The sequence below is a fragment of the Roseburia sp. AF25-13LB genome (assembly GCF_003478915.1).
Lineage (GTDB): Bacteria > Bacillota > Clostridia > Lachnospirales > Lachnospiraceae > Roseburia_C > Roseburia_C amylophila.
On record NZ_QUFO01000015.1, the window covers coordinates 1 to 42,866 of the forward strand.

Genomic DNA, 42,866 nt, shown 5'->3' on the forward strand with positions numbered 1-42,866 from the left:
ATACTTCCAATCATTTTTTAAATTCCTCCCGGCATTTTATTCTCTTATTTTAGCTGCCAACACGGTATAAAATTCTTTTTCCTGTTGCAAATATGCTGCCCTTTCATCTGTAACGGCTGCCAGCGGATTTTCTATTCTCTCCAATACTTTGTCGATAGCTGCTAAATAACTTTCTTTCGTTTCACCAAAAATATTGTCATCACCACCTGTCAGAAAATCCTGCTCTACCGATAGCTGCGTTAATATACTGGTTACATCCGTCTGAAATGGATTAAAACCAGTTTCTTCCAATGTTTCCTGCCATGCTGCCTTGACACTCTGCGGCACTGTCTGAAGGTAATAACCACTCATATAAGCAATCTGCTTTTTGGTTTTTTCGTCTGCAAACTGATAGGTTCTGTTATTCGCTTTTTTTGTACTTTTTCCTTTCGATGGAATATAAGACCAGTTTGGTTCTCCATTACTACCAGAAGTAATTAGCTGTTCCCTTCCAACTGTTCCTATATTTGAAAGAGAGATTCCCATTAATCACACTCTAGCTTCAAACATACTTTGGCTAACATCTTTCATCCACATATTCTGTGCTGCTCCATATCCTTTTTCCTGCCCTATATCATACAATCCACTGCTGTCAAAGCCTATTTTTAATACCAAATCATTTTCTTTCTTCCAGCCATTTTTAGCATATTGCAGCCATCTCTTAGAATAAAGTTCATACCCTGCACCATTTTTAGATTTTTCCTTAAACAATGCAAGTAAATCTGTACCATCCTCTGCAATAAAAGTACCATTTTTATATGTCGCATTGCGTGCATCATACCCGGTTGTCTCATACACTTCATGCCATAAAGAATATTGGTTTGCCTTTGTCATATTTGCCTGCGAATTAACAATTTCATTATCTGCATCATGCGTACAAATCCACGCATGTGTCCATATATTTTTCGCATTATCCCCTTCATTCAGTAATTTTTCTATCTGCGATAATGTATCTCTATCTGCATTTCCGGACACCTTTAGCTGATATGTATATGGGTCAATAGAAAATACCAAATCTGCCTGTTTTGATATTGATATCCCATTCTTTGAAAACAGATTTGATATCTGCTGATTTACAACACTTCTGGCATACTGTTTTTCCCTGTCAGTATTGCGTACATAACCAACACTTCTTGAACCACCTGTATATACATCCTTGTAATTTCTTAATGCATAATCATACCGGGCAAATCCAGCCGAATATTTTCCTCCTGTTTGTAACATTCTTTTCTCATTGCGGTAAGCTATGGAACGCTGATCTTCTGTCATATATGAGCAAAAATTAGGTGAGGTCACATCACAATATTTTGATTCGATATATGCCATTGGATCAGAATGAGACAAATTTTCTTTGTACACTTTATCATAATGCTCCTGCAAAACTTTTTGTACGAAACGATCCTCCTCTGTAAGTCCATCATACTGATATCCTACAGTTGTACCAGCGCTGGAAGTATTGGGCAGGTTGTTTAAATCCCTGCCCGCTGGAATGTTGTTATAATAGTCAGAATTATTTACAGTAACCATATTATCCCCCTGCCTTATATAAGTCTTATAATCTGTATCATGTAAATCATACTGGAACCTTATCGATAAACTTTTTTCATTTTATTTTCCACATTTTTTCTTCATTATTCGGAGTTCTTCCGACTATGTCACCTATTAGATTTCTCTCAGCCTCAATATGATATGTAATCCAAGTTCTCTTTTTTTCCTATGTTCAAATGACTAAGCACTATTTATACTTACTATTTGCATTTGGCAAATTAAGATATGTATCCATACTTTTCGTCCAAAGCAACGATAAGTCAAACCTTCCCAATTTGTTTAAATCTTCTATGCTTTTTTTGAACATTGCGATAAAATCTCTTCTGTCGTTAAGTCCCATATTACCAGCTTCAAGCGGCAGAGACGTGAAACCTCCCTGCTTTTCCACTTTGTAATGTGCCTCCAATGCACGCATTTCGACTACTGTAGCATTTGATGGATTAACATCATTGATATAAATTCTTTGCTCAAACTCTTTCCCGTTTTCATCCACACCTTTCGCTAACACCACAGGATTTTCATCCGTCGAATCATCCGCATATTTAAGACAATAAGAAAGACCTGTACCATTACCTCCTGTCCACAACATATTATCTGTTGTAAATATCTGATATACCTTCGGTGTTTCTGCCGTATAAAATGTCTTTTCCCCAGATGCAGGCGTTTTCATATGATTACCTTTTTGTTGACCGTACAGTGAAGATACGGTATTCATACCAGAACCAATGTTCATATTTCTGTTCCTCCAATCAGCTCAAAATTTTCTCTATATGCCAGTCCAGTTTCTGCCTCAACTTTTTTGGATAAAAGTGTTTTCAACACCTAATCCCATATTAACTTTCCACGGTTCTTCTGTCAGTCGGAACCGCACCTGCTCTCTCCTATGGAGTCCAAGCTTACTTTTTCTACTATATTCAAATAACTAAGCCCTATTTATGCTTACTGCTTGCATTTAGATAAGTATTCATATTTCGCATATAAAACATCTGCAAATCATACCTTCCTAATTTATTCATATCCCTAATAACCTTTTCAAAGCTGGATATAAGGTCGCATCTTTCATTTAATCCCATGTGACCAGTTTCTTCTGGAAAAGAGCTGAGACCATTACCCCTATCAACATCATAATATGCCTCCAAAGCACTCATTTCAACATAAGAAGCATTTCTCAAATCAATATCGTTAATATTAATTTTTTCTTCAAATTCTTTTCCATTTTCGTCAACTCCTTTGGCTATCACTACAGGATTATCCTCCGTTGACTCTTCTGCATACTTAATATAAAACGAAAGACCTGTTCCATTTCCACCTGAAAACAACATATCATCCGTCTTTAAATACACTTTTACCGATGTCTGAGAAAATTCCTCATTTTCGGCAACATATGTTTTGCTATTATTTTGCTGCTTTCCAAATACTTCCGATGCACTTTGCACTCCCGAACCAATACGCATTTAATTACCTCCTAGTATAATATTATATATCGATTATTATAAGTTGATATAGTCAGTAAAGTCCTCAATTATCAATTGTACTTTTTATTATGTTTTCATTAAAAGTATTGGCAATATTTTCATAAGCAGCTATGGCAACCGCCCTATCTACTTCCGATAATACATTAACAGCCGATATATTATCATCAAAAGCCGCATCTTTTTTACTCTTTTGCATATTAATCTCTTCTATCTGTCTGCGCTTTTCTGCCGCCTCCTCACTGCGCTCTAAATATTGTCTACGCCGTTTAGCCTTCTCTTCATCTTCAGCTTTCATTTGCGCCTCTATCTTTGCTTTTTTTTCTGGTGAAACATCTCCACAAACATAATAGTGTGCAGTTCCATCCGGGTGAATAACCATACCATAAGATTGAATCTCAAACCCCCCGACTGCCATCTGCGCCTTCACAGTTGACTGCGAAGCAAAAAAATCCTGTATCATCTTTTCGTAATAAGCTGCTTTTTTGGGATCATTTGCCATTGTTTCCAAAACATTGGGTGCAATCACAATATTATTCATCCCATATGTCCCCGTCCCCAATGAATCCATACTCTTTTGATCACTTCCAACATTTTGGATCATTATATTCCCATATTTAGCCTTTAAATATTCAGTGTAGGTATCTACTTTTGAAACACTATTTTCATTTGGCTTCTGTACTTTCTCTGTATTATCACCCTCTTTAGCAGATAAAATCTTATTGAAATCTAAATGATTGGCTTGCCCTGTCGTCTTATTCTGTTGATACCTATAATTCTGATTATAAGCATTAACTGAATTTTCAACGCCTAATCCCATATTAACTCCTTTCCACGGTTCTTCTGTCAGTCAGAACCGTACCTGCTCTCTCCATCCGAAGACCAAGTAGTAACCTTTAATTGATTTATTGGATATAGAAATTGATACTATGCATATGTATCAAAACCTACCTTATTTTTAGTTGTCGCTTCTATAGCAATCATATTTTCTGTTTTTTTATCTTCTTTTTCTTTATCCTCTTTCATTCTCTCCAGCCATTTGTCAATTTCTGAATCCGTACCAGTCTCTCCAAAAATGCCACAGGTTGTCATTTCGGTTCCATTATTCGTAAACTTAAACTCCACTGATATCAGTTTACTACCATGACTTATTGCCGCCTTCTGTGCATTTCGTATAACATCTGGCATAATTGCTAAATTTTCCTCAAGCCATTTCGCAGTTTTTTCATCTCCACATGCCTTTCGCATTACACTTCTGTCAATCAATACAGAAGCATTTTTGCATGGAGTCAAACATTTATACTTGTTAGTCAAATACTTTGAATAGTCTGATACATTTTTAAACTTATTGGCTGAATTCATAGTGTATCCCGCATAATAATTCTTTTCACTATTCTTTGATGGCTTTACATTTTCATTTTTTACATTTCCGTATGTGTATGTATTGGCATACGATGATACTCCATTAATTCCCATACTGCATCTCTCCTTTCTATTTAGCCTTGATTTTTTATTTGCAGGCTATTGGGTTTTGTTCGATACGCTTACTGCCATTGTAAAATTTGCCTCATAAGAAGCTACTGCCTGACTTATTGTGACAGTCTTAGCAAACGAACTACTCTCAGCCACCAATCGAGTTCTGGCATCCTGAGCGGATAACCTTTTATTTTGCGCATATTCTTCATAAGCTGTTCTTTCCGCTTGTTTTTTCTGAATCCGCTTTTTTTCCTGTTGTTTCTTTACCTGATTTTCTATTCTCTTTTTATTTTCTATTCTGCGCTCCCAAAAACTATTTTTTGACTTATCATTAAAAATCTTCCCACCATTCCCATTGTTATAACCAGCACTCCACATCTCAGCATGACATTCTTCTTTTGATGCTCCATAATATATTGTAGAAAACGCTCCTCCGCATATACCGGACCATTTATCTGGTTGTGACCAACCCACTTGCAAATCATTTAATACCCATGCTTCATACTCTGGATCATTCTTCATTGCTTCAAAACCCGCCTCTGAAATTGTAACAGATATTGACTCGCCTGCTCTTGTGGGGTGCATTGGAATTTGAGATATTTTATTGTAAATGTACTGCTTGTATTCCACCATCGTCATATCTTTAGCAGACACAGAACCTATTTTTGAATTGCCCACTATACTTCCACTAGCTTCGCTCTTTTCTCTTACACTATCCGCAAACCTTGTATCTTCCTTCTCCTGATCTTTAGCCGCATTTTTCTGTTGGTACTGATTGTAAGCCCGTGTCATATAGTTCACATTAATTGTATTACTCATAGTAACCTCCTTTGCTTTCTTTATCGGATAAAATAACCTGTTCTCCTAGTCCCATATCATCAAACGACCATATTACGCATACAAAGACCATCTCTTTACAAGATGACCACTGCCTTAAATTCATTTTCATCGCAGGAAAGCACCATATCACCGCCATATTTATCCACAACTGCTTTTACATTTAACAATCCAATGCCGTGATGATCCCCTCTTTTGCTCTTTATTGTGTCATTTTCAATTTCCACCTTTTCTGTCACCGGATTTCTCACCGCAAATATCAGTTTATGATCTTCGCACTCTAATTTCAGATGAATGACCGCTTTTCCGGTATTTTTCAGTACTTTTTCACTCTCCCGGATTGCATTATCCAGTAAATTGGAGAGCAGGATCACGATCTCTTCCTCCTCCAGACAGATCTCCTGCAGATCCCCTACTTTTAGGATCACTGCTATGTGTTTCTCCTGCATGCTGCGGTACTTCTGGTTTAAAACAGCATTGACCACCGGATGATTTGTGTTGATTGCCGACATCTCGACAGCTATGCTCTCTGTCAGCTTCTGCGTAAATGAAAGTGCCTCATCTGTGTGTCCATTCTTTATCAATGTCTGGATTGTGGAAAGCTGATTTTTATAATCGTGCATTTTTCTTCGCTGACGCTCATAGATTTCTTCCCGGTCCTGATAATTTGCAATACGATTTTTCTGATTTTGTTCCGTAAGTACCGCAATTTTTATTCTCTCTTCTTTTTCAATGGTATTCTGCATGAACTCCATAAGGATAAGGTTAATCGCAACCAGTCCCACCGAAAGAAATAAAAATACATTCTGCATATCATCGTTTTCTGAATAAAACATAAGAATGAAACCGACCACCGTAAATACAGGAACACAGAAAAACTGAAACCACTCTTTTCCGGTAATCAGACCGTAGCTTTTTCTTGTCTTGCTAAATCTTCTGATAAACAACATCAGAATGATAAAAGCAGTCTTTGATATCAGTGCCTGTAAAAACCATTTTTCTTGGATTGAACCTCCTCTTCCCAGCAAAACAGTCACATAATCAATCAATACAAGCATTGTATAGTTGATGATTGAAAATAAAAAACTCTGCCGGAAGGAGACCTCATAATAAGCCAGATTTAGGAAAGACATAACCAGTATAATCAGGATACATTTTAACATTCCGATCCATACCCCTGTGACTGCTGCCAGATAAAGCACTCCGCAATAAACAAAAAATCTGTATCTGTTCCTATATCCGCCATCTCTTTTTTCCATAAAAGTATCAAAAAAGTATAGCGTTCCTTTTACTTCCAGCATTTCCGCAATAAATGTCAATACCCAGAATGTCATGTTATTCTTCTCCCTTATACAGCATATATTCCCTCTTTACCTGTGCATATCGTGCCTTGGGAACCGGAATCTTTTTTCCTGTCGTAAGTGTCATCACATAACTGCTGATTTTGGTAATGTATTTCATATTTACAAGAAAACTTAAATGCGCCCGCACAAATCCCATATTCTTTAATTCGTTTTCCAGTTCATCCAGTTTTTTATAAATCTGAAATGTCCCTTTTTCTGTATAAAATACATTTTTGTGAAGCTCTGTTTCTATATAAATGATGTCATCTGCATAAAGTTTTATCGTTCCTTCCACAAAACGAAATTCGAGAATCCTACTGTTTTTATTAATTTCTGCTATCAAATCATCCATACATTCTTCTATAGTATCTGCAAGGTTATCTTTCAGCAGAAAACGGCTTGCTTTCACCTTATATCCATCCAGTGCGTAATTCATGTATGCCGTCACAAGTACAACCGGAAGTTTTGGGTATTTTTCTTTGATCCTCATAGCTGTTTTCAGCCCATCCATCCCCTGCATATTGATGTCCAGAAATAATAGCTGGCACGCTTCCAAAGCCGATTGTTCTTCGCATAACTGTTCTCCAGAATCATATTCTGTAATAGCAAACTCATAATTCTTTTTTTCACCATAGTCTGACAGCAAATCTGACAGATTTTTTCTGTCATCTATCCTGTCATCACAAATAATAATGTTCATATTTTTCATTCCTGTCTTTAATTGCTCTCATGCCTATAAACCATACAAGTCTCACCTAGCACTCTTTATTATATCAAACAAATCTTTCACTCGATCATTCTCTGCATCAAATGACTATTTTCCGCATAGAACGACTATCTCCTATAGAAACGCAGAAGCACTGTATCTCAAACTCTTTGAAATACAATGCTTCCCTGCATTTTCTATATCGTCATGTTGATATTATTACTTTACTATCCTGCACACTCTCTGGGAGTGACTGTATCTATCAAAAAAGAAGCCAGCAGTTTATTCACGCACTACTGACTTCCTATATTATTCATTTTATTTACTTCGCTGCGTCTCAGACAAGTTTTCCATCTTTAAACACAATCTCTTTTATTTCTTAATATGCTTAAAAAGTTTCGTAACAAACAAGGCTTTCAAGCGCTTTTCTATCCTTTGAATGTCTGTCTGGTGATGCCTTTTCTGTGTCAGCATATCCCACCGCAATAATTGCTATTGGTTCAAGGTTACTTGGAATATTAAACTCATTTCTGATAATCTCAGGATCAAAATATGTAAGCCAACAAGAACTAAGTCCTAAATCCTCTGCTTCTAATACTATATGATCCGCAACTATTGTTGCATCAACACTTACCATATCCTTTTTATCAAACGGACGCACAAAAACATCTGAATGATCCCCACATACAATGATAGCCAACGGGGCGCCATGATAATTTACTCCTTTAGACAATTTTTCTTTTGCTTCTTGGCTACTAATTACTAACAGTCTCTGCGACTGAGCATTTGCTGCTGTTGGAGCAATTCTAGCAGCCTCCAGAATTTTGTCCAATTTTTCCTTTTCAATCTCATCAGTTTTATACTTTCTTACAGAACATCTCTGTTTTGCTAAAGATAAAAACTCCATAAAAATATTCCTCACTTTCATTTTTAATACATTTTTGTTGTGCCTGCTCAACAAGTACGCTATAATGCTATCACAGTATTTCTTTTTTACAAGTACGCACTTTTAAGTGCCATACTACCCAAAATGATACTATGGATTCAAATTTCAGGAGGTCGTATATAATGAAACCATGTCAATCTTTCCAATGTCCAGTAGAAGCAACCCTTCAGCTTATAGGTGGTAAATATAAGTCACTTATCCTATGGCATCTCATTGGAAAAACACTTAGATTTAATGAATTAGGAAAGCTCATTAAATCTGCAACTCCCAAAATGCTTACCCAGCAACTTAGAGAATTAGAAAATGACGGATTAATCAACAGGGTCGTTTATCCTGTAGTTCCTCCCAAAACCGAATACTCTGATACGTTTTGTCAAGGGTGTTTAAGAACTTTTTTCGCTGTCATTCAAAATCAGACGCTTGATTTTGTCGCTCATGGTTTCTTTGCTCGTTTCACTGAAATGGATTTTGACGCGGTAGGTGGTCTTTCCGATTTTCTTTATCATTACAGGTGGCGCGGCTTCCTTTACGGTCAGAGGGGAAGCGGTTGCGGGGGTGCTGCGGTTGCTGGTGTCGTTGTTCATAGGCTCTCCTTTCCATGAGAAAAGCCCCATGCGGTCATACATGGGGCGGTGGTTTTGAGGTTGAAGTGGCGAAGTGGCAAAGTGGCAAGGTATCTGGGTTTTGCCACTTGGATTTTGCCGTTTCACTTTTTAAGAGCGTGATACCATGCCGCGCCAATGCGCTTTGAGGTAATGCGCCCGTCAAGGTTTCTCTTTGCCGCCCGGACGGTACGGGCGGATATGCCCGCTTCTGTAGCGGCTTTCTCTATGTCCTCGCTGGCAAGCTCTTTCCCGTCTGCCAGTAAATCCAGTATCAGCCGTTCTGCGTGATTGCCTTTTCTATGCGCTCATCGGACAGGGTAAGCTCCCGCTTGGCTTCATCAATCACAAGCACCCGGTCAAGGTCTGCGGCGGCTTCTATCAAGCGTGGCTTGACGGTATCGCCCAGCCCGTCCTCGGCGGTCTGGTAAATTACTTGGAATGGCGGCAAGGGCTTCATTCCCGGCAGCGTTCCCCCGATGGTGCAGGCGGCGGCAAGGCGTAGGGCAAAAGTGGTCTTGCCCTCGCCGGGATTGCCCTGCACAATGGTTACTTTCCCAAAGGGAATATACGGCTCCCATAGCCATTCAACGGTCTGTGTGTCAACCTCGCTCATGCGGATAATCTCAACGGTTTCTTCCTGCGGCGGCTCTTTCAAGCCGTAGATTGCTTCCCGCAAATACTTCCCGTCTGTGATTTCTGCCCGGTGCTGCAATACCTCGTTCCAGTCCTTGAAAAGAGGGATAAGCCGATGGACGGTCAAGCCCTCCGGCACAAGCTCCGCAAAGCGGCTGCAAGCGTCGCTTCCGGCTTGGTCGCTGTCAAGGCAGAGAAAAACGGTCTTGATGTTCGGACGGTCAGAGAGAAAGCGCAACAGGGCTTTTTCTCCCACGCCGCCCAACGCCAGATAGCTTTGCTTCTGCCAGTCCTTTTTGAACAGGCAGAGGAAAGATAAGAGGTCTATCGGGGCTTCAAAGACAAACAACCTTTCGCCCTCGCCACGGTAGCAGAAGTTAAAGGCTTTGTCGCTGCCTTTCACATCAAGCCGAAAACTCCCGGCTGTGCCGCGCTGATGGGCGTATCGCGGTATGCCGCTTTCATCTCTGCCGACGAATACGGCGTTATGGTGGGCGGCTTCCTCGTAAATATCCCCGGTGGAAAAGAAAAAGCCCGTCACATCTTCATCAATGCGGCGGGCTGCTGTGAGGTAGTTCCTCGCTATGCGGTTGTCGGTGCTGCGGGGTGGTAGCCGGAAGTCGGATAGGGGCGCGGGGCTTGGTCTGTCCAGCGGCGGGGCGGCTCCTTTTTCGCCTGTCAGCAGTTCAACGGCTTCGGTGAAGCTCTTGCCGAAAAACTCCATGACAAAATCAATGGGTGCACCGCCCTTGCTCTGGCTGTGCCTGTACCATTTGTTTCCCCGGACGGTCAGGCTGTCGTGCCGCTTCCAGCGGTATTCCTGTCCGGCGCGGGTAAGCTGCTCGCCCTGTGATTGCAGGAAAGAAACAAGGTCGGCTTGGTTGGCGCGGTCTATCTGTTCTTGGGTGTAATACATAAAAGTTCAACTCCTTTCAGCGGTCTATATCATGCCGTTTGGTGCGGCTCTGCGTCTGCTCCGCTTGGTCGGCGCGGAGTGCAATATCCACGCATTTGCGGATTTTTTGAAGCTCTGAAACATTGGTGCGGGTATCTTTCAGTTTGGTATAATCGCTGTCCCTCTGTGTTTTGAGGTCAGCATATTCCTGTTCCCATTCCGCAATAGGCAAGGTCTTTGTTCCTTTCTGCAGATTTGCATGGAGATAGCGACTTGCTGCGTTCCATAGGGTCAGCTCGGCGCGGTGGGCTTCCTCGTACTTGTCGCGCTTGTTTGTCCAGCCGTTTTGCAGCTTTTTCAGTTCATCGTGAATGGGCTTGTACTCTGTGTAGTTCTTCCCGTATTCAATTAGCTTTTGTAGCTTCTTCATGCGTTCCTCGGCGGTTTTCATTCCTGCCCGGATTGAATAGGCTCTATCACTGACAGAGGAAAGGGAAGCGTCAAGCTCATCAAGATTAGAGATACCATGCTCGGAGAGATAGTTGACCGCTGCCGCTATGGTTTTCAGTTCATCGGCTGTGTGCTGTTGTTGCCAACGCTGCGAATACTTCCGGCTCTTTTCTCTCTGAACGCTCAAATACTTCATCAACAGATTTGCAAGGTTGGGAGATTGCGGCGGCGGCTTCGGGGCGGTTTCCCACACTTTGAACAGGTCGGCAATCCATTCTTTGAGCTTGCTAACCTGCGCCCGGATTTCCCGTATAAGGCGGTTTGCTTTTTGGATATTTCGGTTCAGTTCGCCTTTCTCGGTGGCTACACCTTTCTTCTCCATTTGACAGGCGGCTACGCCCATATGGACGGTCGGTATTTCGTCAATGCCGCGCTCGGCGTTGCTGCGGTGGTCGATACGCTCCGGGCTTCCGTTTCTCTCCAAAAAGTCGTTGGTATAGTCAGCCCATGCCTTGCGCCACAAGAGGGTGTTGTCCTTGTCGTTCCAGCCTGTAAGGTCAATTTTGTGCGTCTTGTATCTGCCACTTGGCAAGCGGATACGCTCGCCGTTTTCGTCAAGGTCATATTCCTTTTTGGATTTCGCCGCCCATGCTCCGCGCTCGTCAAGGGGGCGCATGGTAAGCATAATATGACAATGGGGGTTGCCGCTGTTGGTGTCGTGGATAACAAAATCCACACACATTCCTCTGGAAACAAATTGAGAGGAACAGTATTCCCGGACAAGCCGGATCTGTTCCTCTCTGGATAATTCTATGGGGAGTGCTGCGTCAATCTCACGCGCAAGCTGGGCGTTCCCGGCTTTCTCGTAAAGCTCCACGCTGTTCCACAAGGTTGAACGGTCAGCGAATGAGGGCGGTGCGTGGGGCGGCAACATGATTTCTGTATGGACAACGCCGCCTTTGCGAGTGTAGTCATGAGTCATTCCGTCCCATTCGTTTGTCAGCTTTTCGCCGCTTCGGTAGGCGGCTGCGGCAACGGCTGATTTGCCTTTTCCTCGGCTCACAATGCCGATGTTCCAATGGTAAATGGCTATGGGTATCACCTCCCGGATAGGATAATAAAACCCGCAAAAATGGTACAGACGCCAACGGCGGGTGTACTGTTTTTGTGGGTGTGCAGGGATAGCCGCGAAGCGGCGCAAGGGGTGCAGCCCCTTGTTGCGGCAAAGCCGCCATATCGGAGCGCGGGGAAATCTCCCTGTGCGAAGATAAGCCCTCGGCAGAGCGCACACGCCCGTAAGGGTGTATAAGTGCGCCCTTAGTTCCTAAGGGATTTATTCGGCGTTCCTGCTTTCGGCTCGTTTTTTCAGATATTCCCGCGCTGGTTCACTCGTCAAGGCAAGCCTAAGAAGTGCTGCGGCTTCCTCGTCGGTCATGTTCTTTGCTTCCGGCACAATGCTTTCAAAGACCGCGCCCCGGACAATAAGGCGGTGGCTGCGTGTTCTGCGTTCCTCTTTGGATAGCTTCTGACGCAGCATCTTTTCCCGATTTTCAAACTGCCGGATTTTCTTCTTCCCGTCCTCAATCTCGGCAGTCAATTCCTCGCGGGTTTTCTCTCTTGGCTTTGTCATGGGTGGTCGCTCCTTTCTGCCTGTCGGCATAGAAAAAGGACAGTCGATTTTCTCGGCTGCCCTTGTGGGTGGCTATTCAATTTTAGTCTGCTGTTTTCAAATATATAAAATAGCTTGCTGTTCCGCCATAGCCATTTTCAGTATTCCATTCAGCTGTTACTTCATAAATATATCCGCCCAGTTTAAGAGTGAGTACGTTTCCAACAATAGTTACATCTTCGCTGTTTGTAGCAGGCTCTCCCCAATGTTCGTCACTCCAGCACTGCACACTTAAAATTGTATCTGGGTCTTCTGTAAATCTTAATGTAGCTGTTGTTTCTGTTGTTTCAAATGGCGGGGACAACAGATCCTTGCACTCTAACGGGTGTGGGCTATCAGCTATTGTGCTTTCAGCAGTTCCGTCAATATTTGTTTTTTGCCACGAATAAGTTCCTAATACTGCACCGATAGCGGTTTCGTCACTCACAACGCTTAATGTGGGCGGTTCTTCCAAAATTATATTGGCAGTCCCAGAGTTTAGTAATTCATTTGCATAGCTGTTGAGTGCTTCACATGGCTCATATTTTGTCTTATAACCGATACCGTCAATGACAATAAATGGGTTATACGCCATAATATCTGTTTGTGTACCGTCTACCATAGTCAAGGTAAAAACAACGCCTTGTCCATCATACTCTGTGTAAGAATTATCCTCATTATAGACAACAACATCATTCAAATATTCAACTAATTCTTGGATATTTTCAATCTCAATCGTTTTGTCTGGCGGTGTTAATAACACTTTAGCGGAAACAATCTGCGCTGCGTCCAAATCCTTATACGGTTTTTTCCCCTGTTGTGAAAAAAATACGATTACCGCGATACCTACTAAAATGATACAAGCTATTGCAATCATCAATCTCTTTTTTCTCATGGAACAAGCCTCCTGTTCTTCTCTGTTACTTGTATAGACGAAAAAATTGAAAGGAAGTTTCACTATCTATAAATATCATAGCACATGGTTATGAATAAATCCACCTCATTTCAGCCTGTCAGTGGCCTTGTTTTCTCTGGCAGACCGCCGCGCAGCTTCCCGCCGTTCCTCGTTGTATGGGGCGGTCAGACGGAAAGAGAAGCGCCCCTTTGCAATCTCAAACTCCATGCAGCCCGTTTCGGGGTCTGCGTCGGTCTGGCGGCACTGGTCGGGGTACTGTCCGGAGTAGGCGGCAAGCCGCTTCTTTAAGTCGGTGTTGTGGGTGCGGATATGGATAATCGGGTTTTTCTCGTCAAACCAAATATCGGTGGTCTTTTCCTGCTTCGTAAGCCCTGTTCTCATAAACTCTCCTTTCTGCGCCCCTGTTACGCAATAGGGGCATTTTTCGGGTGTTTTTCCCGGCTCTTGACTTGGGGAAAATGAGGATTTTCAAATAGAAACCGCCCCGATGAACCATTCCTCGTCCGGGCAGCTCCTATCGCGTGATTTCCGTTTTTTCCGGCTCTTGACCGTCAAACATAGACTAGCTCAAACTTGGCAATTTCCTCCGCTTGCGCCCTGCAAGCGTTCATCAGTCCCACCCATTTCATGGGGTCGGTAGCTTTGAGTGCTTCGGTAGCTTCCGCGCTCCTTGCAAGCTGCGGCATGATAAGGTCAATCCGGCTCCGGGCGGCTTCGTCAATCTCGGCGCAATGCTCATGCAGCTTCTCATTTGCGACAAGGGCGGTGTAGAGGTCGGGGCGGTACTGTTCAAGGTAGGCTTTCCGCAACCGCCCGTAATGCCCGATATACGGGCGCGGGGCGGCGGGGGTGTTGCCATTGTCAATGAGTATTCTCATGCTATGCGTTCTCCTTTCTCGGTGGAAGCAGCAGGTAATTCAAGAGCTTCCTGCTGTTCTTTCTCCCGTTCCTGTTGCTCTTTCCATTGTCTGCGCTTCTTCTCCATATAGCGGCGGTTATACTCGGCTTTCTTCGCCCTGCGTCGTTCCTGTTCCGCTAATGCTGCCTTTTCTTCCTCTGTTAGTTCAATTTCTTTGCGCGGGATTTCTACCTTGCCGATAAAGTTAAAGAAAATCTCGACTTCCTGTGTACGGCTTGCGCCTTTGCCCTCGGCTTGATGAACAAGGATTTTTTCAACAAACTCATTTATCATTGCGGGGGTGAGTTCGGAAAAATCCGTATATTTTTTGACAAGGGCAAGAAACTTCTCGGCATTGACGGTTTCCCTGCTTATGCGGTCAAGCTCCTGCTGGTCTTGTGTGATACTATCGGTCAAGCCCTCTAACTCGGCTTCAAAATCATGCAACATTTGTTCAAAGAGCTTGTCTGAAAGCCGCCCATTTACATTGTCCTCGTAGAGCTTGCGAATTAAGCGGCTCAATTCGTCGGTGCGCTTTTCGCTGCGCTGTTTCCTCTGTCGGATAGCTTTAGCCGCTTTTGCCTGTCTGTCCTCGGAAGCGGAACAGACTTGCGCCATAAACTCGGCTTCGTTGTTCTGTGCATAGTCGCAAACTTCCTTTATCGCTTCAAGCAGTAATTCATTAACAACGGCAGTACGGATAAGGTGTGTGGTGCAATAATCATCAAAGTGTTGATTGCCTAAATCATAACGGGAACAGTTGTATTCGTCGCGGTCTGGACGTTTCTTTCCAGTTGGTCGCCCTGCCCAATCCCGCGCATTGCCAGCCTTGCCCCTGTGGTTATACATCTTCGCCCCGCAATCAGCACAGAACATCAAGCCTGTTAAGGGATTTGCTGTGCCTATGGTATCTGTCCTACGGATTGTCTTTCGCAAGGTCTGAACGCGCTCCCATGTTTCCTTGTCAATAATTGCTTCCTGCGTATTCTCAAAAATGACTAAATCCTCTTTTGGTGTCATTTTGGAGTGTTTGTCCTTGTAGCTCTCCTTATAAGTCCGAAAGTTTACCGTATGCCCGATATATTCCGGCTTGGATAGAATATCTGCAACTGTGCCGCCGCGCCATGTGTATGGCTCGTCGGGGTTGTAACTGGTTTTATGTTTGCCTAAACCGCGCTGTGCAAGGTAGTAGGACGGTCTTTCAACTTTTTCCGAAGCAAGAATACGAGCGATTTCATACGGGCCTTTTCCCTCTATCGCCATGCGGTAAATCCGGCGAACAACCTCGGCGGCTTCATCATCAACAATCCAATGGTTTTTGTCGTTAGGGTCTTTCTTGTACCCATAAATACCAATGGAATTAGTGTGTATGCCAGACATTCCCTTTGCCCGGAGAACGCTTTTGATTTTGCGGCTTGAGTCCCGAACATACCACTCATAGGCAATTTCCTTTCCCTGAACGCAAAAAAGCCCGTCCAGAATAGATTGTATTTCTCTAATCTGAACGGACTCTTCCGACAGGCCTGATATCACAGACAAGAATATCGTGTTTTGTTTCACTGCTTTTCCTAATTTTACACCCCAAAGCTCATCCTACATTGTAGTTAATCCCTTTGTGTGACAAATCAGAAAATGTGAATCGGTGACAAGCATCCATTCCCGCTGACAAAATCAGTATTTTCAGTCCTGCTTCGCTGACAAATTTGTCACTGAAATTACAATTCTGCATGAAAAAAGCGGCAATGAAACTATCTTCATTACCGCTAAAAATGAGCGTCTCCTATAGGAATCGAACCTACAATAGAGTCTTAGGAGGACCCCGTTATATCCATTTAACTAAGGAGACAAATGCCGTATTTTCGGGCTTTTCAGCTCTTTTGGCTCCGGCTGCCATATCTATGAATTCAATCACTCTTGTGATGAATTTCCATTGTATCTTATTTTGACATTCAGGTCAATCCCTGTTGGAATCGAACTCTTACTTATCACTTCTCAGCTTCCATAAGTCTCAACCATGATTGAACCTTAGGAGGCACTTGTTATATCCATTTAACTATGAGAACTAATATTACCTAATAATTTACTTTTCCCTGCATCCAGATGACTCCCTTAAATCTTCTGCCAATTGCAGGTTCCCCCAGAAGGTCTTTTTCATTGATGCAGACATCATATATCAAATCGTTACAGTCCAGTGTAAGCAAACAGATTTTATCACCTGTCATCTTATTATTCTCCATCCTGTAATCTACAATTTCACCTAAAATGGAATACTGGTCACTTTCGATTCCGTATGGCATAAAATAAGAATCTACAATACTTAAGATATCCTCGTTAGCTATCCGTCTTGACAACATGGAATAAGTATCAATATCTTCCAGTGTAAGATTTTCAATGGCATCCTCGTCTCCCTCTCTTGCAGCTGCAATGAGGTAATTACGGTCCTGACTGTTTTTCTTTGTATTCTGAATCTGCTTTTCATTTTTGCTGATTGGCATAATGATTTTTCCATTTAATGACAATGCACTTAATGTAGCGGACATTGGACGCATCTTCGGATTTCTATGATGCTCGGATAAATATTCTGCAACATTCTGTAAATAGAAAATCAATGTAACGCCCAGCTTCATCTCGTCACAGACACCGGCATAAGATTCTTTTTCGGAATGCTTCTCTATCTCTATCTGCTCCTGGGTCGTGATTCCGTCACCCTCTACATACGGGTAATAGTATTCGGTATGAAAGGTTCCATCTTCTGCATATTCTCCGCAAACACGGATTCCAGCTCCCGGTGCAATCTCTTTCGTCATTTCTACAAATTCATTTCCCATAGAATCTTCTGAGACTTCAATTCTATCCGGGGATGAAACGATTTTATCCGTGAGTTTCTCTATATCAGATTTTTTCATATTGTTCTGAAATCCAATTGCTCTTAAATAGCTATGCACGAATCTGTTCTTCCTTCCTTGAAATACCATCTGAAAACCTAAAACAGGCATACCCTATTATATAGTATGCCTGTCATTTTTACAATCTGCTTTCTGCAAATTTATTCATTAAATTTATTCATCTTTTGATTTCATTGCCATTTCTAAAGCTTCTTTTTCTTCTTCGGAAAGTGCAATAATAGAATTTCCATCAATAATTTCCTTAATATACGTATAGCAGCCTTCTCTGCTATGCATTGCATTGATGATATATCCGTCATTGCGCTCATTCAACATTGCAAGGGAAAAGCTCAGCTTTCCACCCATCTCATTAAAAGCATCATATTTTACAAGTCCAAGCTTCTGGAATGTAAAACGTAAAGTAGCAAATATATCTTCGATATTTTTCTTATTTGCCTTGTTAGATGCAACCAGATCATCTATTTCATCTAAACGCTCTTTCAATACATCTTCCAGCGTCCTGGCATCTTTTCCAGACATGAACTTTTTATATTTCTTTTTTAACTTACTCATCTGGACGATATTTACAATGGTAACTATAAAAAGTATCAATACCAGTGCTGCCAGTCCTACTATTACATAATCGGAATCAATTCCTAAATATTCTGAAAAAATCATGTTGTTATCCTCTTCTCTTAATTGCAAACAAATGTTCTATTTTTTAATACTTTCGATTAATTCATATATTCTTGTTAATTCATCCGGGGAATAATATTCGATTTCAATTTTTCCCTTCATAGAATCCTTCTGATTAATGATAACCTTTGTTCCAAGTATAGTTTTCATTTTTTCTTCTGCTTCCTGGTAAACAGCATCCAGTTTTTTCTTTTCCGGATTCACCTCTTTTACAGGTGCATTCTTCTGTTTCTGCATTTTTTTTACCAGCTTTTCAGTATCTCTTACACTGATTTTCTCATCGAAGATTTTCTGTGCGAGTGTATATTGTTTTTCTTCATCAGTGATTCCAAGTAAAGCTCTCGCATGCCCGGTAGAAATCATATCATCAATTACCATCTGCTGCACTTTATCACAAAGTTTCAAAAGACGCATGGAATTGGTAACTGCAGTTCTGCTCTTTGATACTCTCTCGGCTACTTCATCCTGTTTCAGATTGAATTCATTTAAAAGACGTTTATATGCAATTGCTTCTTCAATTGGATTTAAATTTTCCCGCTGAATATTTTCAATCAGTGAAATCTCTACGATTTCCTGTTCCGTTAAATCTTTGATGATTACAGGAACTTTCTTTAATCCTGCCATCTTTGCTGCTCTCCATCTTCGCTCACCGGCAATGATTTCGTAGTAGTCTTTCCGGTCTACTACCAGAAGTGGCTGCAAGACACCAAACTGTTTGATAGACTCTGATAATTCTAATAATGCATCTTCATCAAAATTCTTTCTCGGCTGTTCTTTATTTGGTTCTACTTTATTGATATTTACCATAACTTCATTTTTTGCATCTGTCTTCTCATTGGATGTTCCAACTTTATCTGCAATCAATGAATCCAAACCTTTTCCCAATCCACCTTTTCTTGTTGCCATTTAGATATCCTCCCTGTCGATTACTTCTTTTGCAAGAAGTCTGTAGCTTTCTGCTCCCGCTGACCTGCTGTCGTATAGATTAATTGGAAGGCCGTGACTTGGTGCTTCTGCTAATCTTACATTTCTTGGAATGATTGTTTTATAAATTGTTGTATGTAAATTATTTTTTACATTATCTACTACTTCATTAGAAAGATTTGTTCTGGAATCATACATAGTAAATACAACTCCCTCCATCTTCAAATCTGGATTCAGTCTTTCCTGTACCAGGTCAATGGTGTGAATCAACTGGCTGATTCCTTCCAATGCATAATACTCACACTGAATTGGAACCAATACGGTATCTGCTGTTGTCATAGCATTTACTGTCAGCATATTCAAAGATGGCGGACAATCAATAATAATAAAATCATAATCGTCCCGGATATAATCTACTGCATTTTTTAAAATATACTCTTTATCATTGATTCCCAAAAGTTCAATCTCTGCTCCGGACAAGTTTACATTAGATGGAATTAAAGTCAGATTTTCAATCTCTGTTTTATGAATACTTTCACGAATTGTACATTCATCCAGCATTAATTCGTAAACAGTATTTTCTAAATCATCTTTATCAACTCCCAATCCACTGGTGGTATTTCCCTGCGGATCCAAATCTATTGCCAATATTTTCTTTCCGGCTTCTGCCAGACATGATGACAAATTAATAGACGTTGTGGTTTTACCAACTCCGCCTTTCTGATTTGCTATTGCTATTATTCTTCCCATACTATTTTCCTTTCTGTCTGTTTCATCAATGAAACATAAATTTCAATTTTCTATTATTTCTCTGTACCGAACTTGTTTTATTATAACACTATAACACTTTCATTTCCAGTAAATCCATGTAGAAATGAAAGTAATTTTTTTCTATTATTTTCTCTGTTTTTACTTTTGTTTATTGCATTCTTATATCATACAATGTTTCCTTAATATTTATATAAATATGTGTTTTTTATTGCTGCTTATATAAACTATGAGAAACACACTTTTCGAGTTTCTTATGTAAATTTGAACAAAAAATTTGTTTTTGGCACATTCTCGTGCCTGCGGCGGTCGCTTGCAATATCTACCTTATATGCCGCAGTGTGCATCCTCGCGGAGCGTTTTTTACTTTACAGAAAACAATTTTCTGTAAAGTAAAAAGAAAATGTTTCACGTGAAACATGAAACATTTTCTTTCATAATATAGTAGACTTATTTTTTTATTCATACTAAATCTTGTATCTATTTTATGTTTCACGGACGTTCTTTTACTAATGTTTCACGTGAAACATTTTATTAAAATACCTCTATTTTGTTGTATATTATTTACTATTTATTCTAACTTATCTTATTTCGAATAGCAAATACTGCAGCCTGTGTTCTATCTTCCACATCTATTTTTCTAAATATATGGGAAATATGATTTTTTACTGTTCGTTCACTGATTGCCAACTCATCAGATATTTTCTTATTGCTACATCCTTTTGAAATCAATTGAAGTACATCTAGTTCTCTCTTAGTCAGCCATTCTATTTTTTCTTTATCTAAAGCATAATCTTCCATACTTTCATTTAATGCAGGAAGAAGACTTGGTTGAATATAAGTATTTCCGGAAATAACAACATCAATTGCTTCTTTTAATTCATCATAACTGGAATCCTTTAATAAATATCCATCAATGCCGATATCAACAGCTTTCAATAAATATTCGACTTCATTGTGAACTGTTAATATCAATACCTTTACTGGAATTTTATTCTGTTTAATATATTCTAATACTTCAATACCATTTTTCTTAGGCATATTTATATCTAATAAAAGTATATCTGGATGAATCTTCTTATTTAATAAATTCAGACATTCTTCACCATCATTTGCCTCTGCAATTACTTTCATCGTACCATCCAGTTCCAGTAATTGTTTCAAACCTTCCCGAATCATCATATGATCATCTGCTATGATTATTTCTATTTTATCTTTCACTTTGCTCATTTTCTTCCTCCTCGACAAAGTTTGGTACACGAATACTTATTGTAGTACCCTCTCCTTCTTCACTTTTTATTTGAATCTCACCTGATAAAAGATGAACTCTTTCTTTCATAATAGATAAACCAAAACCGGAATTTTTTGTTTTTGCAACTTTCTTTTTTGTATTAAATCCAATACCATCATCTTCAATTACAAGTGAAATATCATTTTCAGTATATTCTAATACAACACATATTTCTTTTGCATCAGCATACTTCAAAGCATTCGTGCATGCCTCCTGCATAATTCTTAATAAAGACAATGCAACAACAGGTTTCACGTGAAACGGTTTTCCTATTATAATATATTCTATCTTCCGGTTCCACTCCTGCTCTATTTTTGCAATAGCATGTTTCAGTGTTACATCTATTCCTATATCATCTACTGACATTGGTCTGAGGTTATATATCATTTTTCTTGTATTGCTTATCACATTGCGAATATTATCAAGTACATTTGATAATTCCATTTTACAACGCTGCGAATCCATATCCATTACACGCATAGAAAGTTCTATCTTATGAAGCATACTGGTAAGATCCTGTACTGTAGAATCATGTAAATCTCTTGCAATGCGCTGTCGCTCCATTTCCTGTGCTTCTAATAACTGAATCTTATATTCTGCATTATCTTCTTCCTGATATTGCTGGGCAATTGTCTCCTTTTCCCTCTCACATTGAATAATAGATTGACACTCTTCCAAACGACGTTGTACATCATATAACTTGTTCTGTAATTCAGACTTTTCTTTGATAATATTTTTCTGCTGTACTTTCAGCTCATTAATTTTTTCCTTATTACGGGCATTCACTGTTCTTGGAGTAAACGCTTCATAATTTGGATCATTTATTTCATCCAGAAGTTCAATAAATTTTATATTTTCTTTTTCTGTATTTTCTAAAGAAATAATTTTCTTTTCTGTCTCTCTCTTTTGATCTATCAGTTCCTTCTGAATTTTCTCCAGATATTCTCTAATCATAGCCCCTCCTAGAACATATGTTCTTATATGGTATACATAATAATTGTAAACCATTTTTTTCAATCTGAAAAGTCTTATTCTATGATTTTAATTGTAAAGCAGCATGTTTTTGTTTATAATAAAAGTATCATAAACTTTAGGGAGGAATTACAATGAACAGAAACCTGAAAAAAGTAATCGGCATCACTACTACTGCTGTTGCCGGCATGTATATTATAAATAGAATTGTAGATTATACTGCAGGACAAAAAAATCTTTTAACTACCGAAGAAGGAAATATGTATCACTGGAAAAACGGTGACGTCTTCTATACTGTTTCCGGTAAAGGAACTCCGGTTGTTCTGATTCATGAACTGAATCCTGCTTCTTCCGCCAAAGAATGGAGTAAGATTGTACACCGCATGGAAAAGAAACATACCGTCTACACTATCGACCTGCTTGGCTGCGGCCGTTCTGAGAAACCAGGTATTACCTATACCAACTTCCTATACGTACAGTTAATTAATAATTTTATCCACGACATTGTAAAAGAAGCGGCAAATATAGTCGTAACTGGTATTTCTTCTTCTTTCGTCATTATGGCACAGGCAATGGAGCCGCATAACTTTAAAAAAATTATTCTGGTTAATCCATCTGACATCAATATCATCAGGGAGATGCCTACAAAAGAAACAAAGGCTGCCAAAACTATTTTAGAGATTCCAATTCTTGGTACCTTTATCTATAACCTGATTATGCATCACAAGAGAATCCGCAATTACATTGAAAGTAAGTATATCTTCAAGAAAACATTCCTTTCATCCAAATTAGAAGATACTTACTTTGAATCTGCACACAAAGGAAACAGTGCCGGAAAATATCTGCTTGCCAGCACCAAAGGAAATTATGTCAATATTGATATCACCAATGCTGTGAAAAAAGCAGACAATCTCTACATCATTTCCAGTAGAGAAAGAAATAATGCCGTAGCTATTACAGAAAAATATCTTCACTTAAATAAGAATATTGAAGCAACCTACATTTCCAATTCCAGATATCTTCCCCAGCTTGAAACGCCGGATAAATTTAAAGATATTGTTTTAATGTTCTTACAATAATAAAACCAGTCATTGAAAACAACGTATAAATCTTTAAAGGATAACAAACGAAAATTTGTTATCCTTTTTATTTACTCAAATATCGAGAAAAATTGTAATAGAAAAGAAGAAAACAATCATGTTTCCCGTAGTTTAATCTAATTTTAATTTTTACTTTAAAGGGCTTTTTGATGGAGTTCCAGCCTTACGTGGATATGCTTTTGGTGTCGCATGAACCTTATGAATTACCACAAAAGAACGTTTAATGTCACTATCCGGCAGTGTAAAGTGAATTACATCCTCTATCTCGCCGCCCAGCACGAAAACTGCCTTCTTTGCATCCTTCAGCTCATCTTCCACCTCTCCAGACTTATAAGAGATAAATTTGCCGCTTGTGTGGATAAATGGTAGGCAATATTCACTTAACGTGGATAAATTTGCAACTGCTCTGGAAACACATAAATCAAAGGATTCCCGATAATCTTTTCTTTTAGAAAGCTCCTCTGCTCTTCCATGAACCGTTTCAATATCCTTCAGATTAAGTGCTTCCATAACTTCATTTAAGAATAATAACCTTTTATTCAAGGAATCCGCCAGAGTAATCTTAAGCTCCGGAAACATAATCTTAAGTGGGATTCCAGGAAAACCGGCTCCGGTTCCCAAATCCAACAAAGTAAGCGGCTTCTTTAAGTCCATCACCTGGCAAAGAGAAATACTGTCTAAAAAATGTTTCTCCACAACATCCTCAAATTCTGTGATTGCAGTAAGATTCATTACTTTATTCTTTTCTACCAGCATTTCATAAAAAGTCAGGAACTGCTGCTCTTTCTCTGCAGTAAGTTCTAAATTCCAATCTGATAGAATATTTCTCATTTTTGTAAAATCATATGCCATAAAATATCCTCGTTCTTCTCATTATTCTTCCTATTTTTTTATCTGTTCCATATAGACTAACAACATCGTAATATCTGCAGGTGATACACCAGAAATTCTTGAAGCCTGTCCAATAGAAACCGGACGATAAAGCTTTAACTTCTGTCTTGCTTCGATACGAAGGCTGTCTACTGCATCATAATCAAAATCATCCGGAATTTTCTTATTTTCTAATTTTTTAAAATGCTCCACCTGTTTAATCTGACGTTTGATATATCCATCATACTTAATATTAATATTAACCTGTTCCTGTACTTCTTCCGGAAGCTCCGGTCTGTCTTCATCAATTGGAGCAAGTTTTTCATAATCCAGTTCCGGTCTGCGAATCAGTTCGGTAAGACGGGTTCCGGTATTCAAAGGAGTACTTCCATATTCCTCCAATAGTTTCTGCACATTTTCTTTAGCACCGATAGTTACTGACTCTACCCGGTTTATTTCATCTTGAATTAATTTTTCTTTTTTTACTACCCAGTCATATCTTTCCTGAGAAATGAGTCCGACCTGATAACCATATTTACTAAGACGAAGGTCTGCATTATCCTGGCGCAGTAACAGACGATATTCGGCACGGGATGTCATCATCCGATATGGCTCATGATTCTCCTTTGTAACCAGATCATCAATTAACACTCCGATATAGGACTCGGAACGATGCAATACAAGCTGTTCCTTCTCTTTTACATATAAAGCTGCATTGATTCCAGCAACAATACCCTGGGCTGCAGCTTCTTCATAACCGGAACTTCCGTTAAACTGGCCGCCGCTGAACAATCCCTTGATATTCTTAAACTCCAGCGTAGGTAACAACTGGTTTGGATTGATACAGTCGTACTCAATAGCATATGCATTTCTTACAATCTTCGCATGCTCCAGTCCCGGAACCGTATGATACATTTCATATTGAACATCCTCTGGCAGGGAACTGCTCATTCCACCGACATACATTTCATTGGTATTTAAGCCTTCCGGCTCCAAAAATACCTGATGTCTTTCCTTATCGGCGAATTTTACCACTTTATCCTCAATGGAGGGGCAATATCTAGGACCCGTTCCTTCAATAACACCAGCATAAATTGGTGAACGGTCGAGATTTGCACGAATAATCTCATGAGTTTTCGGATTTGTATAGGTAAGCCAGCAGGATGCCTGCTCTATCTGAACACTTTCCGGGTCTGTAGTAAAGGAAAATGGTACTACTCTCTCATCGCCGGTCTGCTCGGTCATTTTACTGAAATCAATACTATTCTTATCCATTCTTGCCGGAGTTCCTGTCTTAAAGCGGAACATTTCTACTCCATGGGCTTTTAAAGAATCTGTAAGATGATTAGCAGGCTGTAACCCATTCGGTCCTGTATAATTAATCACATCTCCATAAAGACATCTTGCCCGAAGATAAGTTCCGGTACACAATACAACAGCCTTACTGTGATAAATTGCTCCGGAAAATGTCTTAACACCGGCAATCTTATTATCTTCCGTGATAATTTCAGATACTTCTGCCTGTCTTATAGTAAGATGTTCGGTAGACTGCAGCGTTTTCCGCATTTCCATGCTATAAGCTGCCTTATCTGCCTGGGCACGAAGAGAATGTACTGCAGGACCTTTTGATTTATTTAACATCTTTGACTGGATAAATGTTTTATCAATATTAATTCCCATTTGTCCACCCAGAGCATCAATTTCACGAACCAGATGTCCCTTGGAGCTTCCACCAATGTTAGGATTACAAGGCATCATCGCAATACTGTCTACACTTACTGTAAATATAATGGTTTCAAGTCCCATTCTGGCACAGGCAAGTGCTGCTTCACAACCTGCATGGCCTGCTCCAACCACACACACATCATATGTCTCTTCGATTACCGACATTTCATTATCCTTCTTTCTATCTAAATATAATTATTTACCCATACAGAATTTACTGAAAATCTCATTAACCAGATCATCTTCTACTGCTTCTCCGATAATAGTACCCAGTTCTTCATAAGCATTCATAAGGTCAATAGAATAAAAATCTTCCGGCATTCCATTTTCTACACTCTGTTTTACTAACTTTAAGCTCTCTACTGCCTGAATCAATGCGTTTTTATGTCTAATGTTAGTAATATAAACTTCATCGTTAAATGAAATCGTTCCATGGAAAAACATTTCCGTAATGGTCTCTTCTAATACATCAATTCCAATATTTTCTTTTGCAGAAATAGCTATCATCTTATGATCTGCACCGGATAATTTTTCTTTCAGTTCTTCTTCTCCGGTTACCTGGGTTAAATCAGATTTATTTAATAAAATAATGGCCTTCTTTTCCCGGATGGCATCTATAATCTTTTCGTCATTTTCATCCAATGCAGTAGAAGTATCCACTACATAGATAATAAAATCAGCTTTATCCACAAGGGACAGTGCTTTATCCACACCAATCTTCTCTACCACATCCTCAGTACTTCTGATTCCTGCCGTATCCATAATATTAAGTGTTATGCCATTTAAATTAATCTGCTCTTCCAATACATCTCTGGTAGTTCCGGCAATATCCGTTACAATTGCCCTCTCTCTTCCCACCAGCACATTTAATAAAGAAGATTTTCCGGCATTTGGCTTTCCGACAATCACCGTATTAATGCCTTCTTTTAAAAGACTGCCATTTTCCGAAGATACAATCATCTGATTCATCTTATGCATCAGTTCATCTATTATAATAAGAAGATTCTCTCCATATCCATCAATACTGATATGCTCCGGATCATCTAAAGCAGACTCAATAAATGCAATCTCATGTATGATTTTACCACGAATTTCTTTGATTTTTCCTGTAAGAGCTCCGTTTAACTGCTGCATGGAACTTTTCAATGCAAAATCATTCTTTGAAGAAATGACATCCATGACAGATTCTGCCTGACTTAAATCAATACGCCCATTCAAAAATGCACGCTTGGTAAACTCTCCCGGTTCTGCAGGTCTTGCTCCATTTTTCAGTACTACTTCTAAAATACGCCGCATCACAAGAGTTCCACCATGGCAGTCAATTTCTACCGTATCTTCTCTGGTATAACTGTTCGGTGCCCGCATCAGAAGAACCATTACTTCATCTATTATTTCATCTTCATCATAAATATGGCCATAATGAATCGTATGACTCTTGCACTGTGATAAAAGCTTGTTTCCTTTTTTTGGCCGGTATATCTTATCAATTACATCAAAAGCATCTTCTCCACTAATACGGATGATTCCAATTCCTGAATTCGTCATGGCGGAAGCAATTGCTGCAATAGTCTCTGTTTTCATAGAAATCTCCTTAATATAAGAATTCTTATATTATCTGTGTAATATATAAGAGTTATAAAACGGTATAATTATATCATTTTATAACTCTTATGAAATCATTTTCTTATAAAATTTTTAAATTATTTTTTTAATGTAACAACTACATGACGGAAAGGTTCTTCTCCCTCGCTGTGGGTTTCTACATATCTGTCACCCTGCAATGCAGAATGAATCACTCTTCTTTCAAATGGATTCATTGGCTCTAAAGATACTGGACGTTTTGTTCTCTTAACCTTATATGCAATATTCTTTGCAAGATTTTCCAGAGTATCTTTTCTTCTCTGGCGGTAATCTTCGGTATCAAGCTTAACTTTGATATATCCATCCGAATGTTTATTAACAGCAAGATTTGTAAGATACTGAAGAGAATCTAAAGTCTGTCCTCTCTTGCCAATCAGCAGTCCCATTTCTTTACCGCTTAATTCTACTTCATAGACCTTATCATCTTCTGCTTTCTTAATATCAATGGTAACTTCCATATTCATAGCAGAAAATACATTTTCCAAAAACTCACGGATATTATCTACCGTATCATTCTTCTTCCGTGCCTTGATGATTGCAGGTTTACTCTTGATACCAAGAAATCCGGTAGAACCCTTCTCAATAACTTCTACCTCAATCTTGTCACTGGTAGTTCCAAGCTTAATCGAAGCCTCTGTAATTGCATCATCCACTGTTTTTGCTGAAACTTCAATAAATTCCATTGTATATTACCCCCTCTATTTATTGTTTCTTTCATTGAATTCACGTACTCTGTTAGCTTTAGAAGCAAGACTTCCTGCTTTTGCATTACTTCTTACCTCTGCTGCATGCTCTAAAGCTTCTTCCTTTTCTTCTTTTGTCATAGTACCTGATTCAATAACATTTGCTTTTGTACTCATCTTTGCTGCATTAGCAATCTGATTTTCAATCAGACCCATTTTCTTTTCACGCTTTGCTTTTGCTTTTTCCTGATTAGCTTTCATAATAGCATCCCAGTCCATCTTATCAAGACGTTTGTTGATACCCCACTGCTGGATACTACGAACAAGAGCACTTGCAATCCAGTAAATACCAAGACCAACCGGTACAGTGAAACACATTACAAATGAGAATAATGGCATCATAAGATTCATGGTTTTCATCTGCTGTGCCATTGCATCATTTTCACCGGTAGAAGCGGTAGGCATTAATTTAATATTTAATCTCTGTGTCAGGAAAGAAATAACCGGAATCAGTAATGCACCGATTGCAAGTAAATAAGCTCCTGACTTAAAGCCTGTTGTCATAATATTCCATGGGCTGTTTGAAATGTTAAGACCAAGGAAATAGTTTAACTTCTCTAAGGATTTCTCAGTTGCATCCAGATTGGTAAGATTACCAAATACTTTTGTTAACTCACTCCATCCGGAAGTATTCATCTTATATAAAACATCAACAATATAATTATGAAGAACATTTGTATCCGTAGCAGTAAAATCAACAGATAAACCTGCAATTTTAATTTTATCAACAAAGCTTGTCATCTTATCCGCAAAGCCGTCAATAGACATAATCTCTGTAACAAGAGCAGAAAACTTCTCTTTTACAGCTGGTACATATGCCGGTACATTTAAGAATACACGATATAAAGCAAACAGAATCGGCATCTGGATTAACATCTGGATACAGCTTCCGGTCGGTGAAACACCATATTTCTGGTAAACCATCTGTGTCTCTTCCTGCATCTTCTGCATGGAAACCTGGTCTCTTTTGCCATTATATTTCTTCTGGATAGCCTGAAGCTCCGGATTCATCTTCTGTGAAAGCTTTGAGAACTTCTGCTGTTTATAGGTTAATGGAAAAAGACATGCATAAATAATCAAAGTTAAGATAATAATGCAAAGTCCTATATTTTCTATTCCAAACAAACTGTTCAGCACATAATAGATTCCATTCATAATCCATCCTAAGACCTTCGCAATCGGTCCGAGAATCTTACCATTGTACTGAGTTAAAATGATTTCTGACACTTAACGTACCTCCTAATCATGGAACCGGGTCATATCCGCCTTTTGAAAAAGGATTACATCTTAATATCCTCCAGAGAGCCAGTGCTCCCCCCTTTACTGCACCATACTTTTCCACGGCAATCAGACCATAAGTAGAACAGGTCGGGCAATAAGGGCACTTTGTTGTTTTCATTGGTGAAAGATATTTTCTATAAAATTTAATGATTGCAATTAAAATTTTTTTCAAAATCATTCCATCTTCTTTTCGATATTATCTTTAAATAATTCCATGAAGATTCGAAAGATGCAGCAATGAACTCTTTAACTTGTGATAACCTTCATTTTTTGCTGACACCCTTACGATGACTACAATGTCCCAACCACTATGAAACATCTCTTCGTGCAGTCTATAACTTTCTCTTAATAATCTCGTCAGATGATGTCTTACTACACTATTTCCTACTTTTTTACTGACGGAGATTCCAATTCGATTCGATTCCAAACCATTTTCCAGAACATACATCACCAGATACTTGTCCGCATAAGACTTACCATTGCGATATACATTCTGGAAATCTTTGTTTTTCTTCAATGAGTCCATTTTTCAATCCTTAAAAAAGTCTTGTAATAAGAAGAAAAAGACCACAAAAGTTGTGGCCTATGCTGATAATTTCTTTCTTCCTTTTAATCTTCTTGCAGCCAATACTTTTCTTCCGCCTGCTGTACTCATTCTTTTACGAAAACCATGAACTTTATTTCTCTGTCTGTTTTTTGGCTGAAATGTCATCTTACCTTTATGCATAATAATCCACCTCCTCTATGCTAGAAAACATCAGTACAATTATAACAAAAAAACCTGTCAAGTCAAGTAAAACCTGCATTTTTCGGTAATTAATTTTTACACTACTATATATATAAGGAAGAAACTATTTTTAATCTATATCTAGTATCCATTTTCTTCCTTCCATACCATCAAATTTATATATCAAAATTTTATGAACAGGTTATCCACAATTGTTCATAACCTGTTCATAACCTGTAGATAATTTAAGGATAACTTGTTGTTAAAATGACCTTGCCTTAATTTTGAATAGCTTTTTCCGCTAAAATAAAGGCTTTTTTATCCACTTTATTAACATTAGGCTTATCACCTATACCTTTAAAAGTTCTCATTGATAATTTGCCCCATTTAGTTTATTATTAAAAGAGCAGGATTCTATATAATGCTATAAATATGAGAAGCTTTAAAAAGCTTAAATAATAGAAACATGGAGATTTTTATGGAACAGATCATTGAAAAATGGGAAGAAATTTTAAGAACTGTCAAGGAAGAGCATGAACTTACTGACATTTCTTTTAAAACCTGGTTGGAACCACTTAAGGTATTTGATGTCAAAGACAATACTTTATACATACTGGTACCGGACGAACAGATGGGGCTTAACTACATTACCAAGAAATACACTCTTCCTATTAAAGTAGCAGTCGCTGAAATTATTGGAAAGGATTACGAAATCGAATTTGTACTGCCGGAGCAGGCAAAATCCATGCGTACACCGAAACCGATGGCTTTCGTAAATACAGAAAGTATTGACAAATCCAGTTTGAATCCAAACTATACCTTCGATACTTTTGTTGTTGGAAATAATAACAAACTGGCTCATGCAGCTTCACTGGCTGTTGCAGAATCTCCGGGAGAAGTCTATAACCCACTCTTTTTATATGGAGGCGTAGGACTTGGTAAAACGCATTTGATGCATTCCATCGCACATTTTATCCAGTCCAATAATCCAGATGTGAAGATTTTATACGTTTCTTCGGAAACTTTTACCAATGAACTGATTGAAGCCATCCGAAATGGCAATAATACAGCTATGACAAAATTCCGTGAGAAATATCGTAATATCGATGTACTTTTAATCGACGATATCCAGTTTATTATAGGAAAAGAAAGTACACAGGAAGAATTTTTCCATACCTTTAATGAGCTTTATCTTGCTAAGAAACAGATTGTTATTTCTTCTGATAAGCCGCCAAAGGATATGGAAACATTAGAAGAACGTATCCGCTCCCGTTTTGAATGCGGTCTGACTGCTGACATCGGTTCTCCGGATTATGAAACCAGAATGGCAATTCTGCGAAGAAAAGAAGAAATGGATAATTTCCATTTAGATGATGAAATTTTAAAATACATTGCTACTAATATTAAGTCTAATATCAGGGAACTGGAAGGTGCTTTAAATAAACTGCTTGCCTACTCCAATCTTGAACAGACTGAGATTACCATGGAAGTAGCCATGAAAGAGCTTCAGAATATTATTTCTCCGGACAAGCCGAGGGAGATTACTCCACAGCTTATTATTGATGTGGTATGCGAACATTTCCATATTACAAAAGAGCAGATGATTTCTAAAAGCCGCAGCAACGATATTGCAAAGCCGAGACAGATTGCCATGTATCTTTGCAAAAATATGACTGGGGTTTCCTTAGAAAATATTGGAGAACTCTTAGGAGGAAGAGATCATTCTACCGTAATTCATGGTATTAATAAGGTAGAAGCTGAATTACAGACTAATGAAGCAACCGTAAATCTCTTAAATACCATTAAGAAAAAAATTAACCCAAATTAATTTATGCACAGGGTTCTGTTTATAATTTGTGAACTAGCTGTGGAATGGCTTTGGATAACTAATTATGTTAACTTTACATAAAAATTTATTCACTTTTTATTAAGACACAATCCTCAGTCATTTAAACAGGTTATACAGTAACAAAATTCTTTTAAATGCTTATGAATTAAGGGTTGCAGAGGTTATTCACTTATTAACATCCCCTAAGAATAAGACGTTTAATTTCTTTTTAAATATTATATTTATATATGTCGAAAGGAGTTATGAACAACATGAAAATCATCTGTTCAAAATCAAATTTACTTTATGGTGTAAACATTGTTTCCAAAGCCGTACCAACCAGAACGACCATGGCTATCTTAGAATGTATCTTAATAGATGCTTCTGCCGGTGAGATTAAATTAACTGCCAATGATATGGAACTTGGAATCGAAACAAAAATAGAAGGAGAGATTGAAGAAAGAGGAATTATCGCATTAGATGCAAAAGTTTTTTCTGATATCGTAAGAAAGCTTCCTGACAATGAAGTTGTAATCGAAACAGACTCTTCCTTTAAGACAACCATTACCTGTGAAAAAGCAAAATTCAATATCATTGGAAAATCCGGTGAAGATTTTTCTTATATTCCATATATTGAAAGAAATGAAGAAATCAGCATTTCACAGTTTACTTTAAAAGAAGTAATCCGCCAGACAATCTTTTCTATTGCAGATAATGATAATAATAAGCTGATGACAGGAGAATTATTTGAAATCAATGAGAACAGCTTAAAGGTTGTATCACTGGATGGCCACCGTATTTCAATCCGTAATATAGAACTGAAAAATAATTATGAGCATAAGAAAGTGGTTGTTCCTGGAAAGACTTTACAGGAAATCAGCAAGATTCTCCCGGGAAATGCTGACGAAGATGTCAGCATGTATTTATCAGACAACCATATTGTATTTGAATTTGGCAATACCACCGTTGTTTCCCGTCTGATTGAAGGCGAGTATTTTAAGATTGAACAGATGCTTTCTTCTGATTATGAGACAAAGGTTAAGATTAACAAACGTGAATTATTAGACTGTATCGACCGTGCTACCCTTTTAGTAAAAGAGGGAGATAAGAAGCCGATTATCATGAATATAACAGATGATAAGATGGAATTAAAAATCAATTCTTTCATTGGTTCCATGAATGAAGAAATTGATATTACCAAAGATGGAAAAGATATTTTAATTGGATTCAATCCGAAATTCTTTATCGATGCCCTTCGTGTCATTGATGAAGAAGAAGTAACCCTTTATATGGTAAATCCAAAGGCACCATGTTTTATCCGGGATGAAAATGAGACCTTTATCTATCTGATTCTTCCGGTAAACTTTAATGCAGCTGCAAACTAGGATTTGCAGAGGCAGGAAGAGAGGCAATCATGCAGGAAATTAAGCTGCGGGATGAATATATTAAGCTGGGACAGGCGTTAAAAGCTGCCGGAGTCGTAGACTCCGGAGTCACTGCCAAGCTTGTAATATTAGATGAAAAAGTTAAGGTAAATGGAGAAGTTGAAGTACAGCGTGGCAAGAAATTATATGATGGAGATGTAGTGGAAGCTTTGGGCGAAACCATAAAGATTGTAAAATGATAATAAAGTCCATTGAACTTAAGAATTTCCGTAATTATGAAGAGTTAAATCTGAATCTTGACGGTGGAACCAATATTTTATATGGGGACAATGCCCAGGGAAAGACCAATATATTAGAATCCATTTATGTCAGCGGAACAACGAAATCCCATAAGGGAAACCGCGATAAAGAAATGATTCGTTTTGGTGAAAATGAGGCACATATCCGTACTATGGTAGAAAAAAATCAGATGAGTTATCAGATTGATATGCATCTGAAGAAGAACCGTTCCAAGGGAATTGCCATTAATGGTGTGCCAATCCGCAAGGCAAGTGAGCTTTTCGGTGTGCTGAATATGGTATTTTTCTCACCGGAGGATTTAAATATTATCAAAAATGGTCCTTCCGAGCGCAGAAGATTTTTAGATTCGGAAATCTGCCAGCTGGATAAAATTTATCTTTCTGATTTAACCAAGTATAATAAAGTTTTAAATCAGCGCAATAAGCTGTTAAAAGATATGGTATTTCATCCGGATTTGGAAAATACGTTATCCGTGTGGGATATGCAGCTCATTTCTTACGGCAGGCGGATTATCAGCCGGCGCCGGAGATTTGTAGAAGAATTAAATGAAATTGTCCGGGGCATCCATGAAAGCATTTCCGGTGGCAGGGAGCAGCTGACGCTGACGTATGAGCCGGATATCGAAGAAGCTTTTTTTGAAGATGAATTAAACCGGGCTAAGGAAAAGGACAGAAAATACTGCAGTACCTCCGTGGGACCCCACAGAGATGATATTTCCTTTTTTATCGGAGATATCGATATCCGTAAATTCGGTTCCCAGGGACAGCAGAGAACTTCTGCTTTATCACTGAAATTATCAGAGATAGAGCTGGTGAAAAGATGTATTCATGATACACCGGTACTTCTTTTAGATGATGTACTTTCCGAACTGGACAGTAACAGGCAGAATTATCTGCTTAACAGTATACATGATATTCAGACGGTCATTACCTGTACCGGTCTGGATGAATTTGTAAGAAACCGCTTCCAGATTGATAAAATATTTGAAGTCATAAGCGGAACAGTAAGTGAAAAAAATGAAATGTAAAATAATCCGTGAATAGGAGGAATACAGATGAGTACGGAATACGGAGCAGACCAAATTCAGATTTTGGAAGGTTTGGAAGCAGTAAGAAAGAGACCTGGAATGTATATTGGAAGTACCTCTGTGAGAGGACTTCACCATCTGGTATATGAAATTGTGGATAACTCTGTCGACGAAGCACTGGCAGGTTATTGTACCCATATTATCGTTACGATTAATAAAGACAATTCCATTACCGTAGAAGATGACGGACGTGGAATTCCGGTAGGAATTAACCACAAAGCAGGTATTCCTGCGGTAGAAGTAGTATTTACTGTATTGCATGCCGGCGGAAAATTCGGCGGTGGAGGATATAAGGTATCCGGTGGATTACATGGTGTAGGAGCATCCGTTGTAAATGCACTTTCTAACTGGCTGGAAGTACAGATTTTCCACGATGGAAAGATTTATAAACAACGTTATGAACGTGGACATACCATGTATCCACTGAAGGAAGTCGGAAAATGTGATATAAATAAAACCGGTACTACTGTAACCTTTTCTCCGGACGGAAGCATTTTCGAAGAAACCGTATATGATTTTGATACATTAAAGCAGCGTTTAAGAGAGACTGCATTCCTGACAAAGAATCTTAGGATTACACTTCGTGATGACAGGGAAGAGCCTGTAAAAGAACGGGTATTCCATTATGAAGGCGGTATTAAGGAATTTGTAACTTACTTAAATAAGAGCAAGGAAGCATTGTATCCGGAGGTTATTTATTGTGAAGGTGAGAAAAACGGGGTTCTTGTTGAAGTTGCTATGCAGCATAACGATGCATATAACGAAGCTACGTACAGCTTTGTCAATAACATCATCACGCCGGAGGGTGGAACACATCTGGCAGGTTTCCGTAATGCGCTTACCAAAACTTTTAATGAATATGCGCGGGCAAATAAGATTTTAAAGGATTCTGAGCCGGCACTTTACGGTGATGATATCCGTGAAGGTTTAACTGCTATTGTAAGTATTAAGATTGAAGAGCCTCAGTTTGAGGGACAGACCAAGCAGAAGCTTGGTAACAGTGAAGCAAGAGGAGCCGTAGACAGCGTAGTAAGTGAGCAGCTTACATACTTTTTAGAGCAGAATCCTCAGGTTGCAAAGACCATTTGTGAAAAATCACTTCTGGCACAGCGTGCAAGAGAGGCAGCGAGAAAAGCAAGAGATTTAACCAGAAGAAAGACTGCATTAGAAGGAACCTCACTTCCTGGAAAATTAGCAGACTGTTCTGATAAAGATCCGAAAAACTGCGAAATTTTCATCGTCGAGGGAGATTCCGCCGGCGGTTCCGCAAAGACTGCAAGAAGCCGTGCAACCCAGGCAATTCTTCCACTTCGTGGAAAGATTTTGAATGTAGAGAAAGCAAGACTTGATAAAATTTACGGAAATGCTGAGATTAAAGCCATGATTACTGCATTTGGTACCGGTATTCATGAAGATTTTAATATCAGTAAATTAAGATATCATAAGATTATTATCATGACCGATGCCGATGTGGATGGTGCCCATATCAGTACCCTGATGCTTACTTTCATTTATCGTTTCATGCCGGAATTAATCAAACAGGGCTATGTATATCTGGCACAGCCTCCACTTTATAAGATTGAGAAAAATAAAAATGTCTGGTATGCCTACAGCGATGAACAGCTCAATAATATCTTAAAAGAGATTGGAAGAGACGGCAATAACAAGATTCAGCGATACAAGGGATTAGGAGAAATGGATGCCGAGCAGCTCTGGGAGACAACCATGGATCCTGAGAAGAGAATTTTACGCCGTGTTGTAATGGATGAAGAAGAAGCATCTGAAATTGATGTAACATTCAACACCTTAATGGGTGATAAAGTAGAACCAAGACGTGATTTTATTGAAGCAAATGCGAAGTATGTCCAGAACCTGGATATCTAGGAGGAAAAATAGATGGATGACAAGATATTTGACCAGATACATGACGTAGACTTAAAGAAAACGATGGAAACATCTTATATAGACTATGCCATGAGTGTAATTGCAGCCCGGGCTTTGCCGGATGTAAGGGATGGTCTGAAACCGGTACAGAGACGTGTACTGTTTTCCATGATAGAGTTGAATAACGGTCCGGATAAGCCACATAGAAAATGTGCCCGTATCGTCGGAGATACCATGGGTAAATATCACCCACACGGAGACAGTTCAATCTATGGAGCATTAGTAAATATGGCACAGGACTGGTCTACCAGATATCCATTGGTAGATGGTCATGGTAACTTCGGTTCTGTAGACGGTGATGGGGCTGCGGCAATGCGATATACGGAAGCAAGACTTTCAAAGATTTCCATGGAAATGCTTGCTGATATTAATAAAGATACCGTTGATTTCATGCCAAACTTTGATGAGACCGAGAAAGAGCCTGTTGTACTGCCATCAAGATTTCCAAATCTTTTAGTAAATGGTACAACCGGTATTGCGGTAGGTATGGCAACCAATATTCCGCCACATAACTTAAGAGAAGTTATCAATGCAGTAGTAAAAATCATTGATAATGAAGTAGAGCAGGATCGTGGAACCGATATTGAAGAGTTATTAGATATTGTAAAAGGACCTGATTTTCCAACCGGTGGAATGATTCTTGGTACAACCGGAATCAACGAAGCATACCGTACCGGTCGTGGAAAGATTCGTGTTCGTGCAGTTACCAATATTGAGCCGATGAATAATGGAAAGAACCGTATTATTGTAACGGAACTTCCATATATGGTAAATAAAGCCCGCCTCATCGAAAAGATTGCAGAATTAGTAAGAGATAAAAAAATTGACGGAATCACCGATTTACGTGATGAATCAGATCGTCAGGGTATGAGAATATGTATTGAGCTGCGTCGTGATGTAAATCCAAACGTAGTCTTAAACCTTTTATATAAGCATACCCAGTTACAGGATACCTTTGGTGTTATTATGCTGGCATTGGTAAACAATCAGCCGAAAGTCTTAAATCTTCTTGATATGTTAAACTACTATCTGATGCATCAGAAGGAAGTAGTAACAAGAAGAACGAAATATGATTTAAATAAGGCAGAAGAGAGAGCTCATCTTTTAGAAGGCTTACTGATAGCATTAGATCATATTGATGAAGTGATTTCCATTATCCGTGGAAGCAAGACAACACCGGAAGCAAAAGAAAAATTAATGAACCGCTTCGGACTCAGCGATGCACAGGCACAGGCTATTGTAGATATGCGTCTGCGTGCACTGACCGGTCTGGAACGTGAGAAGATTGAAAATGAATATAAGGAATTAGTAGCAAGAATCGCAGAATTAAAAGCAATCCTTGCAGATGAGAAGAAACTTCTTGGTGTCATCAGAGAAGAAATTCTTCTGATTGCAGATAAATATGGAGACGAAAGAAGAACATCTATCGGATTTGACGAATATGACATTTCCATGGAAGATCTGATTCCGGTAACCAATACGGTAATCACCATGACAAAATTAGGATATATCAAGCGCATGAGCGTAGATAATTTCCGCAGCCAGCATCGTGGTGGTAAAGGAATTAAGGGAATGGAGACCATTGAGAACGATTATATCGAAGAACTTCTCATGACAACCTCCCATCATTATCTGATGTTCTTTACCAACAGCGGAAAAGTATATCGTATGAAAGCATACGAGATTCCGGAGGCAGGAAGAACAGCCAGAGGAACTGCGATTATTAATCTGCTTCAGCTTCAGCCGGGTGAGAAAATCACCGCAGTTATTCCGATTAAGGAATACAAAGAAGGTGAATACCTCTTTATGGCAACCAAGAATGGTATTGTGAAGAAGACACTAATCTGCGAATATGCAAATGTCCGTAAGACAGGACTTGCAGCAATCAACCTTCGTGATGATGATGAACTGATTGAAGTAAAGAAGACAGATAACAATAAAGATATCATCTTAGTAACTAAATATGGCCAGTGTATCCGTTTCCATGAAACAGATGTAAGAAGCACTGGTCGTGTATCCATGGGTGTTATCGGTATGAATTTAGCAGACAGCGATGAAGTCGTAGGAATGCAGTTAAATACCCAGGGTGATGCACTGATGATTGTATCTGAAAAAGGTCTTGGAAAATGCACCCTGATGTCTGAATTCTCACCACAGAACCGTGGCGGTAAAGGCGTGAAGTGCTACAAGATTACCGAGAAGACCGGTAATATCATCGGTGTCAAAGCCGTAAATCAGGATAACGAAATAATGCTGATTACCACAGAAGGAATCATCATTCGGATTCCGGTAAATGGAACAGCACTTTTGGGCAGAGTAACATCCGGAGTAAAACTGATTAATGTAAATGACGGAGTAACTGTAGCCAGCATGGCTAAGGTAAAAGAAGATAAATCCATTATGGAAAATGATATTCCGGAGCCGAAACAGCCAGAAGGTGTTATTGTAGAAGAAGATGAAGATGCATCAGCATCGGAGGAAGAGCTGATATCCAAGGAGCTTGGTGAATTAATTAACCGCGCAGAGCAGGATAGCGAAGAAGAATAAAAAACTTTATAAAAAAGAGGGCGGAATCACTGTATCATGATTTCGCCCTTTCAAAAAATAATGGGGGATTAAAGATGCCACAGACATTTTATGAAGTACTATGGATTTTTATTATTTATGCATTTATTGGATGGTGCAGCGAAGTATCATATGCAGCATTGGATAGGGGAATCTTTGTAAACAGAGGATTTTTGAACGGACCATACTGTCCAATTTACGGATGTGGAGTATTAATCGTGGTTGTGTTACTGACACCATTAAAGAAAAATTTACTGATATTATATTTAGGTTCCTTCCTATTGACATCAGTTCTGGAATTTATAACAGGATTCGTAATGGAAAAAGTATTTCATAATAAATGGTGGGATTACTCGGATAAACCCTTTAATATAATGGGATATGTATGTCTGAAATTTTCAATTTTCTGGGGATTGGCATGTACCTTTATTATGTTGATTATTCATCCGATTATTTACGGATTCATTCATCTGATACCGCATATTGTGGGGGTGGTATTACTTATAATTATAATGACCGGATTTGCCATTGACGTAGTAGTAACGGTATCTACTATTGTGAAGTTCAACCGCAGGTTAAAGGTAATGGATGATATTGCAGCAAAAATTAAAGTATTGTCCAACCAGATTGGTGAAAATATTTATGAAAATGTAGAAGAAGCACTGGAAAAATCTGCAGAATTTAAAGAAGGGCATGCAGAAAAGATAGAAAAACTCGAAAATCTGCGTCATAAATATGATGAACTTTTATCCAAAAAGAATGCAGTATCCAGCCGTCTGATGAAAGCATTCCCGGATATGAAATCAAAACATCATAACGAGATTTTGCAGAAATTAAAGAAAATCAATATAAGAAAGTAGGAAAATATGAAACCGAAAATAAAAACAGGGATAAGCGCAATCATGATAATAGGATGGATATTTGCAGGGCTGGGTTCTGTCTTTTTAATAATGGGAATCCTTTTTCTGACACAGTCCGGTAAAGAGGAAGCCTTTAAAATGTTAGGACTCATCTTTGGCGGAACCGGACTTTTCTTTTTTCTGATTGGTGTCATTTTTTTGATATTGCATTACAATAATAAAAGCAGCTTAAAGAAAATTGTAGATAACGGCTATTACATTATGGCAGAAATTTCAAATATAGATATGAATTATAATGTAAACGTAAATGGCAGATGCCCTTATGTGATATATGCCAGATATCAGGATATAAATGGTTGCATTCATACATTTCACAGCCGCAACATTTTCTTTTATCCGGCGGGAATGATGAAAAATAATATGGTAAAAATTTATACAAGACCGGATAATTTTAAAAAATACTATATGGATATCGATGAGATTTTACCGGAAGTACAGATGCATTAAAGGAGACAGAAATGATAAGAACAGTAAAAACAAGTGAAATAACAGAAAATATCAAAGAAATGTGCATTGAAGCAAATTATTATTTATCCAGGGATATGGATGCAGCAATGAAAAATGCGGCTGCAACGGAAGAATCTGAACTAGGACAGAAAATATTAAATCAGTTACAGGATAATCTTGAAATTGCAGATAAAGAGCAGATTCCGATTTGTCAGGATACCGGAATGGCAGTGGTATTTATTGAAGTTGGACAGGATGTTCATTTTGAAGGTGATGCTATAGAAGATGCCATTAATGAAGGAGTGCGTCAGGGATATGTGGAAGGATATCTTCGGAAATCCGTCGTAAAAGACCCACTGATTCGTGAAAATACCAAAGATAATACTCCGGCAGTTATACATTATTCCATTGTGCCAGGCGATAAAGTGAAAATGACTGTTGCACCAAAGGGATTCGGCAGTGAAAATATGAGCCGCGTCTTCATGTTGAAGCCTGCAGAAGGAATCGAAGGTGTTAAAAATGCCATCATGACTGCAGTAGCTGATGCAGGTCCAAATGCCTGCCCGCCAATGGTAGTAGGCGTTGGAATCGGAGGCACCTTTGAAAAATGTGCGATTCTTGCAAAAAAAGCATTAACCAGAAGCGTAGATTCCTATTCTGAAATACCTTATGTAAAAAATCTGGAAATAGAAATGTTAGATAAAATTAATAAGTTAGGCATCGGACCGGGCGGATTAGGTGGAACAACTACAGCTTTAAAGGTAAACATCAATACATACCCGACACATATCGCAGGACTTCCGGTGGCAGTGAACATCTGCTGTCATGTAAACAGACATGTGGTAAGGGAGATTTAAAATGAACACAATTGTAATAGAAGGAAAAGAATATCATTTTAAAATGGCACATCCGGAAAATACAGAAGAAATACTGTCTTTATACCAGAGTGTAATGGGAACAGAAGGCTGCACCTGGGATGAAACATATCCAAGCCGGGAGACCATTGCAAAAGATTTTGCAAATCAGGCATTATTTATAATAGAAGATAATGCCCATAAAATAGCCGGAGCAATTTCAATTGATGAAGATACGGAAGTAAATGCATTAACCTGCTGGTCGAAGCAGTTAGAACCATCTGCGGAGCTGGCTCGTCTTGTCATAAGAGAGACAGAACAGAATCATGGACTGGCACGCATTATGATTCAAAAGACCATGGAAGAATTAAAAAAAAGTGGCATGAAAGGTGTGCATTTTCTGGTAAGTAAGACAAATGAACGGGCAATGCGTTCCTATCAGAAATTGAATTTTACAAAATGTGGTGAATCGGATCTTTATGGAGAAAACTGGTGGTGCTACGAAAAGGCATTATAATAGATTTATTATAAAAGCTGGTAAATATCATTATTTATTATAGAAAGAACAGGTGATAGAATGGATAAATATATTACAACACCGATAACAGAAGAAAAGACATCAGAGCTTCATGCAGGAGATTATGTATACATAACAGGAACGATTTATGTAGCAAGAGATGCAGCCCACAAGAGAATGATGGAAGTCTTAGAAAGAGGAGAAGAACTTCCGATAGACATTGTAGATTCCACAATCTATTATATGGGACCATCACCGGCAAGAGAGGGAAGACCAATCGGTTCCGCAGGTCCGACCACTGCAACCCGTATGGATAAGTATGCACCAACCCTATTGGATTTGGGTGAAAAGGCAATGATTGGAAAAGGAAAACGTTCCAAAGAAGTCATAGATGCCATCATCCGTAATAAAGCAGTATACTTTGCAGCAATCGGCGGGGCAGGCGCACTTCTTTCTAAATGTATTACCAAATCAGAAATTGTCTGTTATGAAGATTTGGGAGCGGAAGCCATCCGCAAGCTGGAAGTAAAAGACTTCCCGGTAATAGTTGTGATAGACAGAGATGGCAACAACCTCTATGAAACAGCAATAGAAAAATATAAGAAAATCCAGCTTTAAAATGCTCTAAAAAAATAAGTGAAAAATAATTTGAATTTGTGATTGACAAAGTGAAATAGTTTTAGTATTATTATCTATGCGTCATGTACGCAGACAACATCATATTTATTTGGAAAGTTCAGATATGGAGAAATACTCAAGAGGCTGAAGAGGCGCCCCTGCTAAGGGTGTAGGTCGGGCAACCGGCGCGAGGGTTCAAATCCCTCTTTCTCCGCTTTTTCCAAGAATAAAGAAATTATTTTTTTTGGAAAAAGTTGTTGACAGATAAGAAATAGGATGTTATACTAAATGAGTTGTGTCTGAGAGATACAATAAAGAACCTTGATAACTGAACAGTGAAATAACCTTGAAAGATTTTGAGAAAAA

At 38.9% G+C, this 42,866-nt stretch carries 43 protein-coding genes, 2 tRNA genes and 2 pseudogenes; 14 read left to right on the plus strand and 33 right to left on the minus strand.

Features of this window, described 5'->3' with window-relative positions; genetic code table 11:
• Positions 1–36: 36 nt before the first annotated feature.
• The 10 genes from DWY37_RS14885 to DWY37_RS14930 form a co-directional block, all read right to left on the minus strand.
• On the minus strand, positions 37–525 hold the full coding sequence (locus tag DWY37_RS14885) for a hypothetical protein (protein ID WP_118542384.1): 489 nt from the start codon (positions 523–525) through the stop codon (positions 37–39).
• 3 nt (positions 526–528) lie between these two features.
• A complete protein-coding gene (locus DWY37_RS14890) occupies positions 529–1,566 on the minus strand; it encodes a DUF4885 family protein (RefSeq protein ID WP_118542382.1) in 1,038 nt (345 codons plus the stop codon).
• 208 nt (positions 1,567–1,774) lie between these two features.
• Entirely contained in the window at positions 1,775–2,320 is a 546-nt protein-coding gene (locus tag DWY37_RS14895) for a hypothetical protein (RefSeq protein ID WP_118542380.1), read from the minus strand.
• A 196-nt stretch (positions 2,321–2,516) separates the two neighbouring features.
• Positions 2,517–3,041, minus strand: coding sequence for a hypothetical protein (locus DWY37_RS14900; protein WP_118542378.1), 525 nt, complete (start codon positions 3,039–3,041; stop codon positions 2,517–2,519).
• A gap of 64 nt (positions 3,042–3,105) precedes the next feature.
• Positions 3,106–3,879 carry a DUF6033 family protein gene (locus DWY37_RS14905; protein ID WP_118542376.1) on the minus strand — a complete coding sequence of 258 codons (774 nt, stop codon included), beginning with the start codon at positions 3,877–3,879 and terminating at the stop codon, positions 3,106–3,108.
• A 107-nt stretch (positions 3,880–3,986) separates the two neighbouring features.
• Positions 3,987–4,535: a hypothetical protein gene (locus DWY37_RS14910; RefSeq protein ID WP_117842304.1), complete on the minus strand. Its 549-nt coding sequence runs from the start codon at positions 4,533–4,535 to the stop codon at positions 3,987–3,989.
• Between the two features lie 45 nt (positions 4,536–4,580).
• On the minus strand, positions 4,581–5,354 hold the full coding sequence (locus tag DWY37_RS14915) for a hypothetical protein (RefSeq protein WP_117842303.1): 774 nt from the start codon (positions 5,352–5,354) through the stop codon (positions 4,581–4,583).
• Positions 5,355–5,449: 95 nt separating this feature from the next.
• Positions 5,450–6,706, minus strand: coding sequence for a sensor histidine kinase (locus DWY37_RS14920; protein WP_118542374.1), 1,257 nt, complete (start codon positions 6,704–6,706; stop codon positions 5,450–5,452).
• 1 nt (position 6,707) lies between these two features.
• Entirely contained in the window at positions 6,708–7,415 is a 708-nt protein-coding gene (locus DWY37_RS14925; protein ID WP_243092128.1) for a LytR/AlgR family response regulator transcription factor, read from the minus strand.
• Positions 7,416–7,809: 394 nt separating this feature from the next.
• Positions 7,810–8,328: a nitroreductase family protein gene (locus DWY37_RS14930; RefSeq protein WP_069432379.1), complete on the minus strand. Its 519-nt coding sequence runs from the start codon at positions 8,326–8,328 to the stop codon at positions 7,810–7,812.
• A gap of 161 nt (positions 8,329–8,489) precedes the next feature.
• On the opposite strand from DWY37_RS14930, the pseudogene DWY37_RS14935 reads away from it, so the two are divergent.
• Positions 8,490–8,729, plus strand: a pseudogene (locus DWY37_RS14935) (winged helix-turn-helix transcriptional regulator); the annotation flags it as partial.
• Between the two features lie 21 nt (positions 8,730–8,750).
• On the opposite strand, the gene DWY37_RS16440 reads toward DWY37_RS14935, so the two are convergent.
• The 15 genes and pseudogenes from DWY37_RS16440 to DWY37_RS15010 all read right to left on the minus strand — a co-directional run bounded on the left by DWY37_RS16440 (position 8,751) and on the right by DWY37_RS15010 (position 21,984).
• The gene (locus tag DWY37_RS16440; RefSeq protein WP_005928600.1) at positions 8,751–8,993 is read right to left on the minus strand and encodes a transposon-encoded TnpW family protein; all 243 of its coding nucleotides are present in this window, start codon (positions 8,991–8,993) and stop codon (positions 8,751–8,753) included.
• Positions 8,994–9,249: 256 nt separating this feature from the next.
• A pseudogene (locus DWY37_RS14945) lies at positions 9,250–10,521 on the minus strand (toprim domain-containing protein); the annotation flags it as partial.
• A gap of 16 nt (positions 10,522–10,537) precedes the next feature.
• Entirely contained in the window at positions 10,538–12,052 is a 1,515-nt protein-coding gene (mobQ, locus tag DWY37_RS14950; RefSeq protein ID WP_117465448.1) for a MobQ family relaxase, read from the minus strand.
• Positions 12,053–12,283: 231 nt separating this feature from the next.
• A complete protein-coding gene (locus tag DWY37_RS14955; protein WP_117465423.1) occupies positions 12,284–12,580 on the minus strand; it encodes a DUF3847 domain-containing protein in 297 nt (98 codons plus the stop codon).
• Positions 12,581–12,662: 82 nt separating this feature from the next.
• Positions 12,663–13,493 carry a hypothetical protein gene (locus DWY37_RS16210; RefSeq protein WP_227194785.1) on the minus strand — a complete coding sequence of 277 codons (831 nt, stop codon included), beginning with the start codon at positions 13,491–13,493 and terminating at the stop codon, positions 12,663–12,665.
• Positions 13,494–13,598: 105 nt separating this feature from the next.
• Positions 13,599–13,895: a hypothetical protein gene (locus tag DWY37_RS14965; RefSeq protein ID WP_117465424.1), complete on the minus strand. Its 297-nt coding sequence runs from the start codon at positions 13,893–13,895 to the stop codon at positions 13,599–13,601.
• A gap of 170 nt (positions 13,896–14,065) precedes the next feature.
• Positions 14,066–14,392: a TnpV protein gene (locus DWY37_RS14970; protein WP_118057769.1), complete on the minus strand. Its 327-nt coding sequence runs from the start codon at positions 14,390–14,392 to the stop codon at positions 14,066–14,068.
• Positions 14,389–15,972 carry a DUF4368 domain-containing protein gene (locus DWY37_RS14975; protein ID WP_242986236.1) on the minus strand — a complete coding sequence of 528 codons (1,584 nt, stop codon included), beginning with the start codon at positions 15,970–15,972 and terminating at the stop codon, positions 14,389–14,391. The genes DWY37_RS14970 and DWY37_RS14975 overlap by 4 nt, the downstream gene beginning before the upstream one ends.
• Before the next feature lie 214 nt (positions 15,973–16,186).
• A tRNA-Arg gene (locus DWY37_RS14980) sits at positions 16,187–16,258 on the minus strand.
• Between the two features lie 226 nt (positions 16,259–16,484).
• Positions 16,485–17,357, minus strand: a complete 873-nt coding sequence (locus DWY37_RS14985) for a DUF3881 family protein (protein WP_022242309.1) — start codon at positions 17,355–17,357, stop codon at positions 16,485–16,487.
• Positions 17,358–17,471: 114 nt separating this feature from the next.
• The gene (locus DWY37_RS14990) at positions 17,472–17,972 is read right to left on the minus strand and encodes a DUF4446 family protein (protein ID WP_117699147.1); all 501 of its coding nucleotides are present in this window, start codon (positions 17,970–17,972) and stop codon (positions 17,472–17,474) included.
• Positions 17,973–18,011: 39 nt separating this feature from the next.
• Positions 18,012–18,899, minus strand: a complete 888-nt coding sequence (locus tag DWY37_RS14995; RefSeq protein ID WP_118542486.1) for a ParB/RepB/Spo0J family partition protein — start codon at positions 18,897–18,899, stop codon at positions 18,012–18,014.
• Positions 18,900–19,667, minus strand: coding sequence for a ParA family protein (locus DWY37_RS15000; protein WP_022242306.1), 768 nt, complete (start codon positions 19,665–19,667; stop codon positions 18,900–18,902).
• Positions 19,668–20,261: 594 nt separating this feature from the next.
• On the minus strand, positions 20,262–20,915 hold the full coding sequence (locus DWY37_RS15005; protein ID WP_118544573.1) for a response regulator: 654 nt from the start codon (positions 20,913–20,915) through the stop codon (positions 20,262–20,264).
• On the minus strand, positions 20,896–21,984 hold the full coding sequence (locus tag DWY37_RS15010) for a sensor histidine kinase (RefSeq protein WP_118558558.1): 1,089 nt from the start codon (positions 21,982–21,984) through the stop codon (positions 20,896–20,898). The genes DWY37_RS15005 and DWY37_RS15010 overlap by 20 nt, the downstream gene beginning before the upstream one ends.
• Before the next feature lie 98 nt (positions 21,985–22,082).
• Here DWY37_RS15010 and DWY37_RS15015 point away from each other — a divergent pair, with 98 nt between their 5' ends.
• The gene (locus DWY37_RS15015) at positions 22,083–23,027 is read left to right on the plus strand and encodes an alpha/beta fold hydrolase (RefSeq protein ID WP_118542408.1); all 945 of its coding nucleotides are present in this window, start codon (positions 22,083–22,085) and stop codon (positions 23,025–23,027) included.
• 150 nt (positions 23,028–23,177) lie between these two features.
• Here the strand turns inward: DWY37_RS15015 and rsmG are convergent, their stop codons facing one another.
• The 8 genes from rsmG to rpmH form a co-directional block, all read right to left on the minus strand.
• Positions 23,178–23,900: a 16S rRNA (guanine(527)-N(7))-methyltransferase RsmG gene (rsmG, locus tag DWY37_RS15020; protein WP_118542406.1), complete on the minus strand. Its 723-nt coding sequence runs from the start codon at positions 23,898–23,900 to the stop codon at positions 23,178–23,180.
• Between the two features lie 30 nt (positions 23,901–23,930).
• Positions 23,931–25,808 carry a tRNA uridine-5-carboxymethylaminomethyl(34) synthesis enzyme MnmG gene (gene mnmG, locus DWY37_RS15025; protein WP_118542404.1) on the minus strand — a complete coding sequence of 626 codons (1,878 nt, stop codon included), beginning with the start codon at positions 25,806–25,808 and terminating at the stop codon, positions 23,931–23,933.
• A 30-nt stretch (positions 25,809–25,838) separates the two neighbouring features.
• On the minus strand, positions 25,839–27,224 hold the full coding sequence (gene mnmE / locus DWY37_RS15030) for a tRNA uridine-5-carboxymethylaminomethyl(34) synthesis GTPase MnmE (RefSeq protein ID WP_118544575.1): 1,386 nt from the start codon (positions 27,222–27,224) through the stop codon (positions 25,839–25,841).
• Between the two features lie 119 nt (positions 27,225–27,343).
• A complete protein-coding gene (gene jag, locus DWY37_RS15035; protein WP_022242299.1) occupies positions 27,344–27,967 on the minus strand; it encodes an RNA-binding cell elongation regulator Jag/EloR in 624 nt (207 codons plus the stop codon).
• A 15-nt stretch (positions 27,968–27,982) separates the two neighbouring features.
• The gene (locus DWY37_RS15040; RefSeq protein WP_199534384.1) at positions 27,983–29,254 is read right to left on the minus strand and encodes a YidC/Oxa1 family membrane protein insertase; all 1,272 of its coding nucleotides are present in this window, start codon (positions 29,252–29,254) and stop codon (positions 27,983–27,985) included.
• Between the two features lie 16 nt (positions 29,255–29,270).
• Positions 29,271–29,486 (minus strand): membrane protein insertion efficiency factor YidD, encoded by a 216-nt coding sequence (gene yidD / locus DWY37_RS15045; RefSeq protein ID WP_022242297.1) that lies wholly within the window; start codon positions 29,484–29,486, stop codon positions 29,271–29,273.
• Between the two features lie 24 nt (positions 29,487–29,510).
• The gene (gene rnpA, locus DWY37_RS15050) at positions 29,511–29,834 is read right to left on the minus strand and encodes a ribonuclease P protein component (RefSeq protein WP_022242296.1); all 324 of its coding nucleotides are present in this window, start codon (positions 29,832–29,834) and stop codon (positions 29,511–29,513) included.
• Positions 29,835–29,891: 57 nt separating this feature from the next.
• Entirely contained in the window at positions 29,892–30,035 is a 144-nt protein-coding gene (gene rpmH, locus DWY37_RS15055; RefSeq protein WP_022242295.1) for a 50S ribosomal protein L34, read from the minus strand.
• A 478-nt stretch (positions 30,036–30,513) separates the two neighbouring features.
• Between rpmH and dnaA the strand changes: the two genes are divergently transcribed.
• The 12 genes from dnaA to DWY37_RS15115 all read left to right on the plus strand — a co-directional run bounded on the left by dnaA (position 30,514) and on the right by DWY37_RS15115 (position 42,714).
• Positions 30,514–31,863, plus strand: coding sequence for a chromosomal replication initiator protein DnaA (gene dnaA / locus DWY37_RS15060; protein ID WP_117699376.1), 1,350 nt, complete (start codon positions 30,514–30,516; stop codon positions 31,861–31,863).
• 272 nt (positions 31,864–32,135) lie between these two features.
• Positions 32,136–33,248: a DNA polymerase III subunit beta gene (gene dnaN, locus DWY37_RS15065; protein WP_117699187.1), complete on the plus strand. Its 1,113-nt coding sequence runs from the start codon at positions 32,136–32,138 to the stop codon at positions 33,246–33,248.
• A gap of 29 nt (positions 33,249–33,277) precedes the next feature.
• Positions 33,278–33,487 (plus strand): RNA-binding S4 domain-containing protein, encoded by a 210-nt coding sequence (locus tag DWY37_RS15070; RefSeq protein WP_022242292.1) that lies wholly within the window; start codon positions 33,278–33,280, stop codon positions 33,485–33,487.
• Positions 33,484–34,575 carry a DNA replication/repair protein RecF gene (gene recF, locus DWY37_RS15075; RefSeq protein ID WP_118544576.1) on the plus strand — a complete coding sequence of 364 codons (1,092 nt, stop codon included), beginning with the start codon at positions 33,484–33,486 and terminating at the stop codon, positions 34,573–34,575. Before DWY37_RS15070 ends, recF begins: the two co-directional genes overlap by 4 nt.
• A gap of 27 nt (positions 34,576–34,602) precedes the next feature.
• Positions 34,603–36,519: a DNA topoisomerase (ATP-hydrolyzing) subunit B gene (gene gyrB, locus DWY37_RS15080; protein ID WP_118542352.1), complete on the plus strand. Its 1,917-nt coding sequence runs from the start codon at positions 34,603–34,605 to the stop codon at positions 36,517–36,519.
• A gap of 12 nt (positions 36,520–36,531) precedes the next feature.
• Positions 36,532–39,126 carry a DNA gyrase subunit A gene (gyrA, locus tag DWY37_RS15085; protein WP_118542354.1) on the plus strand — a complete coding sequence of 865 codons (2,595 nt, stop codon included), beginning with the start codon at positions 36,532–36,534 and terminating at the stop codon, positions 39,124–39,126.
• Positions 39,127–39,200: 74 nt separating this feature from the next.
• Positions 39,201–40,004, plus strand: a complete 804-nt coding sequence (locus tag DWY37_RS15090) for a putative ABC transporter permease (RefSeq protein WP_118057781.1) — start codon at positions 39,201–39,203, stop codon at positions 40,002–40,004.
• A 42-nt stretch (positions 40,005–40,046) separates the two neighbouring features.
• Positions 40,047–40,511, plus strand: a complete 465-nt coding sequence (locus DWY37_RS15095) for a hypothetical protein (RefSeq protein ID WP_147403603.1) — start codon at positions 40,047–40,049, stop codon at positions 40,509–40,511.
• An 11-nt stretch (positions 40,512–40,522) separates the two neighbouring features.
• On the plus strand, positions 40,523–41,368 hold the full coding sequence (locus DWY37_RS15100) for a fumarate hydratase (RefSeq protein WP_118057783.1): 846 nt from the start codon (positions 40,523–40,525) through the stop codon (positions 41,366–41,368).
• A gap of 1 nt (position 41,369) precedes the next feature.
• Positions 41,370–41,882 (plus strand): GNAT family N-acetyltransferase, encoded by a 513-nt coding sequence (locus tag DWY37_RS15105; protein WP_118542356.1) that lies wholly within the window; start codon positions 41,370–41,372, stop codon positions 41,880–41,882.
• A 60-nt stretch (positions 41,883–41,942) separates the two neighbouring features.
• Positions 41,943–42,500 (plus strand): Fe-S-containing hydro-lyase, encoded by a 558-nt coding sequence (locus tag DWY37_RS15110; RefSeq protein WP_118542358.1) that lies wholly within the window; start codon positions 41,943–41,945, stop codon positions 42,498–42,500.
• Positions 42,501–42,626: 126 nt separating this feature from the next.
• A tRNA-Ser gene (locus DWY37_RS15115) sits at positions 42,627–42,714 on the plus strand.
• Positions 42,715–42,866: the final 152 nt, after the last annotated feature.

What these genes read in the sequence shown, in the direction of transcription:
- DWY37_RS15005 (WP_118544573.1), bottom strand. Translation starts at nt 20,915, where the DNA reads ATGAGCAAAGTGAAAGATAAAATAGAAATAATCATAGCAGATGATCAT.
- rnpA (WP_022242296.1), bottom strand. Translation starts at nt 29,834, where the DNA reads ATGGACTCATTGAAGAAAAACAAAGATTTCCAGAATGTATATCGCAAT.
- mnmE (WP_118544575.1), bottom strand. Translation starts at nt 27,224, where the DNA reads ATGAAAACAGAGACTATTGCAGCAATTGCTTCCGCCATGACGAATTCA.
- DWY37_RS14905 (WP_118542376.1), bottom strand. Translation starts at nt 3,879, where the DNA reads ATGGGATTAGGCGTTGAAAATTCAGTTAATGCTTATAATCAGAATTAT.
- yidD (WP_022242297.1), bottom strand. Translation starts at nt 29,486, where the DNA reads ATGATTTTGAAAAAAATTTTAATTGCAATCATTAAATTTTATAGAAAA.
- DWY37_RS15100 (WP_118057783.1), top strand. Translation starts at nt 40,523, where the DNA reads ATGATAAGAACAGTAAAAACAAGTGAAATAACAGAAAATATCAAAGAA.
- DWY37_RS15095 (WP_147403603.1), top strand. Translation starts at nt 40,047, where the DNA reads ATGATAATAGGATGGATATTTGCAGGGCTGGGTTCTGTCTTTTTAATA.
- DWY37_RS14955 (WP_117465423.1), bottom strand. Translation starts at nt 12,580, where the DNA reads ATGACAAAGCCAAGAGAGAAAACCCGCGAGGAATTGACTGCCGAGATT.
- DWY37_RS15110 (WP_118542358.1), top strand. Translation starts at nt 41,943, where the DNA reads ATGGATAAATATATTACAACACCGATAACAGAAGAAAAGACATCAGAG.
- DWY37_RS14995 (WP_118542486.1), bottom strand. Translation starts at nt 18,899, where the DNA reads ATGGCAACAAGAAAAGGTGGATTGGGAAAAGGTTTGGATTCATTGATT.
- DWY37_RS14965 (WP_117465424.1), bottom strand. Translation starts at nt 13,895, where the DNA reads ATGAGAACAGGGCTTACGAAGCAGGAAAAGACCACCGATATTTGGTTT.
- DWY37_RS15000 (WP_022242306.1), bottom strand. Translation starts at nt 19,667, where the DNA reads ATGGGAAGAATAATAGCAATAGCAAATCAGAAAGGCGGAGTTGGTAAA.
- DWY37_RS14900 (WP_118542378.1), bottom strand. Translation starts at nt 3,041, where the DNA reads ATGCGTATTGGTTCGGGAGTGCAAAGTGCATCGGAAGTATTTGGAAAG.
- DWY37_RS16440 (WP_005928600.1), bottom strand. Translation starts at nt 8,993, where the DNA reads ATGTATGACCGCATGGGGCTTTTCTCATGGAAAGGAGAGCCTATGAAC.
- DWY37_RS15105 (WP_118542356.1), top strand. Translation starts at nt 41,370, where the DNA reads ATGAACACAATTGTAATAGAAGGAAAAGAATATCATTTTAAAATGGCA.
- mnmG (WP_118542404.1), bottom strand. Translation starts at nt 25,808, where the DNA reads ATGTCGGTAATCGAAGAGACATATGATGTGTGTGTGGTTGGAGCAGGC.
- DWY37_RS14910 (WP_117842304.1), bottom strand. Translation starts at nt 4,535, where the DNA reads ATGGGAATTAATGGAGTATCATCGTATGCCAATACATACACATACGGA.
- dnaA (WP_117699376.1), top strand. Translation starts at nt 30,514, where the DNA reads ATGGAACAGATCATTGAAAAATGGGAAGAAATTTTAAGAACTGTCAAG.
- DWY37_RS15090 (WP_118057781.1), top strand. Translation starts at nt 39,201, where the DNA reads ATGCCACAGACATTTTATGAAGTACTATGGATTTTTATTATTTATGCA.
- dnaN (WP_117699187.1), top strand. Translation starts at nt 32,136, where the DNA reads ATGAAAATCATCTGTTCAAAATCAAATTTACTTTATGGTGTAAACATT.
- gyrA (WP_118542354.1), top strand. Translation starts at nt 36,532, where the DNA reads ATGGATGACAAGATATTTGACCAGATACATGACGTAGACTTAAAGAAA.
- DWY37_RS15010 (WP_118558558.1), bottom strand. Translation starts at nt 21,984, where the DNA reads ATGGTTTACAATTATTATGTATACCATATAAGAACATATGTTCTAGGA.
- rpmH (WP_022242295.1), bottom strand. Translation starts at nt 30,035, where the DNA reads ATGCATAAAGGTAAGATGACATTTCAGCCAAAAAACAGACAGAGAAAT.
- DWY37_RS15015 (WP_118542408.1), top strand. Translation starts at nt 22,083, where the DNA reads ATGAACAGAAACCTGAAAAAAGTAATCGGCATCACTACTACTGCTGTT.
- DWY37_RS14925 (WP_243092128.1), bottom strand. Translation starts at nt 7,415, where the DNA reads ATGAACATTATTATTTGTGATGACAGGATAGATGACAGAAAAAATCTG.
- recF (WP_118544576.1), top strand. Translation starts at nt 33,484, where the DNA reads ATGATAATAAAGTCCATTGAACTTAAGAATTTCCGTAATTATGAAGAG.
- DWY37_RS14930 (WP_069432379.1), bottom strand. Translation starts at nt 8,328, where the DNA reads ATGGAGTTTTTATCTTTAGCAAAACAGAGATGTTCTGTAAGAAAGTAT.
- gyrB (WP_118542352.1), top strand. Translation starts at nt 34,603, where the DNA reads ATGAGTACGGAATACGGAGCAGACCAAATTCAGATTTTGGAAGGTTTG.
- rsmG (WP_118542406.1), bottom strand. Translation starts at nt 23,900, where the DNA reads ATGGCATATGATTTTACAAAAATGAGAAATATTCTATCAGATTGGAAT.
- DWY37_RS16210 (WP_227194785.1), bottom strand. Translation starts at nt 13,493, where the DNA reads ATGAGAAAAAAGAGATTGATGATTGCAATAGCTTGTATCATTTTAGTA.
- DWY37_RS14885 (WP_118542384.1), bottom strand. Translation starts at nt 525, where the DNA reads ATGGGAATCTCTCTTTCAAATATAGGAACAGTTGGAAGGGAACAGCTA.
- DWY37_RS14890 (WP_118542382.1), bottom strand. Translation starts at nt 1,566, where the DNA reads ATGGTTACTGTAAATAATTCTGACTATTATAACAACATTCCAGCGGGC.
- DWY37_RS14915 (WP_117842303.1), bottom strand. Translation starts at nt 5,354, where the DNA reads ATGAGTAATACAATTAATGTGAACTATATGACACGGGCTTACAATCAG.
- DWY37_RS14920 (WP_118542374.1), bottom strand. Translation starts at nt 6,706, where the DNA reads ATGACATTCTGGGTATTGACATTTATTGCGGAAATGCTGGAAGTAAAA.
- DWY37_RS14970 (WP_118057769.1), bottom strand. Translation starts at nt 14,392, where the DNA reads ATGAGAATACTCATTGACAATGGCAACACCCCCGCCGCCCCGCGCCCG.
- DWY37_RS14895 (WP_118542380.1), bottom strand. Translation starts at nt 2,320, where the DNA reads ATGAACATTGGTTCTGGTATGAATACCGTATCTTCACTGTACGGTCAA.
- DWY37_RS15070 (WP_022242292.1), top strand. Translation starts at nt 33,278, where the DNA reads ATGCAGGAAATTAAGCTGCGGGATGAATATATTAAGCTGGGACAGGCG.
- jag (WP_022242299.1), bottom strand. Translation starts at nt 27,967, where the DNA reads ATGGAATTTATTGAAGTTTCAGCAAAAACAGTGGATGATGCAATTACA.